Source organism: Streptomyces sp. NPDC049887 (assembly GCF_040656535.1).
Taxonomy (GTDB): domain Bacteria; phylum Actinomycetota; class Actinomycetes; order Streptomycetales; family Streptomycetaceae; genus Streptomyces.
Map to the genome: position 1 here is coordinate 1 of NZ_JBFAMM010000028.1, position 57,671 is coordinate 57,671.

At 71.9% G+C, this 57,671-nt stretch carries 43 protein-coding genes and 1 other RNA gene (1 of these 44 running past the window's edge); 26 read left to right on the forward strand and 18 right to left on the reverse strand.

Annotated features, from left to right (window positions below):
• Positions 1 to 554 precede the first annotated feature (554 nt).
• Genes AB0J10_RS27530 through AB0J10_RS27550 form a run of 5 tightly spaced genes read right to left on the reverse strand, consistent with a single transcriptional unit; the run spans position 555 to position 5,976 of the window.
• The gene (locus AB0J10_RS27530) at positions 555 to 1,865 is read right to left on the reverse strand and encodes a DUF58 domain-containing protein (protein ID WP_363065163.1); all 1,311 of its coding nucleotides are present in this window, start codon (positions 1,863 to 1,865) and stop codon (positions 555 to 557) included.
• An 11-nt stretch (positions 1,866 to 1,876) separates the two neighbouring features.
• Complete coding sequence (locus AB0J10_RS27535) at positions 1,877 to 2,860, reverse strand: MoxR family ATPase (RefSeq protein WP_363065164.1); 984 nt, start codon at positions 2,858 to 2,860, stop codon at positions 1,877 to 1,879.
• Positions 2,857 to 4,071 (reverse strand): DUF4350 domain-containing protein, encoded by a 1,215-nt coding sequence (locus AB0J10_RS27540; protein WP_363065165.1) that lies wholly within the window; start codon positions 4,069 to 4,071, stop codon positions 2,857 to 2,859. Before AB0J10_RS27540 ends, AB0J10_RS27535 begins: the two co-directional genes overlap by 4 nt.
• On the reverse strand, positions 4,068 to 4,757 hold the full coding sequence (locus AB0J10_RS27545; RefSeq protein ID WP_363065166.1) for a DUF4129 domain-containing protein: 690 nt from the start codon (positions 4,755 to 4,757) through the stop codon (positions 4,068 to 4,070). The genes AB0J10_RS27540 and AB0J10_RS27545 overlap by 4 nt, the downstream gene beginning before the upstream one ends.
• A 4-nt stretch (positions 4,758 to 4,761) precedes the next feature.
• Positions 4,762 to 5,976: a glycerophosphoryl diester phosphodiesterase membrane domain-containing protein gene (locus AB0J10_RS27550; RefSeq protein ID WP_363065167.1), complete on the reverse strand. Its 1,215-nt coding sequence runs from the start codon at positions 5,974 to 5,976 to the stop codon at positions 4,762 to 4,764.
• Positions 5,977 to 6,158: 182 nt separating this feature from the next.
• Here AB0J10_RS27550 and mtnA point away from each other — a divergent pair, with 182 nt between their 5' ends.
• From mtnA to AB0J10_RS27585, 7 genes are all read left to right on the forward strand, one after another.
• Positions 6,159 to 7,343 carry an S-methyl-5-thioribose-1-phosphate isomerase gene (mtnA, locus tag AB0J10_RS27555; RefSeq protein ID WP_363065168.1) on the forward strand — a complete coding sequence of 395 codons (1,185 nt, stop codon included), beginning with the start codon at positions 6,159 to 6,161 and terminating at the stop codon, positions 7,341 to 7,343.
• A 4-nt stretch (positions 7,344 to 7,347) separates the two neighbouring features.
• Positions 7,348 to 8,037, forward strand: a complete 690-nt coding sequence (gene mtrA / locus AB0J10_RS27560) for a two-component system response regulator MtrA (RefSeq protein WP_208868138.1) — start codon at positions 7,348 to 7,350, stop codon at positions 8,035 to 8,037.
• A gap of 1 nt (position 8,038) precedes the next feature.
• Positions 8,039 to 10,081 carry an MtrAB system histidine kinase MtrB gene (mtrB, locus tag AB0J10_RS27565; RefSeq protein ID WP_363065169.1) on the forward strand — a complete coding sequence of 681 codons (2,043 nt, stop codon included), beginning with the start codon at positions 8,039 to 8,041 and terminating at the stop codon, positions 10,079 to 10,081.
• Complete coding sequence (locus AB0J10_RS27570; RefSeq protein WP_363065170.1) at positions 10,071 to 11,909, forward strand: LpqB family beta-propeller domain-containing protein; 1,839 nt, start codon at positions 10,071 to 10,073, stop codon at positions 11,907 to 11,909. Before mtrB ends, AB0J10_RS27570 begins: the two co-directional genes overlap by 11 nt.
• Before the next feature lie 365 nt (positions 11,910 to 12,274).
• The gene (locus tag AB0J10_RS27575; protein ID WP_363065171.1) at positions 12,275 to 12,997 is read left to right on the forward strand and encodes a ComF family protein; all 723 of its coding nucleotides are present in this window, start codon (positions 12,275 to 12,277) and stop codon (positions 12,995 to 12,997) included.
• A gap of 330 nt (positions 12,998 to 13,327) precedes the next feature.
• Positions 13,328 to 14,017 (forward strand): ribosome-associated translation inhibitor RaiA, encoded by a 690-nt coding sequence (gene raiA / locus AB0J10_RS27580; RefSeq protein ID WP_363065172.1) that lies wholly within the window; start codon positions 13,328 to 13,330, stop codon positions 14,015 to 14,017.
• A gap of 184 nt (positions 14,018 to 14,201) precedes the next feature.
• Positions 14,202 to 14,948, forward strand: coding sequence for a response regulator transcription factor (locus AB0J10_RS27585; protein WP_363065173.1), 747 nt, complete (start codon positions 14,202 to 14,204; stop codon positions 14,946 to 14,948).
• Positions 14,949 to 14,978: 30 nt separating this feature from the next.
• Here AB0J10_RS27585 and AB0J10_RS27590 read toward each other — a convergent pair whose 3' ends face one another.
• Together AB0J10_RS27590 and AB0J10_RS27595 are read right to left on the reverse strand one after the other, a co-directional pair.
• Positions 14,979 to 16,142, reverse strand: a complete 1,164-nt coding sequence (locus AB0J10_RS27590; protein WP_363065174.1) for a crosslink repair DNA glycosylase YcaQ family protein — start codon at positions 16,140 to 16,142, stop codon at positions 14,979 to 14,981.
• Between the two features lie 182 nt (positions 16,143 to 16,324).
• Positions 16,325 to 16,897, reverse strand: a complete 573-nt coding sequence (locus AB0J10_RS27595; protein WP_363065175.1) for a GNAT family N-acetyltransferase — start codon at positions 16,895 to 16,897, stop codon at positions 16,325 to 16,327.
• A gap of 237 nt (positions 16,898 to 17,134) precedes the next feature.
• Between AB0J10_RS27595 and secA the strand changes: the two genes are divergently transcribed.
• Entirely contained in the window at positions 17,135 to 19,951 is a 2,817-nt protein-coding gene (secA, locus tag AB0J10_RS27600) for a preprotein translocase subunit SecA (protein WP_363065176.1), read from the forward strand.
• 251 nt (positions 19,952 to 20,202) lie between these two features.
• Here secA and AB0J10_RS27605 read toward each other — a convergent pair whose 3' ends face one another.
• Positions 20,203 to 20,676, reverse strand: coding sequence for an Rv3235 family protein (locus tag AB0J10_RS27605; protein WP_363065230.1), 474 nt, complete (start codon positions 20,674 to 20,676; stop codon positions 20,203 to 20,205).
• Between the two features lie 270 nt (positions 20,677 to 20,946).
• Here AB0J10_RS27605 and AB0J10_RS27610 point away from each other — a divergent pair, with 270 nt between their 5' ends.
• Positions 20,947 to 21,453 (forward strand): hypothetical protein, encoded by a 507-nt coding sequence (locus AB0J10_RS27610; RefSeq protein WP_363065177.1) that lies wholly within the window; start codon positions 20,947 to 20,949, stop codon positions 21,451 to 21,453.
• A 151-nt stretch (positions 21,454 to 21,604) separates the two neighbouring features.
• The gene (locus AB0J10_RS27615) at positions 21,605 to 22,267 is read left to right on the forward strand and encodes an HAD family hydrolase (protein WP_363065178.1); all 663 of its coding nucleotides are present in this window, start codon (positions 21,605 to 21,607) and stop codon (positions 22,265 to 22,267) included.
• A gap of 475 nt (positions 22,268 to 22,742) precedes the next feature.
• On the opposite strand, the gene AB0J10_RS27620 is transcribed toward AB0J10_RS27615, so the two are convergent.
• Positions 22,743 to 23,309, reverse strand: coding sequence for a DJ-1/PfpI family protein (locus AB0J10_RS27620; protein ID WP_269730103.1), 567 nt, complete (start codon positions 23,307 to 23,309; stop codon positions 22,743 to 22,745).
• Between the two features lie 480 nt (positions 23,310 to 23,789).
• Here AB0J10_RS27620 and AB0J10_RS27625 point away from each other — a divergent pair, with 480 nt between their 5' ends.
• On the forward strand, positions 23,790 to 28,733 hold the full coding sequence (locus AB0J10_RS27625; RefSeq protein WP_363065179.1) for an NAD-glutamate dehydrogenase: 4,944 nt from the start codon (positions 23,790 to 23,792) through the stop codon (positions 28,731 to 28,733).
• A 363-nt stretch (positions 28,734 to 29,096) separates the two neighbouring features.
• Here the strand turns inward: AB0J10_RS27625 and AB0J10_RS27630 are convergent, their stop codons facing one another.
• Positions 29,097 to 29,840 carry an ABC transporter ATP-binding protein gene (locus AB0J10_RS27630; RefSeq protein ID WP_363065231.1) on the reverse strand — a complete coding sequence of 248 codons (744 nt, stop codon included), beginning with the start codon at positions 29,838 to 29,840 and terminating at the stop codon, positions 29,097 to 29,099.
• Positions 29,841 to 29,922: 82 nt separating this feature from the next.
• The gene (locus AB0J10_RS27635) at positions 29,923 to 30,822 is read right to left on the reverse strand and encodes an ABC transporter permease (RefSeq protein WP_363065232.1); all 900 of its coding nucleotides are present in this window, start codon (positions 30,820 to 30,822) and stop codon (positions 29,923 to 29,925) included.
• A gap of 153 nt (positions 30,823 to 30,975) precedes the next feature.
• Here AB0J10_RS27635 and AB0J10_RS27640 point away from each other — a divergent pair, with 153 nt between their 5' ends.
• Positions 30,976 to 31,593, forward strand: a complete 618-nt coding sequence (locus AB0J10_RS27640) for a TetR/AcrR family transcriptional regulator (RefSeq protein ID WP_363065180.1) — start codon at positions 30,976 to 30,978, stop codon at positions 31,591 to 31,593.
• Positions 31,594 to 32,083: 490 nt separating this feature from the next.
• The gene (locus AB0J10_RS27645) at positions 32,084 to 33,820 is read left to right on the forward strand and encodes a glycosyltransferase (protein ID WP_363065181.1); all 1,737 of its coding nucleotides are present in this window, start codon (positions 32,084 to 32,086) and stop codon (positions 33,818 to 33,820) included.
• A 184-nt stretch (positions 33,821 to 34,004) separates the two neighbouring features.
• Here AB0J10_RS27645 and AB0J10_RS27650 read toward each other — a convergent pair whose 3' ends face one another.
• From AB0J10_RS27650 to AB0J10_RS27670, 5 genes are all read right to left on the reverse strand, one after another.
• Positions 34,005 to 34,985: a class I SAM-dependent methyltransferase gene (locus tag AB0J10_RS27650; RefSeq protein WP_363065182.1), complete on the reverse strand. Its 981-nt coding sequence runs from the start codon at positions 34,983 to 34,985 to the stop codon at positions 34,005 to 34,007.
• A 217-nt stretch (positions 34,986 to 35,202) separates the two neighbouring features.
• Positions 35,203 to 36,135 carry a carbohydrate ABC transporter permease gene (locus AB0J10_RS27655; RefSeq protein ID WP_363065183.1) on the reverse strand — a complete coding sequence of 311 codons (933 nt, stop codon included), beginning with the start codon at positions 36,133 to 36,135 and terminating at the stop codon, positions 35,203 to 35,205.
• A complete protein-coding gene (locus tag AB0J10_RS27660) occupies positions 36,132 to 37,499 on the reverse strand; it encodes a sugar ABC transporter permease (RefSeq protein ID WP_363065184.1) in 1,368 nt (455 codons plus the stop codon). The genes AB0J10_RS27655 and AB0J10_RS27660 overlap by 4 nt, the downstream gene beginning before the upstream one ends.
• Positions 37,500 to 37,506: 7 nt before the next feature.
• Complete coding sequence (locus AB0J10_RS27665) at positions 37,507 to 38,889, reverse strand: ABC transporter substrate-binding protein (RefSeq protein WP_363065185.1); 1,383 nt, start codon at positions 38,887 to 38,889, stop codon at positions 37,507 to 37,509.
• Between the two features lie 202 nt (positions 38,890 to 39,091).
• Complete coding sequence (locus tag AB0J10_RS27670) at positions 39,092 to 42,844, reverse strand: FHA domain-containing protein (RefSeq protein ID WP_363065186.1); 3,753 nt, start codon at positions 42,842 to 42,844, stop codon at positions 39,092 to 39,094.
• Positions 42,845 to 43,256: 412 nt separating this feature from the next.
• On the opposite strand from AB0J10_RS27670, the gene AB0J10_RS27675 reads away from it, so the two are divergent.
• From AB0J10_RS27675 to AB0J10_RS27700, 6 genes are all read left to right on the forward strand, one after another.
• Positions 43,257 to 44,972 carry a protein kinase gene (locus tag AB0J10_RS27675; RefSeq protein WP_363065187.1) on the forward strand — a complete coding sequence of 572 codons (1,716 nt, stop codon included), beginning with the start codon at positions 43,257 to 43,259 and terminating at the stop codon, positions 44,970 to 44,972.
• Positions 44,973 to 45,119: 147 nt separating this feature from the next.
• Entirely contained in the window at positions 45,120 to 46,355 is a 1,236-nt protein-coding gene (locus AB0J10_RS27680) for a serine/threonine-protein kinase (protein WP_363065188.1), read from the forward strand.
• A gap of 91 nt (positions 46,356 to 46,446) precedes the next feature.
• On the forward strand, positions 46,447 to 47,553 hold the full coding sequence (prfB, locus tag AB0J10_RS27685) for a peptide chain release factor 2 (RefSeq protein WP_363065189.1): 1,107 nt from the start codon (positions 46,447 to 46,449) through the stop codon (positions 47,551 to 47,553).
• 719 nt (positions 47,554 to 48,272) lie between these two features.
• Positions 48,273 to 49,097 carry a helix-turn-helix transcriptional regulator gene (locus AB0J10_RS27690; RefSeq protein WP_363065190.1) on the forward strand — a complete coding sequence of 275 codons (825 nt, stop codon included), beginning with the start codon at positions 48,273 to 48,275 and terminating at the stop codon, positions 49,095 to 49,097.
• Positions 49,084 to 49,308 carry a DUF397 domain-containing protein gene (locus AB0J10_RS27695; protein ID WP_363065191.1) on the forward strand — a complete coding sequence of 75 codons (225 nt, stop codon included), beginning with the start codon at positions 49,084 to 49,086 and terminating at the stop codon, positions 49,306 to 49,308. The genes AB0J10_RS27690 and AB0J10_RS27695 overlap by 14 nt, the downstream gene beginning before the upstream one ends.
• Positions 49,309 to 49,630: 322 nt before the next feature.
• Positions 49,631 to 50,485 (forward strand): LPXTG cell wall anchor domain-containing protein, encoded by an 855-nt coding sequence (locus AB0J10_RS27700; protein ID WP_363065192.1) that lies wholly within the window; start codon positions 49,631 to 49,633, stop codon positions 50,483 to 50,485.
• Between the two features lie 173 nt (positions 50,486 to 50,658).
• Here the strand turns inward: AB0J10_RS27700 and AB0J10_RS27705 are convergent, their stop codons facing one another.
• Entirely contained in the window at positions 50,659 to 50,850 is a 192-nt protein-coding gene (locus tag AB0J10_RS27705; RefSeq protein ID WP_283298375.1) for a hypothetical protein, read from the reverse strand.
• Positions 50,851 to 51,155: 305 nt separating this feature from the next.
• On the opposite strand from AB0J10_RS27705, the gene ftsE reads away from it, so the two are divergent.
• From ftsE to ssrA, 5 genes are all read left to right on the forward strand, one after another.
• The gene (ftsE, locus tag AB0J10_RS27710) at positions 51,156 to 51,845 is read left to right on the forward strand and encodes a cell division ATP-binding protein FtsE (RefSeq protein ID WP_093660379.1); all 690 of its coding nucleotides are present in this window, start codon (positions 51,156 to 51,158) and stop codon (positions 51,843 to 51,845) included.
• A gap of 41 nt (positions 51,846 to 51,886) precedes the next feature.
• The gene (ftsX, locus tag AB0J10_RS27715) at positions 51,887 to 52,804 is read left to right on the forward strand and encodes a permease-like cell division protein FtsX (protein WP_363065193.1); all 918 of its coding nucleotides are present in this window, start codon (positions 51,887 to 51,889) and stop codon (positions 52,802 to 52,804) included.
• Positions 52,805 to 52,872: 68 nt separating this feature from the next.
• Positions 52,873 to 54,042 (forward strand): S41 family peptidase, encoded by a 1,170-nt coding sequence (locus tag AB0J10_RS27720; RefSeq protein WP_363065194.1) that lies wholly within the window; start codon positions 52,873 to 52,875, stop codon positions 54,040 to 54,042.
• An 18-nt stretch (positions 54,043 to 54,060) separates the two neighbouring features.
• Positions 54,061 to 54,540 carry an SsrA-binding protein SmpB gene (gene smpB / locus AB0J10_RS27725; RefSeq protein WP_363065195.1) on the forward strand — a complete coding sequence of 160 codons (480 nt, stop codon included), beginning with the start codon at positions 54,061 to 54,063 and terminating at the stop codon, positions 54,538 to 54,540.
• A gap of 93 nt (positions 54,541 to 54,633) precedes the next feature.
• Positions 54,634 to 55,003, forward strand: a transfer-messenger RNA (tmRNA) gene (gene ssrA / locus AB0J10_RS27730).
• 59 nt (positions 55,004 to 55,062) lie between these two features.
• Here the strand turns inward: ssrA and AB0J10_RS27735 are convergent.
• On the reverse strand, positions 55,063 to 56,298 hold the full coding sequence (locus AB0J10_RS27735) for an MFS transporter (RefSeq protein WP_363065233.1): 1,236 nt from the start codon (positions 56,296 to 56,298) through the stop codon (positions 55,063 to 55,065).
• 107 nt (positions 56,299 to 56,405) lie between these two features.
• Between AB0J10_RS27735 and AB0J10_RS27740 the strand changes: the two genes are divergently transcribed.
• Positions 56,406 to 57,371, forward strand: a complete 966-nt coding sequence (locus AB0J10_RS27740) for a LysR family transcriptional regulator (protein WP_363065196.1) — start codon at positions 56,406 to 56,408, stop codon at positions 57,369 to 57,371.
• Between the two features lie 235 nt (positions 57,372 to 57,606).
• Positions 57,607 to 57,671: the start of a hypothetical protein gene (locus tag AB0J10_RS27745; protein ID WP_363065197.1), read on the forward strand. The gene runs 583 nt beyond the window's last position; 65 of the gene's 648 nt are visible here — the first part of the coding sequence; the start codon lies at positions 57,607 to 57,609; the stop codon falls past the right edge of the window.

The window sequence follows — 57,671 nt, forward strand, 5'->3', positions numbered from 1 at the left end:
GGGGACCCTGTGGGAGAGTAGGACACCGCCGAACAATTCTTCTGGGAAAGCCCCGGACCGACACGGTCCGGGGCTTTTTCGCGTTCCGGGGGGGGGGACCCGGGCACGGGTCGTGGGGGACGGGTCGTGCCTGAGCGACCGCCACCCCGGCTCCGGGTTTCGAGAACCCTGCACAGCGATGCCAGAGCTGTGACCCGGGCAGGTTCAACGGTATCGGTCGATCGAGTTGCGGCACCCCGCCTGCCGAAGACCCAGCCGCGGTCCGGCTCGTGCGCGCCGACCTGGGCTGTGACCGAGAGCATCTGCCGGTTCGGTGGTCAGCTCCCTTCCGTTTCGAGTGGCCGGCCGCCCAGGGATGCCCCTGTGACTGCAGATACCCGCCCGTTCGCGTCTGGGCAAGCCGGAATGTCACGGTGCCGGATGTTGCGCCGGCGCAGGTGGGGGTGCGGCTCCCGTGTTCCGGAGGTGCGGTCGGGGTGGTTCGATTCGGCGATGGGACTCGTACGTCCAACCGCCACGACCAATCTCATCCGGCGAACCCCTGCGGGCAGTCCTCAGAGACGTCCTGCCGCCTTGAGCGCCAAGTAGGCGTCGGCCAGAGCCGGTGCGAGGTTCTCCGGAGTGGCGTCGACCACGGTCACGCCGTGGCGCTGGAGTTGTTCCGCCGTGCGGCGGCGCTGCTGCTGTGCCTGGGTGCCGGCGGCGGCCTCGTACACCGCGTCCAGGTTGCCACGACCGCCCGACATCTTCTCGATGTGCGGATCCGCGACCGAGGCGACCATCACCGTGTGGCGCTGCGTGAGCTGCGGCAGCACCGGCAGCAGGCCCTCCTCGATGGGGGCGGCGTCCAGGCTGGTCAGCAGCACGATGAGAGAGCGCCGGGGGGCGTGCTTGAGCGTCGCCGCGCTGAGGCCACGGGCGTCCGTCTCCACCAGCTCCGGTTCCAGGGGAGCCATGGCGTCGACCATGGCCGGCAGGACTTCCCCGGCCGTCCTGCCCTGCACCTGGGCGCGCACCCGGCGGTCGTAGGCCAGCAGGTCCACGCGGTCACCCGCGCGGGTGGCGAGCGCAGTGAGGAGGAGGGCGGAGTCCAAGGCCGCGTCCAGGCGAGGGACGTCGCCCACCCTTCCGGCCGCGGTCCGGCCCGTGTCGAGCACGATCAGGATGTGACGATCCCGTTCCGGCCGCCAGGTGCGGACCGCGACCGTCGTCTGCCGTGCGGTGGCGCGCCAGTCGATGGAGCGGGTGTCGTCCCCCGGGACGTACTCTCGGAGGCTGTCGAACTCGGTGCCTTCCCCACGGATCAGCACGCTGGTCCGGCCGTCGAGTTCGCGGAGACGGGCCAGTCGGGACGGCAGGTGCTTGCGGCTCGTGAAGGGCGGCAGGACGCGGACCGTCCAGGGCACCCGGTGGTTCCCCTGGCGGGCGGCGAGTCCGAGAGGTCCATAGGAACGGACCGTGACGAGCTCGGCGTGGCGGTCACCGCGGCGGGTGGGGCGCAGGACCGTCTGGAGACGGCGGCGTTCGCCGGCCGGCACGGTCACCGTGTGCCGTGAAGCGGCCTGCTCGGTTCCTGGGAGCCAGCTGCTCGGTGGCCAGGCGTCGCGCAGGCGGGCGCGCAGTCGCCGGGAGGACGCGTTGGTTACCGTGAGCTGCACTTCCGCGCTCATGCCGAGCCGAACTGACGAATCACCGGTTCGGGTGAACTGGAGTGTTCGGACTGGTGCGGCGAGGGCGTAGTCGCACAGAATTGCTACTGCGAGTGGTGCGTTGACGGCCAGCATCCCCGTCCAGCTGGGTTCGAGGAGTCCGACGGGAATGGAGCCGAGTGCGGCGAGGAGTGCCGCTCGTCCGGTGAGGGCCATGACGCACCGCCTCAGCGGGGGACGGGGACGTGGGCGAGGACGGCGGTGATGACCGAGTCCGCCGTGACGCCTTCCATCTCGGCTTCCGGCCGCAGCTGGATGCGATGACGGAGGGTGGGCAGGGCGAGGGCCTTCACATCGTCGGGGATGACGTAGTCGCGGCCGGTGAGCCAGGCCCAGGCCCGCGCTGTGGAGAGCAGGGCGGTGGCGCCTCGGGGAGATACGCCGAGGGTGAGTGAGGGGGAGTCACGGGTGGCACGGCAGATATCGACGACATAGCCCGCGATCTCGGCGGAGACCGAGGTCTTGGCGACGGCCGCTCTGGCGGCTTCCAGGTCGGCGGGTGTGGCGACGGGGTGCAGTCCGGCGGCCTGCAGGTCGCGCGGGTTGAAGCCCTCGGCGTGTCTGGCGAGGACGTTGATCTCGTCGTCGCGTGACGGCAGTGGCACGGTCAGCTTCAGCAGGAAGCGGTCGAGTTGTGCCTCGGGCAGGGGGTATGTGCCCTCGTACTCGACCGGGTTCTGAGTCGCGGCCACCAGGAACGGCTCGGGGAGAGGGCGAGGTGTCCCGTCGACGGTGACCTGGCGTTCTTCCATGGCCTCCAGAAGCGATGACTGGGTCTTCGGCGGTGTCCTGTTGATCTCGTCGGCGAGCAGGAGGTTGGTGAAGACCGGGCCTGGCTGGAAGGAGAACTCCGCGGTCCGCGCATCATAGACCAGAGAGCCGGTGACATCGCTGGGCATGAGGTCCGGGGTGAACTGGACCCGCTTGGTGTCCAGTTCGAGCGAAGCGGCCAGAGCCCGCACGAGGAGGGTCTTGGCGACGCCGGGGACTCCCTCGAGGAGAACATGGCCACGGCAGAGCAGGGCCACGACCAGTCCGGTGACCGCGGAGTCCTGGCCGACCACGGCCTTCGCGATCTCGGCGCGCAGGGCCTCCAGTGAGGAGCGTGCGTCGTCCGAGTGCTCGGCGGTCTCGGGGGTCGGGGCGCTCATGAAGTGCGTACCTCTCGTTCGAGGGCGTCCAGTTGGTCAGCCAGGCGGATGAGTGCGGCGTCGTCGGCAGGGGCCGGTCCGAAGAGCAGAGATCGGAGGTCGCGGTCGCTGTTGCGCAGATGCGCCGAGACGGCCGGGAGGAGGAGGTCGGGTGAATGGGCGTCAGCGAGGGTGATGCCCAGGAGGGGGGCGAGCCGGGTCCGTGTGGCCTGACGGAGGGCGGAGGCGGCGCGGTCGCGGGCGTTCGCCTTGCGGTACAGGCGGGCGCGGCCCTCGGTGGACTCGGAGGCACGGACGGCCACGGGCAGCCGTTCGCTGACGAGCGGCCCCAGGCGGCGGGCACGCCACACGGCGGCGAGCACGGCGGCGACGGCGAGTTGGAGGGCGGCCCAGAGCCATCCGGCAGGGATGAGCCGGCCGATGCCGGTCTCACCCTCCCCTTGCCCGTCGCGGGTGCCGTCGTCCCCGGCGGCCGATCCATCGGAGAGGGAAGGGAGGTACCAGACCAGATGAGGGCGGGAACCGAGCAGTTGGAGGGCGAGCGAGGCGTTGCCCTCCTTGCCGAGGCGTTCGTTGTAGAGGATGTCGGGGGCACCGAGGAGGACGGTGTCGCCGGTTCCGGGAGCATCGCTCCGGAGCAGCGTCGGCAGTCCGTCGACGAGGTAGCAGGAGTCACTGCCGAGGGTGTTGTCGGTGGTGTAGCGCTCGCCGCCGAGGTCGGCGCTCCCGGCTCGCCGGGCTGCCGGGAAGGTGCACCGCGGCTCACGCGCGGCGACCGGGGCCGGCGTGTCGGCCGAGGTTCCGGGAGCGAAGGTGCCGACGGAGGCGGGACCGGGGGCGACGAGGACGGAACGGCCGCCGGAGGAGGCCATCGCCGTGCGCAGGGCGTTCTGTTGACGGCCGGTCAGCAGGTCGGGCCCGGCGACGAGCAGGGTGGTGTCGGGGCCCGTCGCGGCAGTGGCTTCGGCCAAGGTGGTGACCACGCGGGTGGTGACGCCTCGTTCCTTGAGCAGCTCGGCGACGGCGCGGCTGCCGGAGGGGTCGGCGGAGCGCGGGTCGAGGCGGCCCTGGCCGCCGTCGGAGCGGATGACCGCGATGACGAAGCCGGCCACGATGAGGACCACGAGCGCGAGCAGGATTCCCCGGCTGCGGATCCAGACCTGGTGGGTGGTCGGGGACACCGCGGTGGTGCCGGTCGTGGCCTCGGTCATCCGCGGCCCCCCCGGACCGTGGCGGTCAGATCCGGCTTGGTGCGGCCCAGTTCGGTGTCGAGGTCCCGCAGACGTGCGTACGCCTGCTGGTCGGCGGTGCGTCCGCCGTATGTGACGTCGTCGAAGGTACGGGCCGCCGTGCGCAGCGCATCGGTGTGGCCGGGCAGCGGGCGTCCGGCTTCCGCGGCGGCCTCGTCGGCGGTGCGGCCGGGGCGGGGCTCGAGCAGGGCGCGTTCCTCGAGGGAGCGGACGATGGCGCGCATCCGTTCCTGGACCGCCTGGTTCCAGCGTCCCGCGGCGGCGTGCGTCTCGGCGGTCGCCCGGTGCTCGGCGGCGCTGCGGGGGCGGTCGCCGAAGAGCGTGTCCCCCGTGGTGACGGTGCGGTGCGGGGCGCCCAGCCGCCACCACAGTGCGGCGATCAGCGCGGCGGCGAGCAGGGCGATGACGGCGAGTCCGAGCGGGCCGCCGGGTGAGGCTCCCGCAGCGGTGTCGAGCACGTCGGCGAGCCACTCCCAGAAGCGATTGAGGGCGCGCTCGATCAGGTTGGGGTCGTTCTCGTGGTACATCGGCTTGGACAGCTCGCGTTCGGCCGCCTCCCTCGCGGGGACGCGAGGGAGCTCCACGGGCACCTCGTCGTCGGCGTGGGCCCGTAGCCACGCCCGGGTCGCTCCCCCCGTGACGGACACGGCATCAGCTCCCGGGGGTGTCGTCGCCAGGTGTCGGCCCGCGGTCGTCCACGCCCGCCGCCCTGGCCAGTTCGAGGTCGAGAGCCTCGCGGCGGATGCGCTGGTCCACGTAGAGGAGCACGGTGACGCCCGCCGAGATCGGATAGGTGATGGAGGAGGCGGCCACCGCGCCGATGCCGGTGATGATCAGGAAGGGCCAGCCGAACTCCGGTGCACTGCCCGAGAACAGTCCGCCGAGTCCCTCGCCGTCGACGGCGTAGGCGATCAGGCCGAACGGGATGGCGATGATCACGGAGACCAGGAAGGTCAGCAGCATAGTGAGCAGCAGGATGCCGAAGACCCGCCACCATGCTCCGCGCACCAGCTTCGCCGAGCGCCGCATCGACTGGACGACGCCCTGCCGTTCCAGCATGAGGGCGGGGGAGGCGAGTGCGAACCGGACCATGAGCCAGACGGTGACGACCGCGCCGGCGATCCCGCCGAGTGCGGCGAGGGCGGCGCCGCCCTCGGAGCCGAGGAGCAGGCCCGGCAACAGTCCGACGGTGAGCACCACGGCGGCGATCAGCGGCAGCAGCAGGGTGAGGCCGAGGAGTTGGGGCAGTCGCGGTCGCGCCTCGCGCCACGCGTCGGACAGCGTGACGTCGCGGCCCAGCACCGAGCGGCTGATGACCACGGTGAGCAGGGCGGTGGTGAAGAGCGTGGCGATCAGAGTGATCGCCATGACCGGTGCCGTGCCCACGAGCGTCGAGTTGAGCTGGTCCCCCAGCTGGCTCAGGGCTTCCTCCGGGGTGGGGTTCGGATCCATCCGGGGCGGCTGCGGGACGAGATAGCGCTGGACGAGGATGTCGCAGATCTGGGTGATGACGGAGACCGTGATCGTGATGCCCAGGACCGTGCGCCAGTGGGCGCGCAGTGTGGACACCGCGCCGTCGAGGATCTCGCCGACTCCGAGCGGCCGCAGCGGGATCACTCCGGGCTTCGCGGCCGGTGGCTGCCCCCAGCCGCCTTGCTGCGGTGCGCCGCCCCAGCCCGGTCCGCCGGACTGCGGGGGCACGGGTCCGCCACCGGGTCCGGTCGGCGGGGCCCACCTGCCCGCGGGTGGCTGCTCGTTGGACCACTTCGAGGAGGCGTCAGGATCGGCGGCGGGACCGGGCGATCCGGCACTCCGGTCGTCGGACGGGGAGGATCCGGGCGAGGCCCAGCCCGGAGTGTCGTTCACGGTCGTCCACCTCGTGGATGTGTCGCGGGGCCGGCTCTGAGAGCCGGCTGGGTCACGGCGCCTGTCCGCACGTCAGAGTGGGAGGCTGGCAGCCATCGTGCCACGCACCGGCTGCGGGTGGGCCGGGCCGTGGATCTCGTTCTCTCCTTCATTGTGCGTGCGTCAGCGGGCAGACTGGGCGGATGGCTGATCAGTACGCACAAACCCTCGACGGCGAGCAGCCCTCCGGGCTCGCCTCGCTGCGTTGGGACGAGCTCCCGGAAGGCCCGGTGCTGGCCCTGCTGGACCAGCGCAGACTGCCGGCCGAAGAGGCCGAGCTGGTGTGCACCGACGTTCCGGCCCTGGTGGAGGCGATCCGGACGCTGGCCGTGCGCGGTGCGCCGCTGCTGGGGATCGCCGGGGCCTACGGGGTCGCGCTGGCCGCGGCACGGGGCTACGACGTGGCGGAGGCGGCATCGCTGCTCGAGGCGGCGCGGCCCACCGCCGTGAACCTCGGCCACGGGGTGCGGAGGGCCGCCGGTGCGTACGAGACGGCGGCGGGCAGGGGCGCGGACGCTGAGCAGGCGGCCGCCGCCGTGCTGGCCGAGGCGCGGGCGCTGCACCGCGAGGACGCCGAGGCGAGCGAGCGGATGGCGCGGCACGGGCTCGCGCTGCTGGACGAGCTGATGCCCGGCGGCAGTCACCGGATCCTGACGCACTGCAACACCGGGCGGCTGGTCTCCGGCGGTGAGGGCACGGCGTTCGCGGTGGCGCTCGCCGCGCACCGGTCGGGGCGGCTGCGCAGACTGTGGGTGGACGAGACCCGGCCGCTGCTGCAGGGCGCGCGTCTGACCGCGTACGAGGCGGCCCGGAACGGGATGGCGTACACCCTGCTCACGGACAACGCGGCCGGATCGCTGTTCGCGGGAGGAGAGGTCGACGCCGTGCTGGTGGGGGCCGACCGGATCGCCGCTGACGGCTCGGTGGCCAACAAGGTGGGCAGCTATCCGCTCGCTGTCCTCGCCCGGTACCACCACGTGCCGTTCATCGTGGTGGCACCGACCACGACCGTGGATCTGTCGACGCCAGGAGGCGCGTCGATAGAGGTGGAGCAGCGGTCCGGGCAAGAGGTGACGGAGCTGCCCATGCCGCCCGAGACGGTGACCGGTGTCACAGGCGTACCCGTGCCACGCGTGTCGGAGGCTTCCTCCGGCGCCCCCGGGGTGCCGGTCGCACCGGTGGGGACCCAGGTGTACAACCCCGCGTTCGATGTGACGCCGCCGGAACTCGTGACCGCGATCGTCACGGAGGAAGGGGTCGTCTCCCCGGTCACCGGGGCCGGGATCGCCGAGCTGTGTTCCAGGTCACGCCAGGTAACGATTAGCTAATGGGATGATGTCGATTATGAAGGGACGCGTCCTTGTCGTCGACGACGACACCGCACTGGCCGAGATGCTCGGCATCGTGCTGCGTGGTGAAGGGTTCGAGCCGTCGTTCGTAGCGGACGGCGACAAGGCACTCGCCGCTTTCCGAGAGACCAAGCCGGACCTCGTGCTGCTCGATCTCATGCTGCCCGGCCGGGACGGCATCGAGGTGTGCCGGCTCATCCGGGCGGAGTCGGGTGTGCCGATCGTCATGCTCACGGCCAAGAGTGACACCGTCGACGTGGTGGTCGGGCTGGAGTCCGGTGCCGACGACTACATCGTCAAGCCGTTCAAGCCGAAGGAGCTGGTGGCCCGTATCCGGGCCAGGCTGCGGAGGTCCGAGGAGCCCGCGCCCGAGCAGCTCGCGATCGGCGACCTGGTCATCGACGTGGCCGGGCACTCCGTGAAGCGCGACGGTCAGTCGATCGCGCTCACCCCGCTCGAGTTCGACCTGCTCGTGGCGCTCGCCCGCAAGCCGTGGCAGGTGTTCACGCGCGAGGTGCTGCTCGAGCAGGTGTGGGGGTACCGTCACGCGGCGGACACCCGTCTGGTGAACGTGCACGTGCAGCGGCTGCGCTCCAAGGTCGAGAAGGACCCGGAGCGGCCGGAGATCGTCGTGACCGTCCGTGGCGTCGGTTACAAGGCCGGACCGAGCTGACATGTCCGTGGGCAGCGCTGCTCCGAAGCCCGGGGGGCCGGGAGTCCGTACGGGGCGGGCTGCCGGGCCCGGGCACGGGTCTTCACGTCTCGGCCGTCTCTTCCCCGGTGGGCGGCTGCTGCCGGACGGGGCGCCGGGCGGGCCGGTGCTCCGGCTCGTCGTGCGCTGGGTCAGGCGTCCACTGCTGCCGGCCGTCCGGCTCTGGCGCCGGAACCTCCAGCTCCGCGTGGTCGCGGGCACTCTGCTGATGTCGCTGGGCGTCGTACTGCTGCTGGGCCTCGTCGTCATCGGCCAGGTCCGCAACGGACTCCTGGACGCCAAGGAACAGGCCGCCCTGAGCCAGGCCGCGGGGGGTTTCGCGGCCGCGCAGGAGAAGGCGAGCGGGGCCTCGGCGCTCGACGGCCAGGACGGTGACGCAACCGACGGCAGGCCCAGCCGCAGCTCCGTGAACTGGCGGTCAGAGCTGGTGAAGCAGCTGGCCAGTGGCGGTCAGGGCGCGTACCACGTGGTTGCGCTGAGTCCGGATTCCGACGACGCCGGTACGAGCCGGGCGCCGCGGGCGTCCGGGGACGTGGACGTGACGAGCGTTCCCCAGGCGCTGCGCAGCTCGGTCGCGCAGGGGGCGGGCACGTTCCAGACGTACGTCAAGATCAAGTACTCGGTTCCGCAGGAACCCGAGGCCGGCCTGGTGGTCGGCAAGCGACTCAACGACGTCGCGGGCTACTCGTACGAGCTGTACTACCTCTTCCCGCTCACGCAGGAGGAGGAGTCGCTGAGCCTGGTCAAGGGCACGCTGGCGACGGCGGGGTTGTTCGTGGTCGTCCTGCTCGGGGCGATCGCGTGGCTGGTGGTGCGGCAGGTCGTCACACCCGTCCGGATGGCCGCGGGCATCGCCGAGCGCCTGTCCGCGGGACGGCTCCAGGAGCGTATGAAGGTCACCGGGGAGGACGACATCGCCCGGCTCGGTGAGGCCTTCAACAAGATGGCGCAGAACCTTCAGCACAAGATCCAGCAGTTGGAGGAGCTGTCGCGGATGCAGCGCCGCTTCGTCTCGGACGTGTCGCACGAGCTGCGTACACCGCTGACGACGGTGCGGATGGCCGCGGACCTCATCCACGAGGCACGGAGCGATTTCGATCCGGCGACGGCGCGCTCTGCGGAGCTGCTGGCCGACCAGCTGGACCGGTTCGAGTCGTTGCTGGCGGACCTGCTGGAGATCAGCAGGTTCGACGCGGGCGCGGCGGCCCTCGAAGCCGAGGCGATAGACCTGCGCGAGGTGGTCCACCGGGTGATCGGCGGCGCGGAGCCGCTGGCGGAGCGCAAGGGCAGCCGGATCCGGGTCGTCGGGGACGAGCAGCCGGTGGTGGCGGAGGCCGACGCCCGGCGCGTCGAGCGTGTGCTGCGCAACCTCGTCGTCAACGCCGTCGAGCACGGCGAGGGCCGCGACGTGGTCGTGCGGATGGCGTCCGCCGGCGGCGCGGTAGCCGTGGCCGTCAGGGACTACGGGGTGGGACTCAAGCCCGGTGAGGCGACCCGGGTGTTCAACCGCTTCTGGCGGGCCGATCCGGCACGGGCGCGCACGACGGGCGGCACCGGCCTGGGTCTGTCCATCGCCGTGGAGGACGCGCGGCTGCACGGCGGCTGGCTGCAGGCGTGGGGCGAGCCGGGAGGTGGCTCGCAGTTCCGCCTGACCCTGCCGCGTACGGCGGACGAGCCGCTGCGGGGATCGCCGATACCGCTGGAGCCCGAGGACTCGCGGCGTGCCCGTGAGCGTGCCGCCGCCGATGCGGCGAACGACCGGGCGCTGCGGCTGTCGACGGTGCCGTCGCAGCCCGGTGCGCACCGTCCGGGCCTGCCGATACCGGGCCGGCCCGCGGTGCCGCCGCACACTTCGCCGTCGGCGGCGGTGGACCCGGCGGCGCTGCCCGGCAGCGGCGCCCGGGTGGTGGCCCGTCCGGCGCCGGAGCGGACGGGGCATGGTGGGACGGCGGAAGCGGTCCCTGGACAGGTTTCCGAGCGGGAGGACACCACTCGTGGGCGCTGAGGGGCGTCGGTACGGCCACGGACGCGTCACACGAGGCACAGCGCTGCTCGTTTGCGCCGGGTTCGTGCTGGCCGGTTGCGCGTCCATGCCGAACAGCGGCGACGTGGAGCAGGTGAGGGCCACCAAGGGGCCGGACTCGCAGGTTCGGGTGTACGCCGTCCCGCCCCGTGACGGCGCCAGGCCCCAGGAGATCGTCGACGGCTTCCTGGAGGCCATGACCAGTGACGATCCGGGCTACGCGACGGCCAGGAAGTACCTCACCAAGCGGTGGACCAAGAAGTGGCGGCCCGAGTCGCTCACGACCGTGCTGACCGAGGCCCCCGAGCCGGCGGCGCCGCCCGGTCGTGAGGAGGGCGAAGAGCTGGCCTACGCGCTGTCGGGCGAGCTGATCGCGACGGTCGACCGCCACGAGTACAAGTCGGTCGTGCCCACGCAGTACGGCGGCGCGCTGCGGCTGGTGCGGCAGAGCACCCCGGACGGCAAGGGCAAGGAGTGGCGCATCGACGCCGCTCCCCAGGGCCTCGTGCTCGGGGAGAGCGACTTCCTGCGCAACCACCTGTCGGTGAACAAGTACTACTGGGTGTCGGGACAGAACACGGTGGTCGCTGACCCGGTGTACATCCGCCAGCGGCAGGACCCGGTGACCCGGATGGATCCGGTGACCCAGACGATCTCGGCGCTCTTCGAGGGCCCCGCGCACTGGCTGGTGCCGGTCGTGGAGTCGCCGTTCCCCACGGGCGCGGGCCTGAAACGGGGCGTCGCGTCCCTGACCCCCGACGACCAGGGCGAGCTGAAGGTGCCGCTCAACGACAGGGCGTCGAACGTCGGCGGAGCGGTGTGCAAGCGGGTGGCGACGCAGATGCTGCTCACCCTGAGGGAGCTGGCGGCACCCCGCGTCGAGCAGGTGCAGCTCCAGCGGGCCGACGGCTCCCCACTGTGCGTGCTGACGGGCGACCAGGCGGACGCGTACGCCCTGGAGCGGCTCTCGCCCAGCCCCAACGTGTACTTCGTCGACAGCGACCACCGGATGGCCGTGGTGGGGACGAAGCCGAAGAACATAGACAAGACCATGGTTCGAGGGCCGTTCGGCGACGGTCAGCTGAAGATCGGCACGGTCGCCGTGGCACGCAGTCTCCACCGGGCGGCGGCGGTCTCGCAGGACGGCAAGTCCCTGTACGCGGCATCCATCGTCTCGGACGAGGCCCTGGCGGCGCCGCTGGCCCAGAGTGCCGCTCCCCGGGCCGCGGACCGGCTCTCGGCGCCCAGCTGGGACCGCAACGACCTGTGGGTCGCCGATCGGGACCCCGCCAACCCGCGGCTGCTGCGCTTCGCGGGCGGCAAGGGTCCGGTGGAGGAGGTCACGGTCGACGGACTCGACGGCGCGCGGATCGAGTCGTTGCGGGTGTCGGCCGACGGCGTGCGCATGGCGCTGCTCCTGTCCAAGGACGGGAAGAGCACCTTGGAGATCGGCCGGATCGAGCGGAATACGGACCCGGCGGGGACGACCACGGTGTCCGTGGTGGCGCTGCGGGCGGCTGCGCCGCGACTGGAGTCGGTGACCGCCCTGTCCTGGGCCGGGCCGAGCCGTCTCGTGGTGGTCGGCAAGGAGGCCGGCGGTGTGCAGCAGGTGCGCTACATCGAGACGGACGGCTCCCTCACACCGGCGGGCGGTCTTCCGGGCCTCAACAAGGTGTCGGCGGTGGCGGCCACGGAGGACGACGAGCAACTCCTGGTGGCGGTCTCGGACGACGGGCTGGTGCGGCTGATGCCGAACGCCAACTGGCAGACGATGGTCGAGAAGGGGACGTGGCCGGTCTACCCGGGCTGAGCGCCTGAGCTCATCGGCTGCCTGGGGCGACCGGACGGGGCCTCGGCTTCGTCTGAAGGTCCGGGCGGGGCGGGGCCGTGGTCACCGAGCGGTCGTGGGTCGTGCGGAGCCCGGTCCCGCCGGTCCTGAGCGGGATTCGGCCGGGGCTCGTCGGTGCGTCGGGGCTGTGTTCCCGACCTGCCCGTGCCCCGGCCGGAGGCGTGCGGCGGGGACCGGGCGCGAGGCCGAAGCCCCGTCGTCCTGCCCGGGCGCCCGAGGTGCACGCCGACTGACCATCCCCCTCCGCTGGGCAGGTTTTCCACAGGCGGGCCTCTTTGTCCACAGGTCTGGCCGGCGCCTGCCCGCGGCCGGGCAGAGTGGAGGCCATGAGGTGGTGGTGGCGCGAGATCTCGGGGCTGGTGCTGCCCGCGGTGTGCGCGGGCTGCGGACACGCCCGTACGTCCCTGTGCGAGGAGTGCGCGAAGCGGCTGGCGGGGCCGCCGGCGAGGGCGCGGCCGTGCCCGGAGCCCGCGGGGCTGCCGGTGGTGTTCGCCGCAGCGCGGTACGAGGGGGCGGTGCGGTCCGTGCTGCTGGCCCACAAGGAGCGGGGCGCGCTGGGTCTGGCCCGTCCGCTCGGTGCCGCGCTCGCGAGGGCCGTCCGCGCCGCTTCGCCGCACGGCGGAGCCGAAGGGGGGCCGCTGCTGCTGGTACCGGTGCCGTCGGCCGCCCGGGCGGTACGGGCACGGGGGCACGATCCGGCACTGCGGATCGCCGTGGCGGCGGCTGTGGCACTGCGGCGCGCGGGGACGTACGCCCGGGCCCTTCCGGCGCTGTGCCAGAGCCGGCGGGTGTCCGACCAGTCGGGTCTCACGGCCCCGGAGCGCCTCGAGAACATCACCGGGGCACTGGAGGTGGCCCCGTGGGCCGGGCGGGTTCTGGAGGCCCGCAGAACCGTACTGGTGGACGATGTGATGACCACCGGAGCCTCGCTGGCCGAAGCGGCGAGGGCACTGCGTGCCACGCTCTCCGGACACCTTTCCGAATGCACCCGAATGAGTGCCGCCGTCATCGCTGCTCCGCCTCTGTCGCTCGAAACGAGCCGGAACTGACAGGCGCGTTGCAACGTTGCAGGTGGTGAGGGCAGGAACGGCCACGAATGGACGTACGCGCTGGTAGCGGGTGCCGACAGGGGGCCCGGCGAGCTATGTTCGGTGGTGAGGCACGGTGAACGCCCTCCTTCATCGAATACATGGCCGAGTTGCGGTCAGGTGTTCCTGAAGTAACCCAGATCTTTGACATCGGTGGGGTGGCGATCTTGCCCATGGGGGAGGAGGAGGTGAAAGTCGCCAAGTCCGAGGCTCCGGTGCTCACCGGAGCCTGGTGCAAAAGGGAGATGCTCCGCAATTGAACAGCGGAGTGATCCGGGAACGGAGTTCTGCGTGGACATCGTCGTCAAGGGCCGCAAGACCGAGGTGCCCGAGCGGTTCCGCAAGCACGTGGCCGAGAAGCTGAAGCTGGACAAGATCCAGAAGCTCGACGGCAAGGTGATCAGCCTCGACGTCGAGGTGTCCAAGGAGCACAACCCGCGGCAGGCCGACCGTTCCGACCGCGTGGAGATCACACTTCTTTCGCGCGGCCCGGTGATCCGGGCGGAAGCAGCGGCAGGCGACCCGTACGCAGCGCTCGACCTGGCCACGGCGAAGCTGGAGGCACGGCTGCGCAAGCAGCACGACAAGCGCCACACACGCAGGGGCAACGGGCGGCTGTCGGCAGCGGAGGTCGCCGACGTCGTTCCGGGCGTGGCCCGGTTGAACGGGAGCGGCGAACCCGTCACCGCGGAATCGCCGGAATCCATTCCCACCACCCGGATGGGCTCGCTCGAGGTACAGGGCGAAGGACCCCTGGTGGTCCGGGAGAAGAACCACGTCGCCGCCCCGATGACGCTCGACCAGGCGCTCTACGAAATGGAGTTGGTCGGGCACGACTTCTATCTCTTCGTCGACTCCGAGACCAAGGAGCCAAGTGTCGTCTACCGGCGGCACGCCTACGACTACGGCGTCATCCACCTGAGGACCGACCCTCTCGCCGGAAGCGAGTCGAGCGGCGCCGGTGGTGCGCTCGGCGGCTGATCCCGTCATACGACGGTGCCCCTGGGAGCGCCTGTGCGCCCCCGGGGGCATCCTTGTGCCACCGCGGGATCGCCACACCGGCGCACGGGCATGGAATCATGGCGACCCGAGCCAACCGGTGCGCTGTGGACTGCGGTTGGCGGAACGCAGACCAACGCAGGCCACGGCCTCAGGGGGAGGAACCATGGCGGACAGCTTCGGCCCGGTGCACCGGGTGGGGGACGCCGGCGCCACGGGCGGCGCGGACGACACACAGGACGTGTCCCGCAAGGAGCCGATCCGGGTGCTCGTCGTGGACGACCACGCCCTCTTCCGCCGCGGGCTGGAGATCGTCCTCGCCCAGGAGGAGGACATCCAGGTCGTCGGGGAGGCCGGGGACGGCGCGGAGGCCGTCGACAAGGCCGCAGATCTGCTGCCCGACATCGTCCTCATGGACGTACGGATGCCGAAGCGCGGTGGAATCGAGGCCTGCACCTCCATCAAGGAGGTCGCCCCCAGCGCGAAGATCATCATGCTGACGATCAGCGACGAGGAGGCCGACCTCTATGAGGCGATCAAGGCCGGTGCCACCGGCTACCTCCTGAAGGAGATCTCCACCGACGAGGTGGCCACGGCGATCCGCGCGGTGGCAGACGGGCAGTCGCAGATCAGCCCGTCCATGGCGTCCAAGCTTCTCACCGAGTTCAAGTCGATGATCCAGCGCACCGACGAGCGCCGCCTGGTGCCGGCCCCCCGGCTGACCGACCGGGAGCTGGAGGTCCTCAAGCTGGTGGCGACGGGCATGAACAACCGCGACATCGCCAAGGAGTTGTTCATCTCGGAGAACACGGTGAAGAACCACGTCCGCAACATCCTGGAGAAGCTCCAGCTGCACTCCAGGATGGAAGCGGTGGTGTACGCCATGCGCGAGAAGATCCTCGAGATCCGCTAGACGATCCAGGGATCCGCAGGCGGCGCCGGCTCAGCCGAGGGCGGCGGCCAGGGGCGCCGCCAACTCCGGGCGGTCGACCCGCTCCACACGGACCGTGTCGCAGCCGACCCACTGGGCCGCCTCCAGCAGCGCCTGAGCCATCGGCCGGACCGCTTTCGGTGTCTCCAGCGAGACCTGCCTGGCGACCAGAGTCGTCCCCTCACGCGCGGGGTCGACCCGTCCCAGCAGCCGCCCGCCGGACAGCAGCGGCATCGCGAAGTAGCCGTGCACCCGCTTCTGCTTCGGGACGTACGCCTCCAGGCGATGGGTGAAGCCGAAGATCCGCTCCGTGCGCGCCCGCTCCCAGATCAGCGAGTCGAACGGCGAGAGCAGCGTCGTGCGGTGGCGGCCTCGCGGTTCCGCCGCCAGTGCCTCCGGGTCGGCCCACGCCGGCTTGTCCCAGCCCTCGACGCGGACCGGCACGAGTCCGGAGTCCTCGGCCACCGCGTCGAACTGCTCGCCCTTCAGCCGGTGGTAGTCCGCGATGTCCGCGCGGGTGCCCACCCCCAGCGACCGGCCCGCCAGCAGCACCAGCCGGCGCAGGCACTCCCGGTCGTCCAGATCGTCGTGGAGGACGGCATCGGGAACGGCCCGCTCGGCGAGGTCGTACACCCGCTTCCAGCCGCGCCGCTCCATGCACACCACCTCTCCGTACATCAGCGCCCGCTCGACGGCGACCTTGGCCTCCGACCAGTCCCACCACGGGCCGCCGTTCTTCGCCCCGCCCAGCTCGGTGGCGGTCAGCGGGCCCTCGTCGCGCAGCTGGTCGACCACCCGCTCGTACGCTCCGTTGGGCAGGTCGTGGTACCACTGCGGACGGGCGCGGTAGGCGCGGCGGCGGAACGCGAAGTGGGGCCACTCCTCGACGGGGAGTATGCAGGCCGCGTGCGACCAGTACTCGAAGGCATGGCCATCGGTCCAGTAGGCACGCTCGACGGTCTTGCGGCCGACGGCGCCCAGCCGGGCGTAAGGAATCAGCTCGTGCGAGCGCGCCAGCACGGAGATGGTGTCGAGCTGCACGGCGCCGAGGTGGCGCAGGACACCCCGCACACCGCCCCTGCGGTCGGGGGCGCCGAGGAACCCCTGGGCCCGCAGTGCGATACGGCGGGCCTCGTCGGCGGACAGTTCGGCAACTGCGGGCGGCGCGGTGTTCATGCTCCGCACCCTAGAGGGCGCCACCGACAGTCGCCGCGTGCCGCGGATCCCGGCCCGGCCCCCCGCGGAGGTGGGGACCGGGGCGGCGTCCCACGCGTCTCGGCATGCGGATGCCGCTGTCGTACCTCACGCCCTCGCCGGCAGCTGTCGTACCTCACGCCCTCGCCGGCAGATGTCGTACCTCACGCCCTCGCCGGCAGATAGGGAACGGGGCACGGCAGCCCCAGATCCGAGGGGAGCAGTGAGGCGACCCAGCAGTCCCGCAGGGTGCCCCGGCCGTGGAAACCCGCGCGCTGGACGCCCTCGACGGTGAACCCGGCCTTCTCGGCAACGGCGCGCGAGCCCGAGTTGCCCACCTCGGCGCGCCATTCCAGCCGGGTGCAGTCCAGCCGTGCGAAGGCCCAGCGGGCCATGGCGAGCGTCACCTCGGTCGCGTAGCCGCGGCCACGGTGCTCCTTGGCCGTCCAGAAGCCGATCTCCCAGGAGCCCGAGCGCGGATGGTGCAGGCTCGTGGAGGCGATCAGGGCGCCGCCCTCGCGCGGACGCACCGACAGGGTGTACTCGCTGTCGTCGCGCCAGCCCGCGGGCACGGTGACCTGGATGAACTCCTCGGCGTGCCGCAGTTCGTAGGGCGAGGGGACCGGGATCCAGCGCTGGATGTCGGGGTCCTGACATGCGGCGCGGACCTCTTCGGCGTCCCCCGGGGTGAAGGGGCTCAGCCGCAGCCGGTCGGTGGTGAGGGTGATGGGCTCCATGACCGAATTCTGGTCACTCTCCGTCGGCACTGCGAACACTTTTCGAGATCAGCGGCACTTTCCGGGTCTCCCGCACGTTCACCGGACACGCGGCAGTCGTCCCCGGGGCACTGCGGCTCTCCCGGCGTGGCACCGTCCTCGCTTACGATGGCCGATGCGGTGGGGACCACCTGCCGCGCCCGTGCCAGTGTCCATACGACCCAGTGCCAGGCCCGACCGGCAAGGAGACCAACCTCAGTGTCCGTCTTCAACAAGCTCATGCGTGCAGGCGAAGGCAAGATCCTGCGCAAACTGCACCGCATCGCGGACCAGGTCAACTCCATCGAGGAAGACTTCGTCGACCTCTCCGACGCCGAGTTGCGGGCCCTCACCGACGAGTACAAGGAGCGCTTCGCCGACGGCGAGAGCCTGGACGACCTGCTGCCCGAGGCGTTCGCCACCGTCCGTGAGGCCGCCAAGCGCGTTCTCGGCCAGCGTCACTACGACGTCCAGCTGATGGGCGGCGCCGCGCTCCACCTGGGCTACGTCGCGGAGATGAAGACCGGTGAGGGCAAGACCCTCGTCGGCACGCTCCCGGCGTATCTGAACGCGCTGTCCGGCGAGGGCGTGCACCTGATCACGGTCAACGACTACCTGGCCGAGCGCGACTCCGAGATGATGGGCCGTGTGCACCGGTTCCTCGGTCTGAGCGTCGGTTGCATCCTCGCCAACATGACGCCCGCGCAGCGCCGCGAGCAGTACGCGTGCGACATCACGTACGGCACGAACAACGAGTTCGGCTTCGACTATCTCCGCGACAACATGGCCTGGTCCAAGGACGAGCTGGTCCAGCGCGGACACAACTTCGCGATCGTCGACGAGGTCGACTCCATCCTCGTCGACGAGGCCCGTACGCCGCTGATCATCTCGGGCCCCGCCGACCAGGCCACCAAGTGGTACGGCGACTTCGCCAAGCTGGTGAAGCGCCTGAACCGCGGCGAGCCGGGCAACCCGCTGAAGGGCATCGAGGAGACCGGCGACTACGAGGTCGACGAGAAGAAGCGGACCGTCGGCATCCACGAGTCCGGTGTCTCGAAGGTCGAGGACTGGCTGGGCATCGACAACCTCTACGAGTCGGTGAACACCCCGCTCGTCGGCTACCTGAACAACGCCATCAAGGCCAAGGAACTGTTCAAGAAGGACAAGGACTACGTCGTCATCGACGGCGAAGTCATGATCGTCGACGAGCACACCGGCCGTATCCTCGCAGGCCGCCGCTACAACGAGGGCATGCACCAGGCGATCGAGGCGAAGGAAGGGGTGGACATCAAGGACGAGAACCAGACGCTCGCCACGATCACCCTGCAGAACTTCTTCCTCCTCTACAACAAGCTCTCCGGCATGACCGGTACGGCCATGACCGAGGCCGCCGAGTTCCACCAGATCTACAAGCTGGGCGTCGTCCCGATCCCGACCAACCGGCCCATGGTCCGCAAGGACCAGTCGGACCTGATCTACCGCACCGAGGTGGCCAAGTTCGCCGCCGTGGTGGACGACATCGAGGAGAAGCACCGCAAGGGACAGCCGATCCTCGTCGGCACCACCTCCGTCGAGAAGTCGGAGTACCTCTCCCAGCAGCTGCTCAAGCGCGGCATCCAGCACGAGGTCCTCAACGCCAAGCACCACGAGCGCGAGGCCGTGATCGTGGCCCAGGCCGGCCGCAAGGGCGCCGTGACGGTCGCCACGAACATGGCCGGCCGCGGTACTGACATCAAGCTCGGCGGCAACCCCGACGACCTCGCCGAGGCGGAGCTGCGCGGGCAGGGCCTGGACCCGGTGGAGCACGTCGAGGAGTGGGCCGCGGCGCTCCCGTCCGCGCTGGAGAAGGCCGAGCTCGAGGTCAAGGAGGAGTTCGAGGAGGTCAAGTCCCTCGGCGGGCTGTACGTCCTCGGCACCGAGCGGCACGAGTCGCGGCGCATCGACAACCAGCTGCGCGGCCGGTCCGGCCGCCAGGGAGACCCGGGCGAGTCCCGCTTCTACCTCTCCCTCGGTGACGACCTGATGCGCCTGTTCAAGGCCCAGATGGTCGAGCGCGTCATGGCCATGGCCAACGTTCCGGACGACGTCCCGATCGAGAACAAGATGGTGACGCGCGCGATCGCGTCCGCCCAGTCCCAGGTCGAGCAGCAGAACTTCGAGACGCGGAAGAACGTCCTGAAGTACGACGACGTGCTCAACCGGCAGCGCAAGGTCATCTACGCCGAGCGCCGCCGCGTTCTGGAGGGCGAGGACCTGCACGAGCAGATCCGTCACTTCATGGACGACACGATCGACGCGTACATCCAGGCCGAGACCGTGGAGGGCTTCGCGGAGGAGTGGGACCTGGACCGGCTGTGGGGCGCCTTCAAGCAGCTCTACCCGGTGAAGGTGACCGTCGAGGAGCTCGAGGACGCCGCGGGCGACCGGGCCGGTGTCACCGCCGAGTTCATCGGCGAGACGATCAAGGACGACATCCACGAGCAGTACGACGAGCGCGAGAAGCAGCTCGGCTCGGACATCATGCGCGAGCTGGAGCGGCGCGTGGTGCTGTCCGTCCTGGACCGCAAGTGGCGCGAGCACCTCTACGAGATGGACTACCTCCAGGAGGGCATCGGCCTGCGCGCGATGGCGCAGAAGGACCCGCTCGTGGAGTACCAGCGCGAGGGCTTCGACATGTTCACCGCGATGATGGACGGCATCAAGGAGGAGTCCGTCGGCTACCTGTTCAACCTGGAGGTCCAGGTCGAGCAGCAGGTCGAGGAGATCCCCGTCCAGGACTCCGCCGAGCGGACCTCGCCGGCGAAGGAGGACGCGGTGCCCGCCGGCGCCGGCCGTCCCGAGATCCGGGCGAAGGGCCTGGACGCCCCGCAGCGTCCGGACCGGCTGCACTTCTCGGCGCCGACGGTCGACGGCGAGGGCGGCATCGTCGAGGGCGACTTCACCAACGGCGACGCGGCCCGCTCCGAGTCGGACGGCATGACGCGCGCGGAGCGCCGCAAGGCGCAGAAGAGCGCGGGGCGCCGCCGCAAGAAGTGATGTCGCGGCGATGAGCGGGCCGTGGGGCCGGACACCGGAGGGTGTCCGGCCCCACGGGCGTTGCCGGGCGTTGCCGGGCGTTGCCGGGCGTTGCCGGGCGTTGTGATCTGCGGGCGCGGCGGCGCGCGGCCCGGCGCCCGGCTTCGGGCCGGGCACGGCCTGGCCGTCCCGGCCCCCGGCGTCCTCCCGGCCCCCGGCGTCCTCCCGGGCCGCCGGGGCTCTGCGCGTGCCGGCCAGGACCCCGCCGGCGGTCAGACCCCGGCCGTGAGGCGTTCGCCGCCGAGTTCCACGGCCGCGCAGCGCCAGCGGAGGTCGGGGCCCTGTTCGAGGCGGAAGGCCATGGCACGTACCTGGTCGCCCGTGGTGATCCGGGCGAACGCCTCGATGACGCCCGGCCGAGGGACGTACTCGTCGCAGTGGCGCAGGACGGGCCGCAGCCCGTTGGTGCTGAGCGGAGCGCCGGGGGCGAGCCGGACGAGCTGTTCGTAGGCGCGGCCGATCGTGTGACCGAGCATCCAGTGGACGGGCCGGTGGCCGCTGAGGACCGCGAGCAGCCGTTCCGCGAACCAGTAGCGGGGGAGGCGGGAACGGCCGCCCGCGGAGGCCCGCGGGCCGGCCGACGCGGGTCGTCGAGGTGCCCGGCGCCCGGGCCCGCGGCCGTCGTGGCGATTCCCGGGCCTCGTCCCCGTGTCCGTCCTCGGCGTCCCCGGCGAGGTGTGCTGCATGGCGGTCGCCCCTTCGATACTCACAAGTAACTTCTCGGTGGGGACCTTGTACGGGGGGATGGGCGGCGGCCGCAACGACCTCGGCGTCCCGGGAGAGGGCTGCCGAGATTCACCTATCAGGGTGGTGGACGGACTCCGAGGCCCGGAACGGCAAGGTTCGGAGGCCGTCCCGGTCATCCGAGGTCGACGTCAGGGAGGGGCCGCGGGGCAGCCCGAAAGGGTACTGCGCACGTATCCTTGGGTGCTCACCCGACGACGAAAGCGGCCACCATGCGCGTCTACGTTCCCCTGACCCTCCCCGGTCTCGCACAGGTGCACAAGGCGGGCGAGATCGGGCCCGGGCCGCTGACCGCCTACGCGGTGACGCCCGCCCTGCGCGAGTGGTACGTCTCCGACGACATCGAGGAGCTGGAGTACGCCGCGCTGAGCCGCGCCGCGGCGGCTTCGCTGCGGGCGCTGGCAGGCGACCCCGGGACACCGCGCCGCCGGGTGGTCGTGGCCGTCGACGTCCCGGACAACGCCGCGATCGCGGACCCGGCGGCGGGGCTCGGGTCGGCCTCGCTGGGCGAGGTGCGCATCGCGACCGCGGTGCCGTTGGCGAAGGCGGCGTCGGTGCACGTCGACTCCCAGGAGGCGGAGCGGGACGTGGCCGCCGCGGCGGACGCGCTGGGCGCGGCGGACCACGGCGACGACGACGCTCAGTTCGTCGTGGACGGAGCGGAGGACCATGAGCTGCTCTGGTACGGGGTGCAGGAGATTCCCGGCCTCGTCCACTGAGGCCGGGCGCGCTCCCGCCGCCTGCGTACCGGGCGCCCCCGGCGGGTCCGGCCGCCCTGCTGCGGCACCCACCGCTGCTCCCGGCCCCCCGGTCCCTTCGGTGCCCGCGTACGTCGATGGCTGTCGGACCCGGCCGGTACCGTTGCCTGCCATGGGGAAGCACAGCGCACACGTGGTCTGGGACTGGAACGGCACACTCCTCGACGACATCCACACGGTCATCGAGGCGACCAACGCGTCGTTCGCCGAGATAGGGCTCGACCCGATCACGCTCGAGCGCTACCGAGAGCTGTACTGCGTGCCGGTGCCCCGGTTCTACGAGCGGCTGATGGGCCGCCTGCCCACGGACGAGGAGTGGGCCGCCATGGACGCGGTCTTCCACAAGCACTACTGGCGGCTGGCCGAGACCTGCCTGCTCACCGTCGGGGCGGCGGAACTGCTCGCCGCCCGCCAGGCGGAGGGCCGCACGCAGTCGCTGCTGTCGCTGGCCCCGCACGAGCACCTGATACCGATCGTGCGGCGCCACGGGATCGAGGAGCGCTTCGTACGGGTCGACGGCCGCGTGGGTGCCTCCCACGCGGGCAAGGCGGAGCACATGGTCCGGCATCTGGCCGCGATGGAGCACGTTCCGCCGGAGCGGATCGTGGTCGTCGGCGACGCGGCGGACGACGCGCTCGCGGCGGCGCATGTGGGGGCGAAGGCGGTGCTGTACACCGGGGGCTCGCACAGCAGGGCGAGCCTGCGGGCGGCGGGCGTGCCGGTCGTCGACAGCCTCGCGGAGGCGGTCGAGGTCGCCGAGGAACTGGTGGGGTAGCCGCGGGGCCCTCGGGCCCTCCCTCCGGTCCTCGGGCCCTCCCTCCGGCCGTCCGGTCCTCGGGCCCTCCCTCCGACCGTCCGTCCTCGGGTCCTTCTCCGGCAGTCCATGCGACGACCTCGCCGACCTCTAGGGCGATCGCACCGGCCCGTACCGCCGCACCCCCTCGCGCGGCCACGTGGGCGCAGCCCCGCGCACACTCCCACCCGGGACCCGCGTCCGATCGGACGCGGGCCCGGGCAGACGCGGGCCCTGGGAGGTGCCGGCACGGGACCCGGCCCGGTGGCGCGACAGAGCACCCGGGCCGTCCCGCGATCCGGGGCCCGTGCACGGTGACGCGATGCACACAAGGACGCGATGCCCACAAGGCGGAGAGTCGTCCTGCCGGGCGCGGTCGGGATACCGGGCGCGTTCGGGCGGTTCGGCCATGTGGCGAGGCGCCGCGGCTGTCGTCGTGTGCCCGCCGGGACGGCTCTCAGCCCAGGGGCGCCTTCGCCCGCAGCACCTGGAGGAACTCGCGCATCCAGGCCGGGTGGTCGGGCCAGGCCCGGGAGGAGACCAGGGTGCCGTCCACGACGGCCTCGGTGTCCTGGAAGGAAGCACCGGCGGCCTGCATGTCGAGTTCCAGCGCCGGGTAGGCGGTCACCCTGCGGCCCGTGAGGCTGCCCGTGGCCGCCGTCAGCAGCGGGCCGTGGCAGATCTGCGCCACGGGCTTGTCCGCGTCGAAGAAGGACTTGAGGATCTTGCGGAGCTCCGGGTCGTTGCGGAGGTACTCGGGAGCCCGCCCGCCCGGGATGACGATCGCGGCGTAGTCTCCCGGGTCGACCTCCGAGAACGCCAGGTCGGCCGGCCAGGTGTAGCCGGGCTTCTCGGTGTACGTGTCGAAACCGGGTTCGAAGTCGTGGACGACGAACTGGAGCTTCTTGCGCGCGGGGGCCGCGACGTGGACCTCGTAGCCCTCCTCGCGCAGCCGCTGGTACGGGTAGAGGACCTCCAGGGACTCGGCTGCGTCGCCGGTGACGATCAGGATCTTCACGCTCATGGCTACTGCTCCCTGTATGGATTTGTCGGCCTTGGGCCCTTCAAGGGTCAACCTGCCCCGCGCACGCCGGTTTGCCAAGAGGCCACGTGTCGCTGTCCAGAGTGTCAAACTTCCGGCCCCGCTTTTGTACACATACGGCTCATGACGGGTCAGGGGTGGGGGGCGATAGCCTTGGACGCGTGATCAGCGCGATACGCCGAGGGGGCAGCGAAGCCCCCTGGAGGCACCGCCCAGCGGCAGCTGGGGGACCGCGCCCGGTGCGCCACAGCGGCCGGGTGCGAGCTGATCTTCCCCGCGGACCCGAGTTCGTTCGGGGTCCGCGTGGTCACCTCCCGGGCCCGACGCCCACATCGACCGACCACGGTCCGGACATCTCTCATCCCGGCACAGCGCCGACACCGAGCGGAGACCCCGCGTCACGGCGTCGTGCCTTCTTTTCCACCTACGTCACGCAACGGCGCGCGACAGGAGCCAGAGGACATGCAGACCAAGCTGGACGAAGCCAAGGCCGAGCTGCTCGAGAGGGCGGCCCGGGTAGCTGAGCACAGCCCGGGCGGGGGGCAACTTCCGACTGGGTCCGACAGCGGGGAGCGCCCTGACCGGGACCACATCCTCGCGTTCCTCCAGCGCTACTACCTGCACACCGCACCCGAGGACCTCACCGACCGCGACCCCGTCGACGTCTTCGGAGCGGCCGTCTCGCACTACCGCCTCGCGGAGAACCGTCCGCAGGGCACCGCCAACGTCCGGGTGCACACCCCGACCGTCGAGGAGAACGGCTGGACCTCCAGCCACTCGGTCGTCGAGGTCGTCACCGACGACATGCCCTTCCTCGTCGACTCGGTCACCAACGAGCTGTCCCGCCAGAGCCGCGGCATCCATGTGGTGATCCACCCGCAGGTCGTGGTCCGCCGCGATGTCACCGGGAAGATGATCGAGGTCCTCAGCGGCGAGCCGAACGGCGCCGCACTGCCGCACGACGCGCTCGTCGAGTCCTGGATCCACGTCGAGATCGACCGGGAGACCGACCGGGCCGACCTGAAGCAGATCACCGCCGACCTGCTGCGTGTCCTGTCCGACGTCCGTGAGGCCGTCGAGGACTGGGAGAAGATGCGCGAGGCGGCGCTGCGGATCTCCGAGGAGCTGCCGCAGGAGCCCATTCCGGACGATCTGCGCGAGGAGGAGGTCGACGAGGCACGCGAGCTGCTGCGCTGGCTCTCCGACGACCACTTCACGTTCCTGGGCTACCGCGAGTACAACCTGGTGGACGGCGACGCGCTGTCCGCCGTCCCCGGCACCGGCCTCGGCATCCTCCGCTCCGACCCGCACCACACCGGCGACGACGCCCACGGCCACCCCGTGAGTCCCTCGTTCAACCGGCTCCCCGCCGACGCCCGGGCCAAGGCCCGCGAGCACAAGCTGCTGATCCTGACCAAGGCCAACAGCCGGGCCACCGTGCACCGACCCAGCTACCTCGACTACGTCGGCGTGAAGAAGTTCGACGCCGAGGGCAACGTCATCGGCGAGCGCCGCTTCCTCGGGCTGTTCTCGTCGGCCGCGTACACCGAGTCCGTGCGCCGGGTCCCGGTCATCCGTCGCAAGGTGACCGAGGTCCTCGACGGCGCCGGCTTCTCCCCGCACAGCCACGACGGCCGCGACCTGCTGCAGATCCTGGAGACGTACCCGCGCGACGAGCTGTTCCAGACGCCCGTAGACGAGCTTCGCTCCATCGTGACCTCCGTCCTGTACCTGCAGGAGCGCCGCCGGCTGCGGCTGTACCTGCGCCAGGAGGAGTACGGCCGCTACTACTCGGCCCTGGTCTACCTGCCGCGCGACCGTTTCAACACCACCGTCCGCGAGCGGCTGACCGGGATCCTGAAGGAGGATCTCGGCGGCACCAGCGTCGACTTCACCCTGATGAGCACCGAGTCGGTGCTCACCCGGCTCCACTTCGTCGTCCGCGTCCCGTCCGGCACCGAGCTGACCCACCTCACCGACGCCGACAGGGAGCGGCTGGAGGCCCGGCTGGCCGAGGCCGCCCGCTCCTGGGCCGACGGCTTCACCGAGGCGCTCAACGCCGAACTGGGCGAGGAGCGAGCCGCCGAGCTGGCGCGCAAGTACGCCAGCGCCTTCCCCGAGGGCTACAAGGCAGACCACTCGCCGCGCGCCGCCGTCGCCGACCTGGTGCACCTGGAGCAGCTCACCCGGTCCGGCAAGGACTTCTCGCTGTCCCTGTACGAGCCGGTGGGGGCCGCGCCCGGCGAGCGCCGCTTCAAGATCTACCGCTTCGGCGAGCAGGTCTCGCTGTCGTCGGTGCTGCCGGTCCTCAACCGCCTCGGCGTCGAGGTCATCGACGAGCGCCCGTACGAGCTGCGCTGCGCCGACCGCACGCACGGCTGGGTCTACGACTTCGGTCTGCGGATGCCGACGGCGCCGGGCAACGGCGGGGAGTACCTGGGCGACGACGCCCGCGAGCGGTTCCAGGACGCGTTCTCGGCCGTGTGGACCGGGGCCGCCGAGAACGACACGTTCAACTCGCTGGTGCTGCGGGCCGGGCTCACCTGGCGCGAGGCGATGGTGCTGCGCGCGTACGCCAAGTACCTGCGCCAGGCCGGGTCCACCTTCAGCCAGGACTACATGGAGGACACGCTCCTCAACAACGTCCACACCACGCGGCTGCTGATCAACCTGTTCGAGGCGCGGATGGCCCCGGACCGCCAGCGGGCCGGCACCGAGCTGACGGACGCCCTGCTGGAGGAGCTGGATGCCGCGCTGGACCAGGTCGCCTCGCTCGACGAGGACCGGATCCTGCGTTCCTTCCTCACCCTGATCAAGGCCACGCTGCGCACCAACTTCTTCCAGGAGGCGGGCGGCGGCACCTGGCACAGCTATGTGTCGATGAAGTTCGACCCGCAGGCCATCCCGGACCTGCCGGCGCCGCGTCCGGCCTACGAGATCTGGGTGTACTCGCCGCGCGTCGAGGGCGTGCACCTGCGCTACGGCAAGGTCGCCCGCGGAGGTTTGCGCTGGTCCGACCGGCGCGAGGACTTCCGCACCGAGATCCTCGGCCTGGTCAAGGCGCAGATGGTGAAGAACACCGTCATCGTGCCGGTGGGCGCCAAGGGCGGCTTCGTCGCCAAGCAGCTCCCGGACCCGTCCGTGGACCGCGAGGCGTGGCTGGCGGAGGGCATCGCCTCCTACCGCACGTTCATCTCGGCGCTGCTCGACATCACCGACAACATGGTGGGCGGCGAGGTCGTGCCGCCGCCGGACGTGGTGCGCCACGACGGTGACGACACGTATCTGGTCGTCGCGGCGGACAAGGGCACGGCGACGTTCTCCGACATCGCCAACGAGGTCGCGATCGCCTACAACTTCTGGCTCGGCGACGCCTTCGCCTCGGGCGGTTCGGCCGGCTACGACCACAAGGGCATGGGCATCACGGCCCGCGGTGCGTGGGAGTCCGTCAAACGGCACTTCCGCGAGCTCGGCCACGACACGCAGACCGAGGACTTCACCGTGGTCGGCGTCGGCGACATGTCGGGTGACGTGTTCGGCAACGGGATGCTCCTCTCGGAGCACATCCGGCTGGTCGCCGCCTTCGACCACCGCCACATCTTCATCGACCCCGACCCGGACGCGGCCGTCTCGTACGCCGAGCGCCGCCGGCTGTTCGAGCTGACCCGCTCCTCGTGGGCGGACTACGACACCGGGCTGCTGTCGCCGGGCGGTGGCATCCACCCCAGGACCGCCAAGTCGATCCCGGTCAACGCGCAGGTCCGCGAGGCCCTCGGCATCGAGCCCGGGGTCACGAAGCTGACGCCGGCCGAGCTGATGAAGGCGATCCTGCAGGCGCCGGTGGACCTGCTCTGGAACGGCGGCATCGGCACGTACGTCAAGGCGTCCGGCGAGTCCAACGCCGACGTCGGCGACAAGGCGAACGACGCCATCCGCGTCAACGGGGAGGACCTGCGGGTCAAGGTCGTCGGCGAGGGCGGCAACCTGGGCCTGACCCAGCTGGGCCGTATCGAGTTCGCACGCGGCGGCGGCCGGGTCAACACCGACGCCATCGACAACAGCGCCGGCGTGGACACCTCCGACCACGAGGTGAACATCAAGATCCTGCTGAACGGCCTCGTCGCCGAGGGCGACATGACCGTGAAGCAGCGCAACAAGCTGCTCGCCGAGATGACCGACGAGGTCGGCGGGCTGGTGCTGCGCAACAACTACGCGCAGAACGTGGCCCTGGCCAACGCCGTCGCCCAGTCGCCGAGCCTGCTCCACGCCCACCAGCGCTTCATGCGCAGGCTGGGCCGGGAGGGCGCGCTGGACCGGGCGCTGGAGTTCCTGCCGAACGACCGGCAGATCCGCGAGCTGCTCAACAACCGGCACGGCCTGTCGCAGCCCGAGCTCGCCGTTCTGCTCGCCTACACCAAGATCACGGTGGCGGAGGAGCTGATCGGCACCTCGCTGCCGGACGACCCGTATCTGCGGGGTCTGCTGCACGCGTACTTCCCCAAGCCGCTGCGGGAGCAGTTCCCCGAGTCGGTCGACGGCCACGCGCTGCGCCGCGAGATCGTCACGACGGTCCTGGTCAACGACACCGTGAACACGGGCGGTTCCACCTTCCTGCACCGGCTGCGCGAGGAGACCGGGGCGTCGGTCGAGGAGATCGTCCGGGCGCAGACCGCGGCCCGCGCGATCTTCGGTCTCGGAGAGGTGTGGGACGCCGTGGAGGCGCTGGACACCAAGGTCGCCGCCGACGTCCAGACCCGGATGCGGCTGCACTCGCGCCGTCTCGTCGAGCGCGGCACCCGCTGGCTGCTCGGCAACCGGCCGCAGCCGCTGGAGCTGACGGAGACGATCGAGTTCTTCGCGTCCCGTGTCGAGCAGGTCTGGGCCGAGCTGCCGAAGATGCTCGGCGGAGCCGACCTGGAGTGGTACGAGGGGCTGCTGGAGGAGTTCACGGCCGCCGGTGTTCCGGAGGAACTGGCCACGCGGGTCGCCGGATTCTCCTCCGCCTTCCCGACGCTCGACATCGTGGCCATCGCCGATCGCACGGGCAAGGATCCGCTCGCCGTCGCCGAGGTCTACTACGACCTGGCCGACCGGCTGCGGATCACCGAGCTGATGGACCGGATCATCGAGCTGCCGCGGGCCGACCGCTGGCAGTCCATGGCCCGTGCCTCCATCCGCGAGGACCTGTACGCCGCGCACGCCGCGCTCACCGCCGACGTGCTCGCCGTGGGCAACGGGGCCTCGACGCCGGAGCAGCGCTTCAAGGCGTGGGAGGAGAAGAACGCGTCGATCCTGGGCCGTGCCCGGATGACGCTGGAGGAGATCCAGGGATCGGACACCTTCGACCTGGCGAACCTCTCGGTCGCCATGCGCACGATGCGGCAGCTGCTGCGCACGCCCAGCTGACCGGCTTCGCCGCAAGGGTGAAGGGGGCGTCCACCGCTGTGCGTCGTGGTGGGCGCCCCCTTCCGTGTCACACCGCTCTCGGCCCACGGCCTGCGGGCGGAGAGCACCGCGGGGGCGAGGAGCAGGCCGTGGCGGACGAGGACTGTCCTGCTGCCGACCGAGGTGACGTCGATGACGTCTGGTACTGCATCAAGTGACGTCGATGACGTCCGGTACAGCATCGAGTGACGTCGATGACGTCCGGTACAGCATCGAGTGACGTCGATGACGTCCCGCTACGGCACCGGGTGTGCGGGCGGGTCGTCATCGGCCCGCACTCCGGTCTGTTTCGTGGAGATCGCTGGGATTTGCCGGGATTCCCGGCTACTTCTTCTTGGTGAAGGCCTCGTACGCCGCGACGACCTCCTTCGCCGGGCCGTCCATCCGCAGCGTCCCGGACTCCAGCCACAGCGCCCGGTCGCAGGTGGCGGTGATCGCGGAGTTGCTGTGGCTGACGAGGAAGACCGTGCCGGCCTCCTCGCGCAGCTCGGCGATCCGCCTCTGGCTGCGTCGCTGGAATCCGGCGTCGCCCGTGGCCAGCGCCTCGTCGATCAGCAGCACGTCATGGCTCTTGGCTGCGGCGATGGAGAAGCGCAGCCGGGCGCTCATGCCCGAGGAGTACGTGCGCATCGGCAGTGAGATGAAGTCGCCCTTGTCGTTGATCCCCGAGAAGTCCACGATCTCGTCGTAGCGGGCCTGGACCTCGTCGCGCGTCATGCCCATCGCGAGGCCGCCGAGGACGACGTTGCGCTCACCTGTCAGATCGCCCATCAGGGCCGCGTTGACCCCGAGAAGCGACGGCTGGCCGTGGGTGTAGATCCGCCCCCGGGCCGTGGGCAGCAGACCGGCGATCGCCTTCAGCAGGGTGGACTTGCCCGAGCCGTTGGAGCCGATCAGCCCGATCGCCTCGCCCTTGTGGGCGGCGAAGCTGACGCCCTTGACGGCGTGGACCTCGCGGCCGCCGTCCCGACGGGGGCGGCGGGAGAGGATCCGGCTCAGTGCGGCGGTGGCGGCGCCGCGGCCGGTCTTCGCGCCGTTGACCTTGTACGTGATGTGGACGTCGTCCACGACGACGGTCGGGGTTCTGCCGGTCCGGGTGCCCCCGGCCGGGGTGGTGTCCGCCGGTTCCGCCGGCCGGTCGATCGTTGCGTCAGCCACGGCCGTACTGCTCCTCCGCCTTCCAGAAGTACACGAAGCCGCCCACTCCGAGGAGTACGGCCCAGCCGAGGGCGAGTGCCCAGACGTGTGGCGGCAACTGGGCCTTGGTGTAGCTGTCGATGAGCGCGAAGCGCACGAGGTCGATGTAGACGGCCGCGGGGTTGCACCGCAGGGCCAGGACAACCGCCCCGGGCAGTTCCATGTGCTTGAGGACCACGGGGATGCTCCACATCACGCCGGACACGTACATCCAGGTGCGCAGCAGGAACGGCATCAACTGGGCGATGTCCGGGGTGCGGGCCGCGAGCCGGGCGACGACCATCGCGACGCCGGTGCTGAAGACGGCCTGGAGCGCGAGGGCGGGCACGGCCAGCAGCCAGGAGAACGTCGGGAACTCGCCGAAGCACATCAGGATCACGGCCAGGGCGCCCATGGAGAACATCAGCTGCTGGAGCTGTTGCAGGGCGAGCCCTATGGGGAGTGCGGCGCGGGGGAAGTGCAGGGCCCGGACGAGGCCGATGTTGCCGGAGATCGCACGGGTGCCTGCGGTGATGGAGTTGGCCGTGAAGGTCCAGATGAACACGCCCGTCACCAGGAACGGCACGAAGTCCGGGACGTGCTTCCCGGTGTTCATGAGGACGCCGAAGACGAAGTAGTAGACGGTCGCGTTGAGCAGCGGGGTCATCAGCTGCCAGACCTGGCCGAGTCGCGCCTGGCTGTACTGGGCGGTGAGGCGCGCGGTGGCGAAGGCGGTGATGAAGTGCCGCCGGGACCAGAGCTGCGCGATGTACGTGCCGAGCGGCGGCCGCGCTCCGCTCACGGTCAGCCCGTGCCGGGCGGCGAGTTCGCCGAGGCTGGGGGATTCCGCCGGTGGCGCCTGTGGCGGGGTGATCGTCTGGCTGCTCACGCTGGTCACTCGCTCGCTCTCGCCGGGGTCGGAGGCAGGACACGGTCGAAACGACGACGTTGGGACGGTTCCGTATCGTCGCTACGGGCGAGACTAGGACGGTCGACGTCGCAACGCAACCGTCTCGTCGTCACGGGTATGCTCCTGGGCATGACCACGGACCCCCGCACCCGACGCCGCCCCGCGGGAGCCGCAGTGCTCCGGGAGGACGTGACCGAGGCGATCCGCGCCGCCGTCTTCGAGGAACTGGCCACGGTCGGCTTCGCCCGGATGTCGATCGAGGGCATCGCCCGCCGGGCGGGCGTCGGCAAGACCGCCGTCTACCGGCGCTGGAAGTCCAAGCTCTCCCTCGTACTCGACCTGGTCTCGGCCTTCGCCGCGCAGGGCCTCCCCGCTCCGGCCACCGGCTCGCTGTACGGGGACGTCCGTGCGCTTCTCGAGGTGGCCTCGCACGCGTTGCGCCACCCCGTCGCCTCCCAGGTCATCCCCGACCTGCTGGTCGAGGCGGCCCGCAACCCGGAGATCGCCGACACCGTCAGGGCGGCCCTGTTCGACAGCCGGCAGGGCGTCGCCGCGGTCGTCGTCCGGGACGCGGTCGCCAGGGGCGAGCTTCCGGAGACGGCCGACACCGACCACGCCCTGGACCTGATCCTCGGCCCGCTCTACTGGCGGCTCGTGGTCCTGCGCGGCGATCTGCCCGAGGGGTACCTGGACGATCTGGCCGCATCGGTGGTCGCGGCGCTCACCCACGACTGACGCGCGGGCGCGGGTTCGGCGCCCGAGGAGTCGGCCGGTCCGGCGTGTCGGGTACGGCCCGCCGCCGTGGCCGGCTAGCGCACCGTCGGACTGGTGCGCACGGCGCGCCCCGACGGCGATCCGGCCGCCCACGGTCCGGCGTGTCGGGTACGGCCCGCCGCCGTGGCCGGCTCGGCGCACCGTCGGACTGGTGGGCACGGCGCGCCCCGACGGCGATCCGGCCGCCCGGTGCGCCCGCCCCCGCACCCGCGGCACCCGCGGGGCGGGTACCGCGCCCGCCGGTGGTGCGCAGGCGCCGCCTCGGCTGTGCGGTGCCCGACCGCGCGCCCGGCTCGGCGTCTGCGGGGAGCTCGGGTACATCACCCCGCCGCGCGCCGGAGCATGCGCTCGACCGGGTGGGTGATCGGCCCCGCGGCGCGTAGCCCCCGCCGGGAGAGGGTCGTTGCTGTGGCGGCGGGCGCGGAGTGCCCGCGCGTGTGGAGGACGCGCCATGAACTCATCGAGCAACGCCGGTATCCCGGCCGTTCCCGAGGACCCGGACGGTACGGACGCCCTTGACGTCACCGTCGTCGTCGCGGTCCGCGAGGAAGGCTGCGGGGGTGTCGGCCGGAGTCTGGACTCCCTCGCGGGCCAGACCATCGGGGCGACCCGGATCGAGGTACTGGTCGCGGAAGGGGCGCGGCGCCCCCCGGACGGTGGGGCGCTGCCGTCGCCGGCGGGGGGCGGACCCGGCTCGCAGGCGGACGGTGCGCATTGTCCGCCGGCGGCAGGGCCGCCGCGGGACGCACCGGCGGCTCCGTCCTCGTCGTGGCCGTCGGCATCATGGCCGTCGGCCTCGGCCTCGGCGTCGGCGTACGACGTAGGGCCGAGGCCGTACGGCGGTCGGCTCCGGGCGCCCTCCGACGCCACCCGGTCCCGGTCGCTGACGGAACCCCTCACCGTCGAGCGCACCGGAACCCTCAACCAGGCCCTGGCGTGCGCACGCGGGCGATATCTGTTCTTCCTCGACGCGGGTGACATCCTCGGCCGGGAGGCCCTCTCCCGGCTGGTCGACGCGGCCGACGGCCACGGAGCCGACGTCGTCTGCGCCAGGACGGCGGCCTCGGGCGCGTGCGTCTTCGCCCGTACCCGTCACCGCGTCCCCCTCGACGAACCCGGGCTGCCGTGGGAGCTGTCCGTCGCCAAGTTGTTCCGCCGTGAGCCGCTGCTGCGTCACGGGCTGCGGTTCGCCGACGACGTGCCGGCCGCTCTGGGCGAGCAGGCCTTCACCCTCGAAGCGCTCTTCCGGTCGCGCGGTGTCGCCGTGCTGGCCGACTACGACTTCCGCTTCGCCGGTCTCCCGGGCCCGCGCACCGGCCGTCGCCCCGGCCCCGAGGGCCGCGACTCCCGGGCGGCCCTGACCGCCGCCGCCGGGGAGCCCGGCGGACTTGAGGACCTGCTGCGCGGGACGGCCGCGGCGATGGCGGTCACGGCGCGCTTCACCGGGCCCGGCCCCCTCGGCGACGGCTTCCACCTGCGGCACTTCGCCCACGAGGGCGACGTACTGACCGGCTCCGCCTTTCTCAGGGCGCCGGAAGCCGTGCGCCGCCGGGTGTTCGCCGGGGTCCGCCGGCTGGTCGCCGACCACCTCGGGGACGCCGTACTGGCCGGGCTGCGGCCGGGGCTCAGGCTCCGGCTCTCGTACGTGCGCGCCGGTGACGAGGCCGGGCTGGTCTCGGTGCTCCGCTACGAGGCCGCGCACGGCGTACCGCCCCTGCGTACCGACCTCGTCTCCGCGGACTGGCGGCGTACCGGCACCGCAAGTCACACGCTCGTCGTCACCGCCCGTACTCCGCTGCCGCACCTCGGGGCCCTCGGCGTGCGCCCGGTCCGGCTCACCGGCAGCCCGGAGGCCGGCCGCGTCCTGCTGCGGCCGGCCTCCGACGGAGCGGGCACGGACATCGAGGTGCGGATCCCCGCCGAGGCCTTCCCCCCTGGCCGCACCCGGATCGGGCTGAGCACGGTGCTGCCGGGGACCGGGCACACGGCGGCCGTGGCGCCCGGAACCGTGGCCCGACAGGCCCACGGTCTGCGGGGGCTGCGTCCGTACCGGATGGATGTGTGCCCCGACGGCGCCGACGGACTCGTGGTCGCCGTGGCCCCCGTCGGGCCGCGCCGCGCGGGACGCTCCCGGGGGGCGCCCTTCCGTCTCGTCGGCGGGTCTCCCGGGCCCGCGCGGTACTCCTGACGCCTCCGGGTGCCGGGGCTCCGCCGCGCCGGCCGCTCCCGCCCCCCGGTTTCCGTTCCGGACGCGCGGACGCGCGGACGCGCGGGGGCTCGGAAGCCCGGAAGCGATACGGACGCCCGGGAGGCGGCGCGGTGGCCCTGCGCCGGGAGGCGCCGGCCACGATCGCCCCCGCACCCGTTCCCGGCTACGCGCGCCGGCGGAAGGTCCGCACCAGCGCGCGGGTCAGCAGCGGTGGCAGCAGGTCGCGGACGAGCCTGCGGGCTCGCGGCGACCCGGTCCGGGGGCGCGGCGAAGCGGGAGCCGGGCTCGCAGCCGGGGCGGGCGCCGTCCGGTCGGCCCCCGCCGCTTCGCTGACCGGCTCCGCCCGGTGGCGCGAGCGCGGATGCTCCGGGACCTCGGCCCTGCGGCCGTCGATGCGGACCAGCGGGGCGCCGGCGACCTCCTCGACCCCGTGCCACAGGTCGGTACGGGTCTCCAGCCAGCCGAGCAGTTCCGCGCGCACCTGCGTGGGGTCTCCCCAGGTGCCGTACAGCTTGGTCCCGGTGATGCACAGCGGTGTGAGCCCGGCGGTCGCCACCGCACCCCAGACGGCGGCGGCGACCCCGGGGCAGTGCTCGGCCCGGAAGTCGTCGAAGACGACGACGCCCTCGGAGGTGAGGAGCCGTTCGGCGGCCCGGATGTCGCCGTGGACGTGCTCGTACAGGTGTGAGGCGTCGATGTGGACGAATCGGCAGCTGGCCGCGCGGACCCGGGAGGTGATCACCGAGGTCGGTGCCTGGACGAGGCGCGGCAGCTCGTCGTGGAAGGACAGGTAGTTGGCCTCGAAGGCGCGACGGGTGAGCGTGGCGTACGAGCGGTCCATCTCGGCGCTGTTGGACGCGTCCGGCGCCGGCGAGTCCCAGAGGTCGCAGACCGTGAACTCCTCGCCGGGTCGCAGGTACGAGCCGATGAAGATCGCGCTCTTGCCCAGGTAGGCCCCGAGCTCCAGCAGATCGCCCGCGTGCCCGTGGTCCCGCTGACGGCCCAGGAACCAGTCGAACAGCAGCTGGTCGACCGGCCGGAACCATCCCTTCACGTCGTCGAGCCGGGCAGGCCGGGGCAGTTCGTCCCCGGTGGGCGTCGTGGACCGGTCGGGGAACTGCACCTGTGCGCTCGTCTGGGACATGAATGTCTTCTCTCTCGGAACGACGAAGGCTGCCACCCCGGTCCTAGTGCCCGAAGGTGTCGGGGCGTTGGCCGGCAGATGTTGAACGGGTGGGGCGCGGATGTGGTGCGGGCGGCTCACGCACTTGGGCCCGCACACCCGGTCGATACGGCGACCGTGCGTACGGGCCCGTGGCGGTGGATCCCGTTGTGTGCCGTTCTGTGCCATCCGGGTGCGGTCACTTCACCGCGCCCGCCATCACCCCCGAGACGAACTGGCGCTGGAAGGCGAAGAACACCGCGAGCGGAATGAGCATCGAGACGAACGCCCCCGGCGCCAGGACGTCGATGTTGTTGCCGAACTGCCGTACCTGCTGCTGGAGCGCCACCGTGATCGGCGGCGACTCGGAGTCGGCGAAGATCAGCGCGACCAGCATGTCGTTCCACACCCAGAGGAACTGGAAGATGCCCAGTGACGCGATCGCCGGCCCGCCGAGCGGCAGGACGACCCGGGTGAACAGCCGGATCTCGCCGGCGCCGTCCAGCCGCGCCGCCTCCAGCAGCTCCCTGGGGATCTCCGCGAAGAAGTTCCTCAGCAGGAAGATCGCGAACGGCAGTCCGAAGGCGACGTGGAAGAGCACCACGCCCGTCGTCGTCTCGAAGATGCCGATCGTGCCGAACAGCTTCGACACGGGCACGAGCGCCACCTGCACCGGCACGACGAGGAGTCCCACGACGGCGAGGAACCACCAGTCCCGGCCCGGGAAGTCCATCCAGGCGAACGCGTAACCGGCGAGCGCCCCGATCACCACCACCAGCACCGTCGCGGGCACGGTGATCGTGATCGTGGAGAGCAGCGAGTCGGTGATCGTCTCGTTCCGCAGCAGCCGCGCGTAGTTCTCGGTGGTCAGCTGCGTCGGCGCCGTGAACACCTCCCACCAGCCGCTCGCGCTGATGTCGGCGGGCGAACGCAGCGAGGAGAGCAGCAGCCCCACGGTCGGCAGCAGCCAGAACAGACCCACCAGGACCAGGACGACCCGCAGCACCCCGCCACCCGTGCGGGCCGCGATGCGGGAGGCGAGCGACGGCCCGGGCCGGACGGTGCCCACAGGGGCGGCGGGGCCCGCGGAGGGGCCGGCGGTGACGGAGGTGCCCGCCTCGTCGGTGCTCATCGGCGCGTCTCCCTTCGGATCCGGCGGATGTTGAAGGCCATCACGGGGATCACCAGCAGCAGGAGCAGTACGGCGATGGCGCTGCCGACGCCCAGGTGTGCGTCCGTGCCGAACGACGAGCGGTACAGCTGGAGGGCCAGTACGTTGGCGTCGTCCTGCGCGGAGCCGGGCGCGATGATGAACACCAGGTCGAAGATCTTCAGCACGTTGATCATCAAAGTGACCAGGACGACGGCCAGGACCGGTGCGAGCAGTGGGACGGTCACCCGCCGGAAGACCTGCCACTCGTTGGCGCCGTCGACCCGTGCCGCCTCCAGGAGTTCACGCGGCACCGCGGCCAGCCCCGCGGCGATCAGCACCATGGCGAAGCCCGCCCACATCCAGAGGTAGCTGCCGATGATGGCCGGGGTGACGAGGGAGGGGCCCAGCCAGTCCACGCCGTTGTAGGGCTCCCGGAAGTTGCTCCCGGGCAGCCGGAGGACCGCGCCGTCCGCCTCCTTCGGCAGCGAGAACGTACCGTCGGCCGCCGCGGTGGTGGTGGCGACGACCCTGCCGTCCCTGACCGCCTCGATCGCGATGCCCTTCAGGCCCGGTTCCCCGGCGTCGACGGCGTCCACCGTGCCGCCGCCGCCCCGGGTGAAGTCGAGCCAGGCGGTGCCGGTGATCCGGCCGTCGGCCGCGGCCGGCGCCGTCCTCGCGGGCCGGGCGTCGGACGGCATCCTGTCGGCCGGGACACCGACCAGTGGCAACCGCACCGGACTGCCCGCGCGGACCGGCTGCTCGGTGACGAACGCCCCGCCCCCGGCGGGCTTCAGCGCATGATCGGGTCTCGGGCGGGCCTTGGGGAAGCTCGCCGACTCGGCGAAGGTGTCGTGCACGCCCACCCACACCGCGTTGGCGACACCGCGCTCCGGGTCCTGCTCGTACACCAGCCGGAAGATGATGCCCGCGGCGAGCATCGAGATCGCCATCGGCATGAAGACGACCAGTTTGAACGCCGTGCCCCAGCGGACCCGTTCGGTCAGCACCGCGAACATCAGACCGAGGGCCGTCGCCACGGTCGGCGCCGCGACCACCCAGATCGCGTTGTTCTTGACGGCGGTGAGGATGGTGTCGTCGGTGAAGATCTCGACGTAGTTGCCGAGGCCGGCGAAGCCGTCGCCGGACCGGTCGAAGAAGGACCGGTACGCCGAGTACCCGATCGGGTAGACCACGAGCGCGCCGAGCAGCACCAGCGCGGGCAGCAGGAAGCCGGCCGCGACGAGACCCCTGGTGCCGGTCACGCTCCTGCGCACGCCGCCCCCGGCGGCGGAGGGCACGGCGGAGCCCGCCGCCTTGCCGGGGGACGTCTCGGGGGACGTCATCGCGGCGTCAGTTCCCGTAAGCCTTGGCGGCGTCGGCCTCCAGCCGCGCCTGCGTACCGGCGACGTCCTTCGGGTTCTTCAGGAAGTCCTGGAGCGCCTTCCACTCGCCCTTGCCGGGTGTTCCGCCGAACGACTGCGGCATCTGGTCCGACATGTCGAAGCGGAAGTCGTCCCCGGCGGCGATGAGCGCCTTGGCGATGTCCCGCTGCACGTCGTTCGGGTACTCGGCGACGTCCAGCGACTTGTTCGGCGAGATGAAGCCGCCGGTCCCGGCCCAGATCCGCGCCGCGTCGGGGGAGGCCAGGAACGTCAGCAGCGCCTGGGCGCCCTTGGTGTCCTTCAGCGCCACCGCCGCGTCCCCGCCGGTCACCACGGGGGCCCGGTCGCCGACCGCCGGGAACGGGAACACCTTGGCGTCCGTACCGATCTTCGCGTCGGTCTGCGCGATGTTGACGGTCACGAAGTCGCCCTCGAAGACCATGGCGCCCTTGGGCTGGTCGCCGCCGGTGAAGGTCTGCGTCACCGACTTGGGGAACTCCGTCTGCAGCGCGCCGTTCGCCCCGCCCGCGATCAGCTCCGGCTTGCCGAACAGCTCGCCGAGCGTCGTCAGGGCCTGTGCGACGGACGGGTCCGTCCATTTGATCTCGTGCCTGGCCAGCTGGTCGTACTTCTCCGGACCGGCCTGCGAGAGGTACACGTTCTCGAACCAGTCGGTGAGCGTCCAGCCGTCCGCACCGCCGATCGAGACCGGGGTGACGCCGGACGCGGAGATGGTCTCCGCCGTCGTCAGGAAGTCCTTCCAGGTCTTCGGCACCGACGCGCCGGCGTTCTCGAAGACCGCGTTGTTGTACCAGACCAGCGACTTGTTGGCGGCCTTGAAGTACACGCCGTACGGAGTGCCGTCGACCGAGCCGAGGTCCTGCCAGCCCTTGGCGTAGTTCTTGGCCAGTTCGGCCTTGGCCTCGGGGCCCAGGGGCTTGGCCCACTTCTGGTCGACGGCCTGCTTGACGGCCCCGACCTGGGGCAGCATCGCGACATCCGGCGGGCTGCCGCCGGCGATCTTCGTGCCGAGGAAGTTCACGATCGGGTCCTGCGCGGGCACGAAGGTGACCGTCGCCCCGGTGCGTTTCTCGAACTCGTCGAGGACTTTGGTGAAGTTCTCCTGCTCCGGACCCGTCCAGACCGCCGCCACCTCGACCTTCTGGCCGTCCAGCCTCGGCAGCTCGACGGTCGCCGAGGACTCGGAGCCCGGGGTCGCGTCCGCGCCCCCGTCACCGTCCTCGCCGCCCCCGCCGCAGCCGGCCAGGGTGAGTGCGCCCAGTGCGGCCAGGGCCACCACGGCGGAGCTGCGAGTCGTCCGAGCCGTACGAGCTGTGCGAGTTGTGCGCATCACTGCCCCGTCTCTCCCGCGCCTGCGAAGGGGCGCAGCTGTGACGCAGGCCACGCCCGTTCCGTCCGTGCGCTCAGGTCTACGCCCGGGGGAGGGGTGAGGCAATACCGCCTTCGCCGTCAACTGGGTGATCGTGATGGGCTCGTGACGTGCTGTCAAAGCCCCTGCGGTGCACCGTGCCCCACCCGCCCCGGCCCCGGTGTCAGGAGCGGGCGGGTGTCAGCGGCGGGACCGGAGCGGCGTCGACGGAGCGGGCCGCACGGTCCAGGGCGCTGGCGAGCAGGGCCAGGTCCGTGGGGCCGTTGCCCAGCTCGCGAACGGGCCTGCGGGCCGGCGGGTCGCCCATCCGCTCCCAGGCCAGCTCGACGACCGTGGGCCGCAGGGTCGCCGTCCGCGGGATACGGCCCGTCACACGACCGCTCTGGAACGGCGTCACCCGTCCGTCCGGGTGTCCGAGCCTGCCGCGCCCGGGTGCGGGGTCGTCCGGGCCGGGCGCCGCGGGCGGCGTGTCCAGCACCACCCTCAGCCGGGTGCTGCGGGCGAGCTCCGTGTCCGCCGTGCGGTCGGGGCGTGCGGACGTCGCGACCAGATGGACTCCGAGGCGCTGCCCGTCGCGGGCCACCGCCTCCAGCGCCCTGACGACGGAGCCCGCCGCGGGGCGGCCCGGACTGCCGAGCGCGGGGGCGACGAGGGCGTCGTAGTCGTCGACGAGCACGACGAGGCGGGGCAGCGGCCGGGGTGCCCCCGCGCCTGTGGCGTCCGTCCTCGCCCGGCTGCCCGCCGGGCGGAGTCTGAGCGTGCCGCTGGGCGGCGGGTCCACGTCGCCGTGCGCGTCGGCCCGGGGCTCGGACCGGCTCTCCGGGCGGGACTCCGCGGCGCTGGGCGGGCGCTGGCCGACCAGCCGCCCGGAGACCTCGCGGAGCCTGTGCCACTCCTCGAACGCCTCCCGGCCCAGCAGCTCCGCCCGCCGCTTGAGCTCCGCGCCGAGCGCCTGGGCGAACTCACGCATCCGCAGGGGATCAGAGGCGACCAGGTGCTCGGTGACGTGGGGGAGGTCGGTCAGCGCCGCCAGGCCCTCACCGCGCTCGCCTCCCGCGCCGTCCACGAGCAGCAGCCCGAGCCGGTCCGGACGGCCGCCGGCCGCCAGCGAGGCCGCGATCGCCCGGAGCAGTTCCGTACGGCCGCTGCCCGCGGGCCCCTCGATGATCAGGTGCGGGTCCTCCGAGGTGAGGTCGACGGCGACCGGTCCCCCGGGGCCGGCGCCCAGTACGGCCGTACCGGCGGTGGCCGACGCCCAGCGGGCCATCAGCGAGGCCGGGGTGGCCCGGGCGAGGCCCAGCTCGTCCAGCAGCCGCGCCGACTGCGGCAGCGGGGCCGCCGACGCCCGGCCGTGCGCCGGGGCCTCCCCTTCGGCCAGCAGCGGCGCCAGGGCACGGCCGAACCGCTCGGCCCACGCCGCCGAGACCGCGTCCACCGCCGCGACCGTGCCGTGGCCCGCCGGATGCCCCCCGGCCGTGCGCAGCAGTCGCAGCGCCGTCGCGACATCGCCGCTGAGCAGCCCCACGGCGCCGCACTCCCGGAAGGCCGGCGACACCGCGCCGGCCTCCTCGTAGGTCGCCGCCACCGGGGAGAGCGGTGAGGCGGGCGGGGTCTCGGCGAGGCAGACGAGATGGATGCCGGCGGCCGCGCCGCCCCCGGCGAGGCGTGCCGTGGTCTCACGCAGCGCGGCGGAACCGGGGTCGCCGTCGAGCACGACGAGGGTGCGCGGCCCCGTGTGACGCGCCGCCGCCTGCTCCACCGCCCGGCGGTCCGCGCTCGGCCAGCCGGGACCGAGCGGCCCGTCGTCCAGCCGCCGGGTCAGCTCGGCGGTCCTGGCGGTGGCCTGGTCGCGGTCGTAGGCGAGCAGCAGCCGGCAGTCCTGGCCGTGGCCCGGCCGCAGATGCGGCAGCCAGCCGAGCCAGCTCCACGCCTTTCTGCGCTCCTCCAGCGGTCTGGCGCGATCGGTGCTGATCAGCACGATCTCCAGTTGGGCGGGCGAGTGGAGCGCGGCGGCCTGGGCGACGACGGAACGGGCGAGCCCCAGGAGCCGGGCGCGCGGCCCGGCGAGCCCCAGTGACCCCGCCTCGCGCAGGCCGACGGTGACGGGCACGGCGGGGGTGTCGGCGCGGTCGGCGGTGCCGAGGCGGACTACGAGCGTCTCGGGGTGGCCCGCGTCGCGCTCCCACAGGCGCGGTCCCGGGCCGAGGGCGGTCAGCAGCACTGCGGCGGGATCGGGCCAGATCTCGGCGGTGGGCTCCGCGGAGGGGGACGGGCCCCCGCCGCCGCCCGCCTCCCCGGAACCGGGCTCGTCCCGGGACCCGGCGAGCCGTCGGGCCCAGGCGCCTATCCCGCGTCTGCGCCGCCCGCCGCGCTCGGCGTCCGGGCCCTGGCGGCCCCCGGCGGCCCCGAGGCCGTCCGCGACTCCCGTGCCGTGGGTGGTGGCGCCGTCGGCGGCGGGCGACCCGCCGGGGGAGCCGCCGCCCGTCCGGACGCCGCGAGGCCCCCGGCCGGACGCGTCCTCCCCGCCGTACGGGGCCCGGTCGCCGGGGGCGTCCGCGTTCCGGGGGTCGTGCGTCGGGTCCGCGCCGGGTGCCGTGCCGTGTGCGGGGCCTGCCGCGGCGGTGTCTCGGGTGTCTGTTGGGTGTCCGCCGTGTCCCGTCCGGTCCCCGCCGTACGGGATACGGCCGCCGGCGCCCGGGCCGCCGCTTCCGGCACCGGCCCCGACGTCCGTGGCCGGGCGCCCGCCGTACGGAGGAGTGCCGGCGCCCCCGGGGCCGGGGAAGCCGGGGCCGGCGGCGCCCGGGGCCGTGTGCCCGTCCCGCGCTCCGGTGCGGCCCCGTGGGGCGTCGCCGCTGTCCGGGCCGTCCGGGCGGGTGACGCCGCTCGCGTACGCGGTGGGCGTGGCGCCCGCCGGACGGTGTCCGCCCGGCGCGGTACCGCGCGGGTCCGGGATCGCCGGTCGTCCTCCGGCATCGCCGTGATCGCCCCTGACTCCGGCCGTGGGCGCCGGCCCACGGCCGTGGAACGGGGCGTCGTCGCCCCGGAGCGAGGCCGAGGCCGTGCCGGGGCCCGCCGCCCGCTGCTCGCCCGCCTCGCGCGCCCGGGCCCAGGACGGGACCCGGTCCGCACGGTCGGAGTCCGGGGCGGGATCCGCCGCGGGGCGCCGCACCCGCAGGTGGCCCTCGCCGTCCGGTGCCGTGACGGGACGACGGTCCGCGTGGGACGGGGGGCCCGGAGCCGACGGACCGGGACCGGACGCCGTCGGACCGGAACCGGAACCCGGGGAAGCCTGGGTGGCGGAACCCGTGGAGGCCCGTGCGGCCGCCAGCCGGAGCGTGGACTCGCCGACGCGCAGCAACGCCCCGGGGCCCAGCCGTACCGGCCGCCGCCCGACCTCGGTGCCGTCCAGCGTCGTGCCGTTCGTGGAACCGAGGTCCGCGACCGTGACTCCGCCGTCCTCCGCGACCGTGACCTCGCAGTGCAGCCGCGAGACGTCCGGGTCGTCCAGCGGTACGTCCGCCTCCGCGGCGCGCCCGATCCGGATGCGGCCCTCGTGCAGCAGATGGACCCCGCCCGCGTCCGGCCCCGCGATCACATGGAGCTGCGTCCGCGCCGCCGCGCCCTCGTGGTCGGCCGCCTCGTCCTCGGCGGGCGTCTGGAGGGACAGCACCGCCCCGTCGACGAGCGGGGGCTCGCCGAGCGCGCACCGCTGGGCGTCGAGCCGCTCCCGGCCCGCGTAGAGCACGACCGTCCCGGACGACGGCGCCTCCGGCCCCGACACGGTCGCGGCCAGCGCCGAGGCGACCGCCGACAGCGCCGTGCCCGCCGGGGCCGTGACGAGCACGTCGCACGCGCGCGCGCCGCCCTGTGAGGACTGGCCGCTGCGCGGCGCGAGGACGGTCAGCCGGATCTGCATCGCCGTCAGCGGTCCCTTCTGCGCGGGGTGCCCGGCAGGGGAGCCGCCCTGTGATTCCCCCCACCCGGCAGGTCGGCACGGACGGGGGCTCTCCCGACCCCACGGCCCCGTGCTGGAGGCATCCTCGCATCCGTCACGGACAACGCGCCCGGGGCCCACCCGTAAGTGATCTTGATTGGTCGGCTCTGGGCCCAAAAGTGCCTGGTTGGGATCGTCTCTGCCGTGCGGCGCACGGCCGTTCGGCAACCAACGGGGCGTTCCGGACGTCTTAACCGCCGATCCGCTGATCACTCCGGTGACCCGATCGGCGGCACTACAGTGGGTCGGACACCCGGACGGAGCCAACCATGGACCGGGGAAGCGGAACCACGAGGAACGACGTTCCACCGACGATCAGCAGGGAGCGCATGACGTGCGGCCGGTAGGGAGCAAATACCTGCTCGAGGAGCCGCTCGGCCGCGGCGCCACGGGCACCGTCTGGCGAGCCCGCCAGCGAGAGACCGCGGGCGCCGAGGCGGCCGTGCCCGGCCAGCCCGGCGAGACCGTCGCGATCAAGGTCCTCAAGGAGGAGCTCGCGAACGACGCGGACGTCGTGATGCGCTTCCTGCGCGAGCGGTCCGTCCTGCTCCGGCTGACGCACCCGAACATCGTGCGCACCCGCGACCTGGTCGTGGAGGGCGACGTCCTGGCCCTGGTCATGGATCTCGTCGACGGACCGGACCTGCACCGCTACATCCGCGACAACGGGCCGTTCAGCCCGGTCGCGGCCGCCCTGCTCACCGCCCAGATCGCGGACGCGCTCGCCTCCAGCCACGACGACGGCGTGGTCCACCGCGACCTCAAGCCGGCCAATGTGCTGCTCGCGGAACGCAACGGCGAGATGCACCCGATGCTCACCGACTTCGGCATCGCGCGCCTCGCCGACTCCCCGGGCCTGACCCGTACGCACGAGTTCGTCGGCACTCCCGCGTACGTCGCGCCCGAGTCCGCCGAGGGCCGCCCACAGACGTCCGCCGTGGACGTCTACGGCGCCGGGATCATGCTGTACGAGCTGGTCACCGGCCGTCCGCCGTTCGCCGGCGGCACCGCGCTCGAGGTGCTCCACCGCCATCTCAGCGAGGAGCCCCGGCGCCCCTCCACCGTCCCCGGCCCGCTGTGGACGGTCATCGAGCGCTGTCTGCGCAAGGAGCCGGGCGAGCGGCCGAGTGCCGAGAACCTGGCCCGGGGCCTGCGGGTCGTCGCCGCCGGTACCGGAGTGCACTCCACTCCCGCTCAGATCGAGGCGGCGGAGGGCGTCGGCGCCCTGCTTGCCCCGGACCCGTCGCCGGCCACCGTCCCCGGGATGCCGGGCGCGGCCGACCCCACCCAGGTGCTGCCGGCCAACGCCGCCTCCTACAACCAGGGAGGCGACGGCTCGTACGACCCGAACGCCGCGACCAGTGTGCTGCCGCAGTCCGGCCCGGCCGGTGCCGCGGATCCCACCAGCGTGCTGCCGCGCGGTGCGGCGGGGGACCCGACCGCGATGATGCCGCCCGTGCCCCCTCGCCCCGACGGTCCGTCGCAGTCCGACGGACCGCACCCCTGGCAGTCCCAGCTGCAGGCCGCCCGGGACCGCAACGAGCAGACCCAGGTCCAGTACCTCGATCCGAGCCAGGACCCCCTGCGCCGCCGCCCGCAGCGCCGCCCGGCACCGCAGCAGCAGCAGCCTCAGCAGCAGCCTCAGTCCTACCGGCAGCAGGGCAGGCGGCAGCCGCAGCCGTACGCCCCGCCGCCGCAGCAGCAGTACGCGCCCCAGCCCCAGCGCAGGAGCGCGCCGCCGCAACAGCCGCCGCGTCAGGCCCCCCAGCGCCCGCCGCGCGAGCCGCGCCCGCCCCGGCAGCGGAGCTCCAACCCGATGCGCATCCCGGGTCTCGGCTGTCTCAAGGGCTGCCTGTTCACGCTCGTCCTGTTCTTCGTGGCGGGCTGGCTGATCTGGGAGCTGACACCGCTCCAGGACTGGATCGCCCAGGGCAAGAGCTACTGGCAGGCCATCGGTGACGCCGTGTCGGGCGTTTCGGACTGGATCTCGGAACTCGGCGGCAGCCAGTCCGGAACCGGAACGGGAACGGGCGCCGGCACGGGCCAGTAGAGCCGCCGCACACGACCACTCTGTCGCTATGTCGACTTCTACGGGGGAAAAAGCCCCGCAGAAGCGACGGTTGGCGCCATCCGGGGCACGAGGCACCCCGAGACCCGCGTAGGTTGATGGGCAACGCCAGCCGCTGAGGGAGCAGTCTTGGCACGGAATATCGGCAGCCGGTACACGGCCCATCAGATCCTGGGCCGGGGCAGTGCGGGCACGGTGTGGCTCGGCGAGGGCCCCGAGGGCCCCGTCGCCGTCAAGCTCTTGCGCGAGGACCTCGCCTCCGACCAGGAGCTGGTCGGGCGCTTCGTACGGGAGCGCACGGCACTCCTGGGACTCGACCACCCCCGCGTCGTCGGCGTGCGCGATCTCGTCGTGGACGGCAACGACCTGGCGCTCGTCATGGACCTGGTCCGGGGCACCGACCTGCGGACCAGGCTCGACCGGGAGCGCCGGCTCGCCCCGGCGGCCGCCGTCGCGATCGTCGCCGACGTCGCCGAGGCACTGGCCGCCGCCCATGCCGCCGGCGTCGTCCACCGAGACGTCAAGCCCGAGAACATCCTGCTGGACATGGAGGGCCGGCTCGGTCCCGGTGGAGCCCACCCCGCCCTGCTCACCGACTTCGGCGTCGCCAAGCTGATCGACACACCGCGCCGCACCAAGGCCACCAAGATCATCGGCACGCCGGACTACCTGGCGCCGGAGATCGTCGAGGGCCTGCCGCCGCGCGCCGCCGTGGACATCTACGCCCTCGCGACCGTGCTGTACGAGCTGCTCGCCGGCTTCACCCCGTTCGGCGGCGGGCACCCCGGCGCAGTGCTGCGCCGCCACGTCACGGAGACCGTCGTCCCGCTCCCCGGCATCCCGGACGAGCTGTGGCGGCTGATCGTCCAGTGCCTGGCCAAGGCGCCCGCCTCCCGGCTGCGCGCCTCCGAGCTGGCGGCGCGGCTGCACGACCTGCTGCCGCTGCTCGCGGGGATGCCCCCGCTCGACGTGGACGAGCCGGACACCGAGCCCGCGGAGCCGTACGAGGACGCCGAGTACGCGGCCCAGCCGGCCGAACCGCGCCGCCGCGGCGCCGTCCCGCTGGTCCGCGGCTCGGCCACCGACTCCAACCGGGACACCCACACCTCCATGCGCGTTCCCGGACCCGACGAGCTGGCGGGGGGCGCCCGCGGCACGGCCCGCGCCCCGCGCACCCCCGGCCAGCGCCGGCCCGGTTCCGCCCGGCACAGGGCGGACGCCGTCCGCAGACGCCGGATCACCCTGGGGGTGGCCGGCCTGGTGCTCGCCGCGGCGGCCGGTGTCGGCGGCTGGCTCGCGACGAGCGGGGAGGACTCCTCCGCACCCCCGGAGGACTCGAAGCAGTCGGCCCCGGCCCAGCCCTAGAACCCCTCCCCGGCGCCGGAGACCCCCTCCGGACGGCCGGACGTCCACAGGCGCGGCGGGCGTGTCGCGCGATGCCGTTACCCTTGGACGCGTGGCAGTCGTCGATGTATCCGAAGAGCTGAAGTCCCTCTCCTCGACCATGGGGTCGATCGAGGCCGTCCTGGACCTCGACAGGATGAGGGCAGACATCGCCGTGCTCGAGGAGCAGGCGGCGGCGCCGTCCCTCTGGGACGACCCCGAGGCGGCGCAGAAGATCACCAGCAAGCTCTCGCACCTGCAGGCCGAGGTCCGAAAGGCGGAGGCGCTCCGCGGGCGGATCGACGACCTCGAGGTGCTCTTCGAGCTCGCCGAGGCCGAGGACGACCCGGACACCCGGGCGGAGGCCGAGACCGAGCTGGAGGCCGTCCGCAAGGCGCTGGACGAGATGGAGGTCCGCACGCTCCTCTCCGGCGAGTACGACGAGCGCGAGGCGCTGGTCAACATCCGCGCCGAGGCCGGTGGCGTGGACGCCGCCGACTTCGCCGAGCAGCTCCAGCGCATGTACATGCGCTGGGCCGAGCGCCACGGCTACGGCACGGAGGTCTACGAGACCTCGTACGCGGAGGAGGCCGGCATCAAGTCGACCACCTTCGTCGTGAAGGCGCCGTACGCCTACGGCACGCTGTCGGTCGAGCAGGGCACGCACCGCCTGGTCCGCATCTCCCCGTTCGACAACCAGGGCCGCCGCCAGACGTCCTTCGCGGGCGTCGAGGTCCTTCCCGTCGTCGAGCAGTCCGACCACGTCGAGATCGACGAGTCCGAGCTGCGCGTGGACGTCTACCGCGCCTCCGGTCCCGGCGGCCAGGGCGTCAACACGACGGACTCCGCGGTCCGCATCACCCACATCCCGACCGGCATCGTGGTCTCCTGCCAGAACGAGCGCTCCCAGATCCAGAACAAGGCGAGCGCGATGAACGTCCTCCAGGCGAAGCTCCTCGAGCGCCGCCGCCAGGAGGAGCAGGCCAAGATGGACGCCCTCAAGGGCGACGGCGGCAACTCCTGGGGCAACCAGATGCGGTCGTACGTCCTCCACCCGTACCAGATGGTCAAGGACCTGCGGACGGAGTTCGAGGTCGGCAACCCGCAGTCGGTGCTCGACGGCGAGATCGACGGCTTCCTGGAGGCGGGCATCCGCTGGCGGAAGCAGCAGGAGAAGTAACCACCCGGTCGTTCCGCGACGGCGCCGCGCCCCGAAGGGCGCGGCGCCGTCGTGTACCAGGGGCGGTACCGTCCGACGGCAACACAGGCGCACAGCGGGTCCCTTCGGGATGTCGTCCGTCCGGGACCGGTCGCGAAGCCGCCCCCGAACCGCTGACGGTGAGGACACACCGGCTCGGCTCGCCGGGCGGACGACCCGAGCGCCTGGTCCCGCGTGACCTTCTGCAGAAACGGAAGTCCCCATCCAACCCGTGCGCTGCCTGATGAGGAGCCGCAGTCGACTGCGAGCCTTCCCCTCTCCATCGACCGGAAGTTCCGGCCATGGCGGTACAGCGTCAGTCATTCGGAACTCAGGCTGCGAAGCGTCGACCCGGTTTCCGCTCCCGATGTTGTCGAGGTGTCGTTCTACGGCGTGGTCGGAATGAGACTCAAGACCGTGTACAGGCCGCTCACCCTTGCCTTTGCGGAACCGGCCCAGGCCGAGGAGATGCTGAGATTCTCCGACGTGGAGGAATCCCGTTCCGCACGGGTCCGCATCTGGTCGCATCCCAGGACGCGGATGACAGCGCGCCGCGACACCGGGATTCCGTGCTGATCCTCCGAAGGTAGCGAGTCCCGCCGGGTGGTTCTGTGCGCGTTCCGGTCACGCGGTGAGGCGGTCTTGGCTACGCTCGGTAGCGGCTGCCCCGCAACGGCGGCCGCGTACCGGGGGAGTTGGGCATGGCGATCGAGGACAACCCGCAGTCCCGTGAGACGTACGGGCTGGAGCTCAGGCGGCGCCGGGAGGCCGCCGGTCTCACCCAGGAGGAGCTGAGCCGACGCGTGGTCATGTCGCGGACCCACATCGCCCACATCGAGGCGGGCAGGCGCAGACCGGACGTGGAGGACGCGCGGCGGCTGGACGGCGTGCTGGACAGCGGCGGGTTCTTCGAGCGGTTCCTGCCGTCGTTGAAGGAGGGCAGGGTCGCGGAGCACTTCGCGGAGGCGCTGGAGCTGGAGCGCCGGGCGAAGGTGATCCGCGAGTACGCGCCGAAGCTGGTCCCGGGCGTCCTTCAGACGGCCGCGTACGCCCGGGAGGTTCTAGGCTCCGGCTTCCCGGCCAAGACGGCGGAGGAGCGGGACAGGCTGCTCGCGACGCGTCTTGAACGCGCTCGCATTCTCGACGACTTCCACGCTCCGGTGTTCTGGGCACTGCTCGACGAGGCGGTGCTACGTCGTCCTATCGGCGGTCCGGAGGTCATGTGTGAACAGCTCAGGCATGTCGTGGCCTTGGGCGAGAGCCATCGGATCCGCGTGCATGTGCTGCCGTTCTCCGCCGGCCTTCACTCGCTCCTGGAGGGATTCGTCTCGCTGATGTGGTTCGACGACCTGCCTCCCGTGGCCTACGTCGAAGCCTTGAAGACCGGCCGGGTACTCGAAGTTCCGTCCGTGGTGCGTGAGTGCCAGGCGGTCTACGATCACGCCCTGGGGGACGCGCTCTCGCACCGCGAGTCCCTGGCTCTGATCAGGTCCGTCGCGGAGGAATACGAGCATGCGCAGCAGTGAGCACGTCGTCCCCGACGCCGCCCTCGTCTGGCGCAAGTCCAGTTACAGCGGTGGCAGCAGCGGCGAGTGTCTGGAAGTCGGAGAGTCCGGCGCCACCTGCGTCCCCGTCCGGGACAGCAAGAACCCCCACGGTTCCGCCCTCGTCTTCGGCCCGTCGGCCTGGACGGCCTTCGTCGGTGCCCTCAAGGCGAACCCGTTCGACCGCTCCTGAAGTCGGCGCCCGTAGCCGCGATTCGCTGCCGGGAACCGGAAAGTGCCAGGTCGACTCGCTTTGTCGACAAGGGAACTGCCTTCGATCAGGCGGCAGTTCCCTTCTTACGTCACAGTTATGTGCTCTCGGCTTGGGCAACTGGCCTTATTTCGGGCATCGCACGCGCAATGAAACTTGACGCGTCCGCGGAAACTGGGAAGGCTGGCGCGCGGCATGCGTACATGTGGGACGGGTGTGAGCGGGGAAGCGGAAGTGCAGCCCCGAGCGGTCGCCGCCCCTGACGCTGCCCTACAAACGAATGAGCTACTGGGGGTAGCAGCAGATGACCAAGAAGACGCGTGTCCGTGTCGCGCGGATAGCCGCCGGCGCGGTGATCGCCGCCGGTGCTTCCCTGACCGCCGCGGGCGCAGCCCAGGCCGTCGGCATCGATGTCGGCGTCGGTGGCCTGAGCGCCAGGGCCGAGGTCGACGAGAGTGGCGTCGATGTCGGTCTCGGTATTCGTGACGGCGAGGACACCGAGGGCAGCACCATCCTCGGGTCGACTGACGGTGGCACGACCGACGGCGGCACGACCGATGGTGGGACCACCGACGGTGGCACGACCGACGGTGGGACCACTGACGGTGGCACGACCGACGGTGGGACCACTGACGGTGGCACCACTGACGGCGGCGTTACCATCGGCGGCGGGATCGATGGTGGGACTACTGACGGTGGCACCACTGACGGTGGCGCGACCGATGGTGGGACCACTGACGGTGGCACCACTGACGGTGGCGCGACCGACGGCGGTAACGGCAACAACGGCGGCAACGGCAACTCGGGCGGCAACGCCAACTCCGGCGGCAACGGCAACACCGGTGGCAACGCCACCGGCGGTGACCAGGGCGGCTCCACCGGCGGTTCCTCCACCACCGGCGGTTCCGCCGCGACCGGTGGCGGCGACGGGGGCTCCGACGGTTGCACCGTGAGCGTCGAGGGTGCGGAGTGCGTCGACAACACCGACACCGACTCCGCCGGCTCCCAGCCGGTCGAGCAGGGCAAGGCCAAGGAGGAGCTGGCCGAGACCGGCGCCGCCGAGACCACGTTCCTGCTGGTCGGTGCGGCGACGATGATCGCCGGTGGCATCGGCTTCCGTATGCTGCCCCGCCTCGTCGGCGGCCGCGCCGCTGTCTGATCGGGCCTGCTCGCCTCTGATCCATGCGATCGGGCGTGACGCACGGTAGCGGTTCGTCACGGCTTGCGACAGGGTCCGGAGAGCCGAAAGGCTCTCCGGGCCCCTGTGCGTTCTCGTGTGTTCCCGTGCGTTCTCGTGTGGTTTCGGTGCCTGGTCCGGCTCCGGCCGGTCCGTCAGGCCGTCTGGTGCGCCAGGAGGGCCAGCGCCGCGACGAGGACCACCAGCAGCGCCACCAGCGCCGCAGGGTTCAGCCCCGCGAAGGGGCCTTGCTGCTGCAGGCGCTCGCGACTGGCCCGGCAGACGGGGCAGCGGCCCTCCGCGACGGGCGCGGCGCAGTTGGCGCACACCAGTCGGTCATAGGTCATGCGCTCTCCTCCTCCCGCGCGGCGGAGCCGCCGGCGGAGTCCGTTCTTCCGGCGTTCCTCGGGGGTTCTCCGCGCGTCTCTCCGCGCAACGCTCCGGGAACCGCATCCGTTCCCGGTACCACTGTGCCAGCTCGCGAGCGATTCGGCGCGCCCCGTCGGGTTGCACCCGTTCCGGGAGGCTGGGAAGCGCGGCAAGTGAGGGGTGTCTATCCGACAAATCGCGCAACTCCGGGCGGTGACTGCACGCGCCATCCTCGTTCGCGTATGGTCACGCACACATACTCCCGGCCGACCGTGGTGCACTCGTGATCCGATTCGACAACGTCTCCAAGAGCTATCCCAAGCAGAACCGCCCAGCCCTGCGCGACGTCTCCCTGGAGATCGAGAAGGGGGAGTTCGTCTTCCTCGTGGGCTCGTCCGGTTCCGGCAAGTCGACCTTCCTGCGGCTGATCCTCCGCGAGGAGCGCACCAGCCACGGCCAGGTGCACGTCCTCGGCAAGGATCTGGCGCGCCTGTCCAACTGGAAGGTGCCCCACATGCGCCGGCAGCTGGGCACCGTCTTCCAGGACTTCCGCCTGCTGCCGAACAAGACCGTCGCCGAGAACGTGGCCTTCGCGCAGGAGGTCATCGGCAAGCCGCGCGGTGAGATCCGCAAGGCCGTTCCCCAGGTCCTCGACCTGGTCGGTCTCGGCGGCAAGGAGGACCGGATGCCCGGTGAGCTCTCCGGTGGTGAGCAGCAGCGTGTGGCGATCGCCCGGGCCTTCGTCAACCGCCCCATGCTGCTGATCGCGGACGAGCCGACCGGCAATCTCGACCCCCAGACCTCCGTCGGCATCATGAAGCTGCTGGACCGGATCAACAGGACCGGCACCACGGTGGTGATGGCGACCCACGACCAGAACATCGTCGACCAGATGCGCAAGCGCGTCATCGAGCTCGAACAGGGCCGGCTCGTACGCGACCAGGCGCGCGGTGTCTACGGCTACCAGCACTGAGCAGGTACTGAGCAGGTAGAGGAAAGGCTGAAACACTCGCCATGCGCGCCCAGTTCGTACTGTCGGAGATCGGCGTCGGTCTCCGCCGCAATCTGACGATGACCTTCGCGGTGATCGTCTCCGTGGCCCTGTCGCTCGCCCTCTTCGGTGGCGCCCTGCTCATGCGTGAACAGGTCAGCACCATGAAGGACTTCTGGTACGACAAGGTCAACGTCTCCATCTACCTCTGCAACAAGAACGACGCGGAGACGGACGAGAAGTGCTCGAAGGGTGCCGTCACCGCCGAGCAGCGGGACCAGATCAAGTCCGACCTCGAAGACATGGGCATCGTCGAGAAGGTCCACCACGAGTCCGCCGACGAGGCCTACAAGCACTACCGCGAGCAGTACAGCGACACGGCCATCGCCACCGTCATCACTCCCGACCAGATGCAGGAGTCGTTCCGGGTCAAGCTGAAGGATCCGGAGAAGTACAAGGTCGTGGCGACCGCCTTCGCCGGCCGTGACGGCGTCCAGTCCATCCAGGACCAGCGGGGCATCCTGGAGAACCTCTTCAACATGATGCGGGGCATGAACGTCGCCGCCCTCTTCATCATGGGACTGATGCTCGTCATCGCGCTGATGCTGATCGTCAACACCGTGCGGGTGTCGGCGTTCAGCCGCCGGCGTGAGACGGGGATCATGCGTCTCGTGGGAGCGTCCAGCTTCTACATCCAGATGCCGTTCATCATGGAGGCCGCCTTCGCCGGTCTGCTCGGCGGTCTGGTCGCCTGCGTGATGCTCCTGGTCGGCCGGTACTTCCTCATCGACGGCGGGCTGGCCCTCTCCGAGAAGATGCCGCTGGTCAACTTCATCGGCTGGGACGCCGTGATAGCGGTACTGCCGCTCGTCCTCGTGATCGGGCTTCTGATGCCCTCCATGGCCGCTTTCATCGCGTTGCGCAAGTACCTGAAGGTGTGACGAGCGCCCCGGGCGCCGTACGGGTCAACGACCCTACGGCGCCCTTCGCTTGTCCTAGAGTGGGCGCCATGTTGGGCCCCGGATCACCCAAGGTGCCCCGTGGCCTGCGCCATGGGGCGCTCCTGACGCTGGTGTTCGCCGGCGCCCTCGTCACCGGTTCCGTGACGGGCCTGCTGCCCAGCGGTGACGGCGAGTCGCCCGAACCGCCCGTGCGGGCCGCCGCGGCCACGGTGGACCGCGAAGAGATCGCGCGGGCCGCCGCCGAGGCCGCCGCGGACGGCAAGTCCGGGGCCAAGGCCGCGGAAGAGGTCGTGAGCCGCAGCGGGGACCGCTGGGGCGCGGTGTACGACAAGGGCGAGTACGAGGAGTTCGCGCGGGCTCTCGACGGTTCGTACACCGGTGTCGGTCTGTGGGCCAGGCGCGGCGCCGACGGCCGGGTGGAGGTCGCCCGCCTGCAGCGCGGCGGCCCCGCCGAGAGAGCCGGCATCCGCGTCGGCGACCAGCTGCGCACGGTCGACGGCGCCCGGATAGACGGCCGGCCCGTCAGCGAGGTCGTCCGGCTGCTGCGTGGTGACGGCAAGAGCGCCGGTGCCGGCTCGTCCGTCGTGCTCGGTCTCCAGCGCGGTGACCGCATCTGGAACCGCACGCTGCAGCGTGCGCGGCTTGCCACCGAGGCGGTCACCGTCCGCAGGCTCGGTGGCGAGGCCGTGCTGATCAAGGTGGCGGCCTTCACCAAGGGCACCGGGGAGCGGGTGCGGCAGGCGGTCCAGTCGGCACCCGAGGGCGCCGGGGTCCTGCTGGACCTGCGGGGCAACGGCGGCGGGCTGGTCTCCGAGGCCGTCACGGCGGCGTCCGCCTTCCTGGACGGTGGCCTGGTCGCCACGTACGACGTGCGCGGTGAGCAGAAGGCCCTCTACGCCCGGCCCGGCGGGGACACCGAGCGGCCCGTCGTCGCCCTCGTGGACGGCGGCACGATGAGCGCGGCCGAGCTGGTCACGGGCGCCCTCAAGGACAGGGGACGCGCCGTCACCGTCGGTGCCCGCACCTTCGGCAAGGGTTCGGTGCAGATGCCGGAGCGGCTGCCCGACGGGTCCGTCGCGGAGCTCACCGTCGGTCACTACCGCACCCCGTCCGGTCACGATGTCGACGGCCGGGGCATCACCCCGGACCTGGCCGTGAGCGAGCGGGCCGAGGAGCGGGCGCAGACGGTATTGAGTGGCCTCGGGGCGGGGTCGTAGTGCGAAAATGACCGCACTATGGCTAAGGAAAAAGGGCGCAAGCTGATCGCGCAGAACAAGAAGGCGCGGCACGACTACCACATCCTCGACACCTACGAGTGCGGTCTCGTGCTGATGGGTACCGAGGTGAAGTCGCTGCGTCAGGGGCGGGCCTCGCTGGCGGACGGCTTCGTCCACATCGACGACCACGAGGCGTGGCTGCACAACGTCCACGTGCCGGAGTACAGCCAGGGCACCTGGACCAACCACAGCGCCCGGCGGAAGCGGAAGCTGCTGCTGCACCGGGCGGAGATCGACAAGCTGGAGTCGAAGTCCCAGGAGACGGGTCACACGATCGTGCCGCTCGCCCTGTACTTCAAGGACGGCCGGGCCAAGGTCGAGATCGCCCTCGCGAAGGGCAAGAAGGAGTACGACAAGCGGCAGACCCTGCGGGAGAAGCAGGACCGCCGCGAGGCCGACCGGGCGATGTCCGCGGCACGCCGGCGGCAGCGGGCCTGAGCCGGCGCGCGGAATACGCTGGCACGGTCGTGCGTTGGTCACGTACGATGGCTCCTGCCCTCCTCAGAGGGGGCGGGTTTGAAAAATCAACATGGGGATGATCGGTTTCGACAGCGGCTGTCGAAGCAGGGGAAGCGTGTCGAGGAAGCGGCAATGATCTCGTAAACCATATGTCGCAACCAATAATCGCCAACACCAAGCGCGATTCCTTCGCCCTCGCTGCCTAAGTAGCGACTTGCGAAGTGTCAGCCCGGGGCTGTTCCCGACCCGGATCCTGGCATCAGCTAGGGAACTGAACCTCTAGGCCCGGTCACGGGGTGTAGAGGGAAACCAAACAGTGACTGAGCCCGTCGGAGACTTGTCCGCGTGATCTCCGGGGCCGAGAAAATCGCAGCGGACTGCACACGGAGAAGCCCTGATTCCGCACCGTTGGACGCGGGTTCGATTCCCGCCATCTCCACCAGTGGAACATCCGGGGGCCCGCCCCCGGACACCGCACCCCATGTGGGCGAGGCCCGGCTGTCACGACAGCCGGGCCTTCGTCGTACGTGGAGGCAGCAGCGCCAGGGCCAGCGCCAGGGCGGCGGCCGTGACCGGGATCGCGTAGCCGTGGGCCGCGCCGGCGTGCTCCACCGTCCAGCCGCCCGCCGCCGAACCGGCCGCGATCCCGCCGAGCAGCGCCGTCACGGCCAGGGTCATTCCCTCGTTCAGTTGGCCGGCCGGGGTGATGCGCTGGATCGTGGTCATGCCGGTCACCATGGTCGGCGCCGTCGCCATTCCGCCGAGCAGCAGCGCACCCGAGACCGCGAGCAGGGAGCCCGTGCCGGCCGCGGCGAGCAGCGGCAGCGCCATGAGGAGCGTCATCGCGGCGAGACAGGTCCGCAGCCGGGCGGTACGGCGGACCCGGCCGTAGACGAGGCCCGCGAGACAGGAGCCGGCGGCCTGGAGGGCCAGCACCGCACCCGCCGCCGGACCGTCCACGAAGGCGATGGTGACGACCTCCATCGAGCCGAAGACGGCCCCCGTGGCGAGGAAGACGGCGAGCATCGGGACCATGCCGGGCGCGCGCAGTGGGGAGCGCGGCTGCGCGCTCCTGTCCGACACGGGCGGCTCGGTGGACCGCTGGGCCGCGAACAGGACCACGCCCGTCAGCAGCAGCCCCGCGCCGACCAGGGTCCCGGCCTCCGGGAACAGTCCCGCGCAGAGCCAGGCGGCGAGCACCGGCCCGAGCATGAAGCACAGTTCGTCGACGGCCTGCTCGAAGGAGTTCGCGGTGTGCCGGGCGGCCGGGTCGCCCTTCAGCAGGTGGGCCCAGCGGGCCCGGGACATCCCGCCGGTGTTGGGCGTCGTGGCGGTCGCGGCGTGCGCGGCGAACAGCGTCCAGTCGGGGGCTCCGTGACGGACGCACAGCACCAGGGCGAGCGAGCCCAGCACGGCCAGCGCGGTGGCGGGGACGGCGACGCGGGCCTGCCCGTGGCGGTCGACGAGCCGTGCCGTCAACGGGGCGACGAGCGCGGTCGCGGCCAGACCGGTCGCCGTGACGGCGCCGGCGAGGGCGTACGAGCCGCGCTGCCCGGCGATCATGATCACGGCGCTGACGCCGAACATGCCCATGGGCAGCCGGGCGAGGAGGTTCCCGGCGGTGAAGGCCCGCGCGCCGGGAACGGCGAAGAGCCGGCGGTACGGGCCCGGCGGGCGGGAGGGACCCGGTTCCCGGTCCCGGGACACCAGGACCAGGGTCCCGCCGGACGTGGTCATCCGGGGTGAGTTCGACTGTGGCATGGATCAAGGTTCGCGGCGGGGCCCCTCGGGGGTCCAACACCTGTTCGAACCCCATTGACGCACTTCTGTTGTAAGTTCTCGGGGTGCCCCAGGACCTCGAACCCCGTCTGCTCCGCGCCTTCCTCGCGGTCGCCGCCGAACTGCACTTCACCCGGGCGGCCGCCCGGCTGTACGTCGCCCAGCAGGCGCTCAGTCGCGACATCCGGCGGCTGGAGCGGGCGGTGGGCTGCGAGTTGTTCGTCCGGACCACCCGGCAGGTGCGGCTGACCGCCGAGGGCGAGCGGCTGCTGCCGTACGCCCGGCGGGTGCTGGACGCCCACGACGCCCTGGCCTCCGCCTTCGCCGACACGGAACGCCCGCTCCTCGTCGACGTGGGCGCCCCGGTGGGGACGGCCCACCGGCTGCTCGGCGAGGCCCGCGGAGCGGCCCCCGGCCTGGAGTTCGTGGCCCGCTACCTCAGCGGGCTCACCGGCGCGGCCGCGGAGATCGTCGCCGGCCGGCTCGATGTCTCCTTCGGCAGGATCGCCGGCATCGACGCGGCGCTGCGTTCCGAACTGGCCCATGAACCGGTGCGCTACGAGCGGATGGCCGTACTGCTCCACGACGCCCATCCGCTCGCCGCGCTCGACGCGGTACCGGTGGACGCCCTGGCCGGGGAGACCCTGTACGCCGGCGCGGGCAACGCGGCCACCGCGGAGTGGACCGACCTCGCCGCCCGGCTCTTCGCCGGCCGCGGAATCCGCATGGCCGCCCCCTTCCCCGAGATAGCCGGGCAGGAGGAGTTCGTCCGGGTGGTGCGCAAACAGGGCTGGTCGGTGCTGGCGAGCACCGAGTTCCTCCCCGTGCCGGGCATGGTCGTCCGGCCGCTCGTCGACCCCGTGCCGCTGTCGCCGGTCTCGCTGGTCCGGCGGCGTGGGCTGCACCACCCCGGCCTCGGTGTCCTGCGTTCCGTCATGGCCGAAATGATCGCGTCGGAAGGATGGCTGGACATGCCGCCGGACGGCTGGCTGCCGGACGACGACAGGGCTGCTATGGCGCGGAACACCTGACTCCGCGGCCCGGCCGTCAGCCGCGTGCGCTACATTCGTGGTCCGGGTGCAACGTGGTAGGGGGTGCTCGGCCCGGGTTTAGGGGGCTCGGTCCGACGGCAGGTGTCCGGTTCCGCCGGCGCTCCCACCTCTCCGTTCAGTGGGGGAAGAGCGTACAGCAGTGGAAAACAGGCCAGAAAAGTCCCGAATAGGGCGCAGTCATGACCCAAACGAGGTCACGATCCAGATCGACAGCGTGGAGTTCAGGAACCTCCAGGCTGCCCGGATGAACCCTGAGGCCGCTCAGGAAGACGCAGACGG

Coding starts and splice junctions, on each gene's coding strand:
- AB0J10_RS27595 (WP_363065175.1), bottom strand. CDS start 16,897: ATGGAGCCCATCACCCTCACCACCGACCGGCTGCGGCTGAGCCCCTTC.
- mtrB (WP_363065169.1), top strand. CDS start 8,039: ATGTCCGTGGGCAGCGCTGCTCCGAAGCCCGGGGGGCCGGGAGTCCGT.
- AB0J10_RS27735 (WP_363065233.1), bottom strand. CDS start 56,298: ATGACCACGTCCGGCGGGACCCTGGTCCTGGTGTCCCGGGACCGGGAA.
- AB0J10_RS27665 (WP_363065185.1), bottom strand. CDS start 38,889: ATGCGCACAACTCGCACAGCTCGTACGGCTCGGACGACTCGCAGCTCC.
- AB0J10_RS27655 (WP_363065183.1), bottom strand. CDS start 36,135: ATGAGCACCGACGAGGCGGGCACCTCCGTCACCGCCGGCCCCTCCGCG.
- AB0J10_RS27670 (WP_363065186.1), bottom strand. CDS start 42,844: ATGCAGATCCGGCTGACCGTCCTCGCGCCGCGCAGCGGCCAGTCCTCA.
- AB0J10_RS27590 (WP_363065174.1), bottom strand. CDS start 16,142: ATGAACACCGCGCCGCCCGCAGTTGCCGAACTGTCCGCCGACGAGGCC.
- AB0J10_RS27645 (WP_363065181.1), top strand. CDS start 32,084: ATGAACTCATCGAGCAACGCCGGTATCCCGGCCGTTCCCGAGGACCCG.
- AB0J10_RS27605 (WP_363065230.1), bottom strand. CDS start 20,676: ATGCAGCACACCTCGCCGGGGACGCCGAGGACGGACACGGGGACGAGG.
- AB0J10_RS27615 (WP_363065178.1), top strand. CDS start 21,605: ATGGGGAAGCACAGCGCACACGTGGTCTGGGACTGGAACGGCACACTC.
- AB0J10_RS27700 (WP_363065192.1), top strand. CDS start 49,631: ATGACCAAGAAGACGCGTGTCCGTGTCGCGCGGATAGCCGCCGGCGCG.
- mtrA (WP_208868138.1), top strand. CDS start 7,348: ATGATGTCGATTATGAAGGGACGCGTCCTTGTCGTCGACGACGACACC.
- AB0J10_RS27625 (WP_363065179.1), top strand. CDS start 23,790: ATGCAGACCAAGCTGGACGAAGCCAAGGCCGAGCTGCTCGAGAGGGCG.
- AB0J10_RS27690 (WP_363065190.1), top strand. CDS start 48,273: ATGGCGATCGAGGACAACCCGCAGTCCCGTGAGACGTACGGGCTGGAG.
- AB0J10_RS27535 (WP_363065164.1), bottom strand. CDS start 2,860: ATGAGCGCCCCGACCCCCGAGACCGCCGAGCACTCGGACGACGCACGC.
- AB0J10_RS27640 (WP_363065180.1), top strand. CDS start 30,976: ATGCTCCTGGGCATGACCACGGACCCCCGCACCCGACGCCGCCCCGCG.
- AB0J10_RS27620 (WP_269730103.1), bottom strand. CDS start 23,309: ATGAGCGTGAAGATCCTGATCGTCACCGGCGACGCAGCCGAGTCCCTG.
- smpB (WP_363065195.1), top strand. CDS start 54,061: ATGGCTAAGGAAAAAGGGCGCAAGCTGATCGCGCAGAACAAGAAGGCG.
- AB0J10_RS27575 (WP_363065171.1), top strand. CDS start 12,275: ATGAGGTGGTGGTGGCGCGAGATCTCGGGGCTGGTGCTGCCCGCGGTG.
- AB0J10_RS27660 (WP_363065184.1), bottom strand. CDS start 37,499: ATGACGTCCCCCGAGACGTCCCCCGGCAAGGCGGCGGGCTCCGCCGTG.
- AB0J10_RS27540 (WP_363065165.1), bottom strand. CDS start 4,071: ATGACCGAGGCCACGACCGGCACCACCGCGGTGTCCCCGACCACCCAC.
- AB0J10_RS27695 (WP_363065191.1), top strand. CDS start 49,084: ATGCGCAGCAGTGAGCACGTCGTCCCCGACGCCGCCCTCGTCTGGCGC.
- mtnA (WP_363065168.1), top strand. CDS start 6,159: ATGGCTGATCAGTACGCACAAACCCTCGACGGCGAGCAGCCCTCCGGG.
- AB0J10_RS27705 (WP_283298375.1), bottom strand. CDS start 50,850: ATGACCTATGACCGACTGGTGTGCGCCAACTGCGCCGCGCCCGTCGCG.
- AB0J10_RS27720 (WP_363065194.1), top strand. CDS start 52,873: ATGTTGGGCCCCGGATCACCCAAGGTGCCCCGTGGCCTGCGCCATGGG.
- AB0J10_RS27650 (WP_363065182.1), bottom strand. CDS start 34,985: ATGTCCCAGACGAGCGCACAGGTGCAGTTCCCCGACCGGTCCACGACG.
- AB0J10_RS27610 (WP_363065177.1), top strand. CDS start 20,947: ATGCGCGTCTACGTTCCCCTGACCCTCCCCGGTCTCGCACAGGTGCAC.
- AB0J10_RS27585 (WP_363065173.1), top strand. CDS start 14,202: ATGGCGGACAGCTTCGGCCCGGTGCACCGGGTGGGGGACGCCGGCGCC.
- AB0J10_RS27530 (WP_363065163.1), bottom strand. CDS start 1,865: ATGGCCCTCACCGGACGAGCGGCACTCCTCGCCGCACTCGGCTCCATT.
- ftsX (WP_363065193.1), top strand. CDS start 51,887: ATGCGCGCCCAGTTCGTACTGTCGGAGATCGGCGTCGGTCTCCGCCGC.